At 73.2% G+C, this 54,035-nt stretch carries 51 protein-coding genes and 1 riboswitch (1 of these 52 only partly in view); of the genes, 27 read left to right on the forward strand and 24 right to left on the reverse strand.

Annotated elements, in window-relative coordinates:
* Positions 1 to 638, reverse strand: the 5' portion of a protein-coding gene (locus ACIQU6_RS23360) for an ABC transporter substrate-binding protein (protein ID WP_403483604.1). It extends 130 nt beyond the left edge of the window; only the first 638 of its 768 coding nucleotides appear in the window; it begins with the start codon at positions 636 to 638; the stop codon falls past the left edge of the window.
* A 174-nt stretch (positions 639 to 812) separates the two neighbouring features.
* Here ACIQU6_RS23360 and dtd point away from each other — a divergent pair, with 174 nt between their 5' ends.
* The gene (gene dtd, locus ACIQU6_RS23365; RefSeq protein WP_403483605.1) at positions 813 to 1,238 is read left to right on the forward strand and encodes a D-aminoacyl-tRNA deacylase; all 426 of its coding nucleotides are present in this window, start codon (positions 813 to 815) and stop codon (positions 1,236 to 1,238) included.
* A gap of 402 nt (positions 1,239 to 1,640) precedes the next feature.
* Here dtd and ACIQU6_RS23370 read toward each other — a convergent pair whose 3' ends face one another.
* From ACIQU6_RS23370 to ACIQU6_RS23395, 6 genes are all read right to left on the reverse strand, one after another.
* Positions 1,641 to 2,621 carry a YgfZ/GcvT domain-containing protein gene (locus tag ACIQU6_RS23370; protein ID WP_403483606.1) on the reverse strand — a complete coding sequence of 327 codons (981 nt, stop codon included), beginning with the start codon at positions 2,619 to 2,621 and terminating at the stop codon, positions 1,641 to 1,643.
* Positions 2,622 to 2,651: 30 nt separating this feature from the next.
* Complete coding sequence (locus ACIQU6_RS23375) at positions 2,652 to 3,107, reverse strand: Fur family transcriptional regulator (RefSeq protein ID WP_376569694.1); 456 nt, start codon at positions 3,105 to 3,107, stop codon at positions 2,652 to 2,654.
* A gap of 21 nt (positions 3,108 to 3,128) precedes the next feature.
* Entirely contained in the window at positions 3,129 to 4,148 is a 1,020-nt protein-coding gene (locus tag ACIQU6_RS23380) for an ABC transporter substrate-binding protein (RefSeq protein WP_403483607.1), read from the reverse strand.
* A 16-nt stretch (positions 4,149 to 4,164) separates the two neighbouring features.
* Positions 4,165 to 4,938, reverse strand: a complete 774-nt coding sequence (locus ACIQU6_RS23385; protein WP_403483608.1) for an ABC transporter ATP-binding protein — start codon at positions 4,936 to 4,938, stop codon at positions 4,165 to 4,167.
* Positions 4,938 to 5,981 carry a FecCD family ABC transporter permease gene (locus ACIQU6_RS23390; protein WP_403483609.1) on the reverse strand — a complete coding sequence of 348 codons (1,044 nt, stop codon included), beginning with the start codon at positions 5,979 to 5,981 and terminating at the stop codon, positions 4,938 to 4,940. Before ACIQU6_RS23390 ends, ACIQU6_RS23385 begins: the two co-directional genes overlap by 1 nt.
* Positions 5,982 to 6,093: 112 nt before the next feature.
* Positions 6,094 to 6,177, reverse strand: a riboswitch (cobalamin riboswitch).
* A gap of 57 nt (positions 6,178 to 6,234) precedes the next feature.
* A complete protein-coding gene (locus ACIQU6_RS23395) occupies positions 6,235 to 6,819 on the reverse strand; it encodes an FABP family protein (protein ID WP_274914065.1) in 585 nt (194 codons plus the stop codon).
* 299 nt (positions 6,820 to 7,118) lie between these two features.
* Here ACIQU6_RS23395 and ACIQU6_RS23400 point away from each other — a divergent pair, with 299 nt between their 5' ends.
* Positions 7,119 to 7,484: a DsrE family protein gene (locus ACIQU6_RS23400; protein ID WP_383412908.1), complete on the forward strand. Its 366-nt coding sequence runs from the start codon at positions 7,119 to 7,121 to the stop codon at positions 7,482 to 7,484.
* 30 nt (positions 7,485 to 7,514) lie between these two features.
* On the opposite strand, the gene ACIQU6_RS23405 is transcribed toward ACIQU6_RS23400, so the two are convergent.
* The 7 genes from ACIQU6_RS23405 to ACIQU6_RS23435 form a co-directional block, all read right to left on the reverse strand.
* Positions 7,515 to 7,814: a DUF3099 domain-containing protein gene (locus ACIQU6_RS23405; protein WP_403483610.1), complete on the reverse strand. Its 300-nt coding sequence runs from the start codon at positions 7,812 to 7,814 to the stop codon at positions 7,515 to 7,517.
* Positions 7,815 to 7,960: 146 nt separating this feature from the next.
* Positions 7,961 to 8,248 (reverse strand): DUF1416 domain-containing protein, encoded by a 288-nt coding sequence (locus tag ACIQU6_RS23410; protein WP_403483611.1) that lies wholly within the window; start codon positions 8,246 to 8,248, stop codon positions 7,961 to 7,963.
* A gap of 39 nt (positions 8,249 to 8,287) precedes the next feature.
* Complete coding sequence (locus ACIQU6_RS23415) at positions 8,288 to 9,133, reverse strand: sulfurtransferase (RefSeq protein WP_403483612.1); 846 nt, start codon at positions 9,131 to 9,133, stop codon at positions 8,288 to 8,290.
* Between the two features lie 164 nt (positions 9,134 to 9,297).
* Positions 9,298 to 9,405 (reverse strand): Ms5788A family Cys-rich leader peptide, encoded by a 108-nt coding sequence (locus ACIQU6_RS23420; RefSeq protein WP_363152786.1) that lies wholly within the window; start codon positions 9,403 to 9,405, stop codon positions 9,298 to 9,300.
* 215 nt (positions 9,406 to 9,620) lie between these two features.
* A complete protein-coding gene (locus tag ACIQU6_RS23425) occupies positions 9,621 to 10,322 on the reverse strand; it encodes a DUF2993 domain-containing protein (protein ID WP_403483613.1) in 702 nt (233 codons plus the stop codon).
* Positions 10,323 to 10,524: 202 nt separating this feature from the next.
* The gene (locus tag ACIQU6_RS23430) at positions 10,525 to 11,658 is read right to left on the reverse strand and encodes a hypothetical protein (protein ID WP_403483614.1); all 1,134 of its coding nucleotides are present in this window, start codon (positions 11,656 to 11,658) and stop codon (positions 10,525 to 10,527) included.
* A gap of 10 nt (positions 11,659 to 11,668) precedes the next feature.
* A complete protein-coding gene (locus ACIQU6_RS23435; RefSeq protein ID WP_403483649.1) occupies positions 11,669 to 11,914 on the reverse strand; it encodes a MoaD/ThiS family protein in 246 nt (81 codons plus the stop codon).
* Positions 11,915 to 12,101: 187 nt separating this feature from the next.
* On the opposite strand from ACIQU6_RS23435, the gene ACIQU6_RS23440 reads away from it, so the two are divergent.
* Both ACIQU6_RS23440 and ACIQU6_RS23445 read left to right on the forward strand, forming a co-directional pair.
* Positions 12,102 to 13,835 carry an ABC transporter ATP-binding protein gene (locus ACIQU6_RS23440; protein WP_403483615.1) on the forward strand — a complete coding sequence of 578 codons (1,734 nt, stop codon included), beginning with the start codon at positions 12,102 to 12,104 and terminating at the stop codon, positions 13,833 to 13,835.
* Entirely contained in the window at positions 13,832 to 15,865 is a 2,034-nt protein-coding gene (locus tag ACIQU6_RS23445; protein ID WP_403483616.1) for an ABC transporter ATP-binding protein, read from the forward strand. The genes ACIQU6_RS23440 and ACIQU6_RS23445 overlap by 4 nt, the downstream gene beginning before the upstream one ends.
* A gap of 100 nt (positions 15,866 to 15,965) precedes the next feature.
* Here ACIQU6_RS23445 and ACIQU6_RS23450 read toward each other — a convergent pair whose 3' ends face one another.
* A complete protein-coding gene (locus ACIQU6_RS23450; protein WP_403483617.1) occupies positions 15,966 to 16,877 on the reverse strand; it encodes an alpha/beta hydrolase family protein in 912 nt (303 codons plus the stop codon).
* Positions 16,878 to 17,128: 251 nt separating this feature from the next.
* Here ACIQU6_RS23450 and ACIQU6_RS23455 point away from each other — a divergent pair, with 251 nt between their 5' ends.
* The 5 genes from ACIQU6_RS23455 (at position 17,129) to ACIQU6_RS23475 (ending at position 22,768) form a co-directional block, all read left to right on the forward strand.
* On the forward strand, positions 17,129 to 17,941 hold the full coding sequence (locus ACIQU6_RS23455) for a response regulator transcription factor (RefSeq protein ID WP_403483618.1): 813 nt from the start codon (positions 17,129 to 17,131) through the stop codon (positions 17,939 to 17,941).
* A gap of 24 nt (positions 17,942 to 17,965) precedes the next feature.
* A complete protein-coding gene (locus ACIQU6_RS23460; RefSeq protein ID WP_403483619.1) occupies positions 17,966 to 18,991 on the forward strand; it encodes a LacI family DNA-binding transcriptional regulator in 1,026 nt (341 codons plus the stop codon).
* A 143-nt stretch (positions 18,992 to 19,134) separates the two neighbouring features.
* Positions 19,135 to 20,238 carry a S1C family serine protease gene (locus ACIQU6_RS23465; protein WP_403483620.1) on the forward strand — a complete coding sequence of 368 codons (1,104 nt, stop codon included), beginning with the start codon at positions 19,135 to 19,137 and terminating at the stop codon, positions 20,236 to 20,238.
* A gap of 146 nt (positions 20,239 to 20,384) precedes the next feature.
* On the forward strand, positions 20,385 to 21,122 hold the full coding sequence (locus ACIQU6_RS23470) for a response regulator transcription factor (RefSeq protein WP_403483621.1): 738 nt from the start codon (positions 20,385 to 20,387) through the stop codon (positions 21,120 to 21,122).
* A complete protein-coding gene (locus ACIQU6_RS23475; RefSeq protein WP_403483622.1) occupies positions 21,119 to 22,768 on the forward strand; it encodes a sensor histidine kinase in 1,650 nt (549 codons plus the stop codon). Before ACIQU6_RS23470 ends, ACIQU6_RS23475 begins: the two co-directional genes overlap by 4 nt.
* Positions 22,769 to 22,806: 38 nt before the next feature.
* Here ACIQU6_RS23475 and ACIQU6_RS23480 read toward each other — a convergent pair whose 3' ends face one another.
* Entirely contained in the window at positions 22,807 to 24,258 is a 1,452-nt protein-coding gene (locus ACIQU6_RS23480) for a DUF2993 domain-containing protein (protein ID WP_403483623.1), read from the reverse strand.
* Positions 24,259 to 24,441: 183 nt separating this feature from the next.
* Here ACIQU6_RS23480 and ACIQU6_RS23485 point away from each other — a divergent pair, with 183 nt between their 5' ends.
* A complete protein-coding gene (locus tag ACIQU6_RS23485; RefSeq protein ID WP_403483624.1) occupies positions 24,442 to 25,305 on the forward strand; it encodes an SDR family oxidoreductase in 864 nt (287 codons plus the stop codon).
* 382 nt (positions 25,306 to 25,687) lie between these two features.
* Here ACIQU6_RS23485 and ACIQU6_RS23490 read toward each other — a convergent pair whose 3' ends face one another.
* Complete coding sequence (locus ACIQU6_RS23490; protein ID WP_403483625.1) at positions 25,688 to 27,505, reverse strand: bifunctional metallophosphatase/5'-nucleotidase; 1,818 nt, start codon at positions 27,503 to 27,505, stop codon at positions 25,688 to 25,690.
* 186 nt (positions 27,506 to 27,691) lie between these two features.
* Between ACIQU6_RS23490 and mshD the strand changes: the two genes are divergently transcribed.
* Complete coding sequence (gene mshD, locus ACIQU6_RS23495) at positions 27,692 to 28,609, forward strand: mycothiol synthase (protein ID WP_403483650.1); 918 nt, start codon at positions 27,692 to 27,694, stop codon at positions 28,607 to 28,609.
* 57 nt (positions 28,610 to 28,666) lie between these two features.
* Here the strand turns inward: mshD and ACIQU6_RS23500 are convergent, their stop codons facing one another.
* Positions 28,667 to 29,290 carry a GNAT family N-acetyltransferase gene (locus ACIQU6_RS23500; RefSeq protein WP_403483626.1) on the reverse strand — a complete coding sequence of 208 codons (624 nt, stop codon included), beginning with the start codon at positions 29,288 to 29,290 and terminating at the stop codon, positions 28,667 to 28,669.
* A 311-nt stretch (positions 29,291 to 29,601) separates the two neighbouring features.
* Between ACIQU6_RS23500 and ACIQU6_RS23505 the strand changes: the two genes are divergently transcribed.
* From ACIQU6_RS23505 to ACIQU6_RS23520, 4 genes are all read left to right on the forward strand, one after another.
* On the forward strand, positions 29,602 to 31,881 hold the full coding sequence (locus tag ACIQU6_RS23505; protein WP_403483627.1) for an RNA degradosome polyphosphate kinase: 2,280 nt from the start codon (positions 29,602 to 29,604) through the stop codon (positions 31,879 to 31,881).
* A gap of 127 nt (positions 31,882 to 32,008) precedes the next feature.
* A complete protein-coding gene (locus ACIQU6_RS23510; protein WP_403483628.1) occupies positions 32,009 to 33,208 on the forward strand; it encodes a CHAD domain-containing protein in 1,200 nt (399 codons plus the stop codon).
* 19 nt (positions 33,209 to 33,227) lie between these two features.
* Entirely contained in the window at positions 33,228 to 33,740 is a 513-nt protein-coding gene (locus tag ACIQU6_RS23515) for an NUDIX hydrolase (RefSeq protein ID WP_403483629.1), read from the forward strand.
* A 47-nt stretch (positions 33,741 to 33,787) separates the two neighbouring features.
* Positions 33,788 to 34,651, forward strand: coding sequence for a helix-turn-helix transcriptional regulator (locus tag ACIQU6_RS23520; RefSeq protein ID WP_403483630.1), 864 nt, complete (start codon positions 33,788 to 33,790; stop codon positions 34,649 to 34,651).
* Between the two features lie 29 nt (positions 34,652 to 34,680).
* Here ACIQU6_RS23520 and ACIQU6_RS23525 read toward each other — a convergent pair whose 3' ends face one another.
* On the reverse strand, positions 34,681 to 35,538 hold the full coding sequence (locus ACIQU6_RS23525) for a class I SAM-dependent methyltransferase (protein ID WP_403483631.1): 858 nt from the start codon (positions 35,536 to 35,538) through the stop codon (positions 34,681 to 34,683).
* Between the two features lie 196 nt (positions 35,539 to 35,734).
* Here ACIQU6_RS23525 and mshA point away from each other — a divergent pair, with 196 nt between their 5' ends.
* Positions 35,735 to 37,117, forward strand: a complete 1,383-nt coding sequence (gene mshA / locus ACIQU6_RS23530) for a D-inositol-3-phosphate glycosyltransferase (RefSeq protein ID WP_403483632.1) — start codon at positions 35,735 to 35,737, stop codon at positions 37,115 to 37,117.
* Positions 37,110 to 37,643, forward strand: a complete 534-nt coding sequence (locus tag ACIQU6_RS23535; RefSeq protein WP_403483633.1) for a YbjN domain-containing protein — start codon at positions 37,110 to 37,112, stop codon at positions 37,641 to 37,643. The genes mshA and ACIQU6_RS23535 overlap by 8 nt, the downstream gene beginning before the upstream one ends.
* Positions 37,644 to 37,659: 16 nt before the next feature.
* On the opposite strand, the gene ACIQU6_RS23540 is transcribed toward ACIQU6_RS23535, so the two are convergent.
* On the reverse strand, positions 37,660 to 38,955 hold the full coding sequence (locus ACIQU6_RS23540; RefSeq protein WP_403483634.1) for an alpha/beta hydrolase family protein: 1,296 nt from the start codon (positions 38,953 to 38,955) through the stop codon (positions 37,660 to 37,662).
* A 208-nt stretch (positions 38,956 to 39,163) separates the two neighbouring features.
* Positions 39,164 to 40,555: an MDR family MFS transporter gene (locus ACIQU6_RS23545; RefSeq protein ID WP_403483635.1), complete on the reverse strand. Its 1,392-nt coding sequence runs from the start codon at positions 40,553 to 40,555 to the stop codon at positions 39,164 to 39,166.
* Between the two features lie 222 nt (positions 40,556 to 40,777).
* Between ACIQU6_RS23545 and ACIQU6_RS23550 the strand changes: the two genes are divergently transcribed.
* The gene (locus ACIQU6_RS23550) at positions 40,778 to 41,539 is read left to right on the forward strand and encodes a phosphoglyceromutase (protein ID WP_403483636.1); all 762 of its coding nucleotides are present in this window, start codon (positions 40,778 to 40,780) and stop codon (positions 41,537 to 41,539) included.
* Positions 41,540 to 41,691: 152 nt separating this feature from the next.
* Here ACIQU6_RS23550 and ACIQU6_RS23555 read toward each other — a convergent pair whose 3' ends face one another.
* A complete protein-coding gene (locus ACIQU6_RS23555) occupies positions 41,692 to 41,841 on the reverse strand; it encodes a hypothetical protein (protein ID WP_383412809.1) in 150 nt (49 codons plus the stop codon).
* A gap of 86 nt (positions 41,842 to 41,927) precedes the next feature.
* Positions 41,928 to 42,605 carry a phosphate signaling complex protein PhoU gene (gene phoU, locus ACIQU6_RS23560; protein ID WP_403483637.1) on the reverse strand — a complete coding sequence of 226 codons (678 nt, stop codon included), beginning with the start codon at positions 42,603 to 42,605 and terminating at the stop codon, positions 41,928 to 41,930.
* A gap of 364 nt (positions 42,606 to 42,969) precedes the next feature.
* On the opposite strand from phoU, the gene ACIQU6_RS23565 reads away from it, so the two are divergent.
* Positions 42,970 to 44,274, forward strand: coding sequence for a sensor histidine kinase (locus ACIQU6_RS23565; protein WP_403483638.1), 1,305 nt, complete (start codon positions 42,970 to 42,972; stop codon positions 44,272 to 44,274).
* On the forward strand, positions 44,271 to 44,951 hold the full coding sequence (locus tag ACIQU6_RS23570; RefSeq protein ID WP_016572018.1) for a response regulator transcription factor: 681 nt from the start codon (positions 44,271 to 44,273) through the stop codon (positions 44,949 to 44,951). Before ACIQU6_RS23565 ends, ACIQU6_RS23570 begins: the two co-directional genes overlap by 4 nt.
* Positions 44,952 to 45,024: 73 nt before the next feature.
* On the opposite strand, the gene ACIQU6_RS23575 is transcribed toward ACIQU6_RS23570, so the two are convergent.
* Positions 45,025 to 45,639 (reverse strand): DUF461 domain-containing protein, encoded by a 615-nt coding sequence (locus ACIQU6_RS23575; protein WP_403483639.1) that lies wholly within the window; start codon positions 45,637 to 45,639, stop codon positions 45,025 to 45,027.
* A 797-nt stretch (positions 45,640 to 46,436) separates the two neighbouring features.
* On the opposite strand from ACIQU6_RS23575, the gene ACIQU6_RS23580 reads away from it, so the two are divergent.
* From ACIQU6_RS23580 to ACIQU6_RS23610, 7 genes are all read left to right on the forward strand, one after another.
* A complete protein-coding gene (locus ACIQU6_RS23580) occupies positions 46,437 to 46,919 on the forward strand; it encodes a CarD family transcriptional regulator (protein ID WP_003953493.1) in 483 nt (160 codons plus the stop codon).
* Positions 46,920 to 47,355: 436 nt separating this feature from the next.
* Positions 47,356 to 48,102 (forward strand): 2-C-methyl-D-erythritol 4-phosphate cytidylyltransferase, encoded by a 747-nt coding sequence (ispD, locus tag ACIQU6_RS23585; RefSeq protein ID WP_403483640.1) that lies wholly within the window; start codon positions 47,356 to 47,358, stop codon positions 48,100 to 48,102.
* Entirely contained in the window at positions 48,095 to 48,613 is a 519-nt protein-coding gene (gene ispF, locus ACIQU6_RS23590; RefSeq protein ID WP_403483651.1) for a 2-C-methyl-D-erythritol 2,4-cyclodiphosphate synthase, read from the forward strand. Before ispD ends, ispF begins: the two co-directional genes overlap by 8 nt.
* A gap of 142 nt (positions 48,614 to 48,755) precedes the next feature.
* Positions 48,756 to 49,160 carry a PPOX class F420-dependent oxidoreductase gene (locus ACIQU6_RS23595; RefSeq protein ID WP_403483641.1) on the forward strand — a complete coding sequence of 135 codons (405 nt, stop codon included), beginning with the start codon at positions 48,756 to 48,758 and terminating at the stop codon, positions 49,158 to 49,160.
* 118 nt (positions 49,161 to 49,278) lie between these two features.
* A complete protein-coding gene (cysS, locus tag ACIQU6_RS23600) occupies positions 49,279 to 50,673 on the forward strand; it encodes a cysteine--tRNA ligase (RefSeq protein ID WP_403483642.1) in 1,395 nt (464 codons plus the stop codon).
* Between the two features lie 153 nt (positions 50,674 to 50,826).
* Complete coding sequence (gene rlmB / locus ACIQU6_RS23605; protein WP_403483643.1) at positions 50,827 to 51,780, forward strand: 23S rRNA (guanosine(2251)-2'-O)-methyltransferase RlmB; 954 nt, start codon at positions 50,827 to 50,829, stop codon at positions 51,778 to 51,780.
* A gap of 188 nt (positions 51,781 to 51,968) precedes the next feature.
* Positions 51,969 to 53,573 (forward strand): DoxX family protein, encoded by a 1,605-nt coding sequence (locus ACIQU6_RS23610; protein ID WP_403483644.1) that lies wholly within the window; start codon positions 51,969 to 51,971, stop codon positions 53,571 to 53,573.
* Positions 53,574 to 54,035 lie beyond the last annotated feature (462 nt).

Below are 54,035 nucleotides of genomic sequence, written 5' to 3' on the forward strand. Positions count from 1 at the left end.
CGCCCCATCGCGTCCGACAGCTCCTCGTCCGTACGGGCCGTGAGGTCCGAGAGCTCCACCTCGCCGAGCATCTCGTCGGCGAGCCGGCGGCACTCCTCGCTGTGCGGGGTGCCGAGGGTCACGTGCCGGGCCGACGAGCGCTGGCGGGACGGCAGGTCGGTGAGGATCTCGGGCAGCCGGTCCAGCAGCGCCGAGTGGGCCCCGGTGCGGCGGGCGATCTCGGCGCGCAGGATGTCGATCCGCCCCTGGAGGAGGCGGCGCAGATAACTGAGGTCGGCCTCCTCCTGCTGGCAGTCACGGCGCACCACCCGCAGCTCGGGCAGGCTCAGCCCGGACACCTCGGGAAGGCCGGCCGGGCGGAAGCGGTCGCGCTGCTGCGGGGGGCGGGCGGTGGGTGCTGCCTGGCCGGCCTGGAGCATGGGGTCGTCGTCCTTGGTACGGGCGGGCTCGGGGGGAGCCGGTGCCGGGGTGGTGGTGGTCAGCGCGTGCGGGGACTCCGGTGCGGTGGGGGACTCCGGGGCGACGGGTCTCGTACGACCGGACGGTGGGGTGGGGAGCGCCGGCGGCGGGCTGCCCGCCGGTGCCGTCCGGGCGGCTGGCACGGGGCCGGGTGTCTGTCCGGCGCCGAGTGTCGTCATGAATCGTTCCGTCCCCTCGTACCGGTGCCGCATCCAGGGCATGTGTCCGTGAAACGCACCGCGTGCACGCATCGTGCCACTCTGCGCGGTCCATGTGCAGGGGACACGGCATGCGAACGGCCCTTGTGGGGGTACCGGCTCCGGGCGGCGCGGCGGCCCGGCATCATGGCGGGTATGCGAGCTGTGGTGCAGAGGGTGAACGGCGCACGCGTCGACGTGGCGGGCGAGACGGTCGGGGAGATCGTCGGGGAAGGGCTGTGCGCGCTGGTGGGCGTCACTCACGACGACACTCCGGAGAAGGCCGCGCAGCTCGCCCGGAAGCTGTGGTCGGTGCGGATCCTCCAGGACGAGAAGTCCTGTTCGGACCACGGGGCGCCGCTGCTGGTGATCAGCCAGTTCACTCTCTACGGTGACGCGCGCAAGGGCCGTCGTCCCACCTGGAGCGCCGCCGCGCCGGGTCCGGTCGCCGAACCCTTGGTCGACGAGGTGGTCGCCCGACTGCGCGCGCTGGGCGCCAAGGTCGAGACCGGCCGCTTCGGGGCGGACATGAAGGTGTCGCTCACCAACGACGGGCCGTTCACGGTCCTGCTGGAGGTCTGAGGTCCGGGCCCGCCGGGGTCTTAGGGGCTGGGCGAACACTTCCCCTAGGGGTCGCGAACGCCCCCTGCGGGGCCCCAACGCGCCGTGCCGGTACGGGTATTCCCGGGTCCCCGCGGACACGCGCCGGGCCAGAGTGGGGTCCCCCGCGGACACGCACCGCGCCGGGAGCGGGTTTCCGCTCGCGGATACCTACCGCGCCGGGGGCGGGTTCGCGCGCGGAGCGCCGCGCCGCACCGAGGCGGGTCTCCCCGCCGAACACACCGTGCCCGGACGGGAGTTCCTCGCGAGATCCACGTAGCCGGACGGGAACCCCCGCGAGGTGCACCGCGCCCTCGCGGGTGCTCCACGTGCGGCGGGACCGGGCCCGGACAACCGGCCCGGTCCCGCCGCACCGCCTCTTCCTCACGGCTCGACGACGACCTCCTGGGCCGCCGCGGTGTCGCCCGCGATCAGCGCGGCGTCGGTGGGGACGTTGCGCTTGACCAGGGCCAGGGCGATCGGGCCGAGTTCGTGGTGGCGGGCCGAGGTGGTGATGAAGCCCAGCTGGCGGCCCTCCGGGCCGTCGGCGGCCAGACGGACCGGCGTGCCGTGCGGGGGCAGGTGCACCTCACTGCCGTCGAGGTGCAGGAAGACCAGGCGGCGCGGCGGCTTGCCGAGGTTCTGGACCCGGGCGACGGTCTCCTGACCGCGGTAGCAGCCCTTCTGGAGGTGGACCGCGCCGCCGATCCAGCCGACCTCGTGCGGGATGGTGCGGTGATCGGTCTCCAGCCCCAGCCGCGGGCGGTGCGCCTCGACGCGCAGCGCCTCCAGGGCCAGCACCCCGATCGCGGGGCCGTGCTCCGCCGCGAAGGACTCCAACTCGGCGCGGGGGAGGAAGAGATCGCGGCCGTGCGGGGTCTCCCGGACGACGGTGCCCTCGGGGGCCTCGGTGATGGAGCCGGCCGGGAGGTGGACGACGGCGAACGCGTCGGTGCGGTCGGCGACCTCGACCCGGTAGAAGAACTTCATGCTCTCCAGGTAGGCGATCACCTCCTCCTGCTTGCCGGGCTCGGTGTGCAGCCACGTCGTCTCGCCGTCGTCGACGAGGTAGAGCGCGTGCTCGACGTGGCCGTGCGCGGAGAGGATCAGCGCCTCGGTGGCCCGGCCGGGCGGGAGTTCGCTGACGTGCTGGGTCAGCAGCAGGTGCAGCCAGCTCAGCCGCTCGGGGCCGCTGACGGTGACCACGCCGCGGTGCGAGAGGTCCACGAAGCCGGAGCCGTCGGCGAGCGCGCGTTGCTCCCGGAACAGGTCGCCGTAGTGCGCGGCGACGCCTTCGTCGGGGGCCTCGGCGGGGACGGCGCCGGGCAGCGACAGCAGGGGGCTGGCGGATGAATGTCGCAGCATGGGCCCAGCCTACGACCACCGGCCGCGGAGCTACCCGCTTCCCTCGGCGTCCCGGCCGCCCTGTCCGGTTTGCCGGGTGCAGGACGCGCACCGGCCGAAGATCGCGAAGTGCTTCAGGTCGGTGTCGAAGCCGAACTGCTCGCGCAGGGTGGCGGTGAACGGCGCGGCCACCGACAGGTCCGCCTCGATCACGTCGGTGCAGTCCCGGCACACCAGGTGGATGTGGTGGTGACGGTCGGCGAGGTGGTAGGTGGGCGCGCCGTGGCCGAGGTGGGCGTGGCTGACCAGCTCCAGCTCCTCCAGCAGCTCCAGGGTGCGGTAGACGGTGGAGATGTTGATGCCGCCGGCGGTCTTGCGCACCTCGGTGAGGATGTCGTCCGGGGTGGCGTGCTCCAGCCTGTCGACCGCCTCCAGCACCAGTTGCCGCTGCGGGGTCAGGCGGTAGCCGCGCCTGCGGAGGTCGCTCTGCCAGTCGGTGGTCACCACACGGCCAGTGTAGGAGGGCGGTCAGCCGGTGTGCACTCCTCGGAGATATCGGGCGAGGTCGGCGATGGCGGTGGGGTTGCGGGGGCTCTCGACGAGTTCGGCGTAGTCCATGACGTAGATGCGGTGGTGCTTGACGGCGGAGACGGTGGCGAGCGGGGCGTAGGACTCCAGGAACGCCTTCTTCTGCGCGGCGGTGGTGTCGCCGTAGTTGTTGACGACGATGACGTCGGGGTCGCGGGCGACGACGGTCTCCCAGCCGACGGTGGTCCAGGAGTCCTTGAGGTCCTTCATGACGTTGTCGCCGCCGGCCTTGGTGATGATGTCGTGCGCGGCGGCGTACTCGCCGGCGGTCATCGGCTTGTCCTGGCCGGAGTCGTAGAGGAAGACGGTGGGGCGGTGGGCCGGGGCGTGGGCCGCGGCGTCGGCGACCTGCTTGCGGTAGGTGCGGATGAGGGCCTGGGCGCGGTCCTCGACGTGGAAGAGCTTCCCGAGGTTGGTCAGGTCGGCGTAGAGCGCCTCCAGGGGTGGCATCACGCCGCGGGCGGCGGAGTCGGTGCCGTTGTGGCAGGACTCGGTCAGGACGTACGAGTCGACGCCCAGCTTCTTCAGGGCGGCGGGGGTCAGGCCGTCGCCCTCGCCGAAGCCGTAGTTCCAGCCGGCGAAGACCAGGTCCGCCTTGGCGTCGAGGGCGATCTCCTTGGTGATGGCCTTCTTGGAGAGCCAGGGGACCTTGCCGTAGGCGGCCTTCCACGGGACCTTGCTCAGGTCGCCCTTGTCGTCCGGCATGACGTAGCCGGCCATCCGGTTCTCCAGGCCCAGCGCGAACATGATCTCGGTGATGCCGACGTCGTTGGTGACGACCCGGCGCGGGGTGTGCGGGTAGGTGGTGCGGGTGCCGCAGTTGGTGAGGGTGACGGGGCGGTCGTCGGTGCCGGCGGACCCGGTGGCCACGTGGGCGCCGCAGCCGGTGAGGGCGAGGGCCAGGGCGCTGAGCCAGGCGGCCGGGCGGAGGCGGCGGGCGGGGTGCGGGGTGTCGGTCACGGGGTCCTCACGGTCCTCAGGAGGCGGGCAGGCGGTCGAACAGGAGCTGGACGGCGCCGGTTTCGGGGTGCTGGACGCGGTGCGCGCGGACGCCGAAGACCTCGGCCAGCAGCGCGGCGGTGAGCACGTCGTGCGGCGGCCCGGAGGCGACGATCCGGCCGGCGGACAGCACGTGCAGCTCGTCGCAGTGCACGGCGGCCAGGTTGAGGTCGTGCAGCGCCGTCAGCACCGTCAGGTTGCTGTCCCGAACCAGCGCCAGGACCTCCAACTGCTGGGCGATGTCCAGGTGGTTGGTGGGCTCGTCGAGGACCAGGACGCGGGGCTCCTGGGTGAGCGCGCGGGCGATCAGGACGCGCTGCTTCTCGCCGCCGGAGAGGCCGAGGAAGCCGCGGTCGGCGAGGTGGTCGGCGCCGACCCGGGTCAGCGCGCGGGCGCAGATCTCGCGGTCCGCGGCGCTGGGCCGGCCGGAGCCGCGCTGGTGCGGCAGCCGGCCCATGGCGACGACCTCGGCGGCGGTGAAGTCGAAGTCGGTGCCGGACTCCTGGGGCAGCGCGGCCAGCAACGTGGCGCTCTCGCGGGCGGTCAGCGCGTGCAGGTCGGCGCCGTCGAGGAGGACGCTGCCGGCGGCCGGACGCAGCGCGCGGTAGACGCAGCGCAACAGGGTTGACTTCCCACTGCCGTTGGGGCCGACGAGCCCGACGAGCCGCCCGCTGCCGGCGGTGAGGGTGACGTCGTGGACCAGGCGCCGCCCGGCCACCGCCACCGACAGTCCGGTGATGTCCAGACGCATCAGGAACCGCCCCCGAAGGTGTAGCGGCTGCGCCGCATCAGCAGGACGAAGCAGGGCACGCCGAGGACGGCGGTGAGCACCCCGACGGGCAGTTCGACGGGGGCCAGCAGCACCCGGGAGAGCACGTCGACCCAGACCATCAACACCGCGCCGAGCAGCGGGGCGAGCGCCAGCACCCGGCGGTGGTCGGCCCCGACCAGCATCCGGGTGGCGTGCGGCACCATCAGCCCGACGAAGCCGATCGCGCCGGAGACCGCGACCACCGCGCCGGTGGCCCCGGCGGCCACCACGAACAGTTCGCGGCGCAGCCGTTCGGGGTCCACGCCCAGCGCGGCGGCGGTCTCGTCGCCCATGGCCAGGGCGTTCAACCGGCCGGCGGAGAGCCGGAGATGGACCAGGGCGGCGGCGACCGCGGCGGCGGCGATCGGGACCGAACCCCAGCCGGCCCCGCTCAGGCTGCCCAGCAGCCACATCATCGCCGAGCGGGCCGCCTCGCCGCGGTCGGCGGTGAACACCATCAGGGTGGTGACCGCGGAGAAGCCGTAGTACATGGCCGTCCCGGTCAGCACCAGCCGCATCGGGGTCAGCCCGTGGGCGGTCCGGGCGGCCGCGTAGACCAGGGCCATGGCCAGCAGCGCGGAGAGGAACGCCGAGACGGACAGCGCCCAGACGCCGAGCGCGGCGAGCGCGCCGAAGAGCATGACGGCGTTGGCGCCGACCCCCGCACCGGAGGAGATGCCGAGCACGAACGGGTCGGCGAGGGCGTTGCGGACCAGGGCCTGGACGGCGACGCCGATGGCGGAGAGCCCGGCGCCGACGACGGCGGCGAGCAGTGCCCGGGGGAACCGCAGCTCCCAGACGATGGTGTAGGCGGCCACCTCGTCGGGTCTGAGGGTGCCGCCGGTCAGCCCGGCACCGAGGTAGCGCAGCACCTGCGGCCAGCCGATCCCGGCGGCGCCGAGGCCGGTCCCGCACAGCAGCGAGACGAGCAGCACGGCGACCAGCGCGGCGGCCAGGGGGAGGGTGCGGGTGGGGCGTGCCACGGGGCTTTCGCCTTCGGCTCGGGCCGCGGGCAAGGAGCGGCGGCCCGGAGCCAGGCCATGGCGGCGTCCCCTCGCAGTCCACGGCGAGTTGGTGCGGATCCGGCGCCGCCGCGGGTGATCGGGCTTGCGGAACCGGCCCGTTGGGGCGTTCCGCTTACCGTTGCGGGTCAGCGCCGGACTCTCACCGGACTTCCCCCGCGGGGCGTCGTCGTTGTCAGGTTCTCGTGCGCGGCCGGACGGCCACGGGTGGGGCTCAGCCCTCGTACGGGGTGCCGTCCGGGCGGAAGAAGGAGACGCCGTCGGGCATGTCGTCGGGCAGGCTCTCGGCCCACTCCTTGAGGTCGGCGACCTTCTTGAGCTGCGCGGACATGTAGGGGCGCAGCGGCACCTCGGGGGTGGCCTTCTCGCCGACCCACATCAGGTCGCCCTTGACGTAGCCGTACAGGCGCTTGCCACCGCTGTACGGGCCGGCGGCGGCGGTCCGCGCGACGGCGTCGGTGGCCAGGTCGATCTGCGGCTTCTGGTCGGCCAGTTCGCCGTACCAGATCTCGACGACGCCCTGGTCGCGGGTCATCACGACCTCGACCTTGTTCCCGTCGACCCGCCAGAAGCCGGTCTCCGTCTCCAACGGGCGGACCTGCTTGCCCTCGTTGTCGAGCACCCAGGTGTGCGAGGTGTACTCAAGGAAGTCGCGGCCGTCGTGGCTGAAGACGACCTCCTGGCCGAAGTTGCACTTCTCCGCGCCGGGGAAGTCGAAGACGCCGGCGCCCTCCCAACGGCCGAGGAGGAAGACGAGCGGCACCAGGGACGGGTTCAGGTCGGACGGGATCTCGATCATGAGCTCAGGCGATCTGTTGTGGGGACGGAAGGTGTCAGCGCTGGCCCTGGTAGAGCTTCTTCCAGGTCAGCCCGGCGAAAGCGATCACGCCGACGCCGACCAGAACCAGCAGGGTGGTGAAGAATGCCTCAAGCACGGGCGCGCTCCTTGGGCGGAGTGAGGTGTTACGGACCGCCTGCGAGTCTAGTCGGCGCCGTCGGCGGCGGCGCTGTGAGGTCCGTCCCGGCTCCCGGGACCGGCGCTCCGGCTCCCACGGGGCGTCCCCGGTCCGCCGGCCCGCCCGCGCCTACTCTTGGGCCATGGCGAACAAGCTGGTGATCAAGGTGACGGCGGGCGCGGACGCGCCCGAGCGGTGCTCGCAGGCGTTCACGGTGGCGGCGGTGGCGGTGGCCAGCGGCGTGGAGGTGTCGCTGTGGCTGACGGGGGAGTCGGTGTGGTTCGCGCTGCCGGGGCGGGCGGCCGAGTTCGAGCTGCCGCACGCGGCGCCGCTGCCGGAGCTGATCGAGGGGATCCGCGCGGGCGGCGGGGCGATCACGGTATGCACGCAGTGCGCGGCGCGGCGCGGCATCGAGGAGAAGGACCTGATCGAGGGGGCGGGCATCGCCGGCTCCCAGCTCTTCGTGAGCGAGATCATGCCGGACGGCGTCCAGGCGCTCGTCTACTGAGGCCCGCGGCCGAGGGTGCGCGGGCGGGGGTCAACTGCGGCGGCGGTCCTCGTCGTCCCGGTCGTCCAACTCCCGCCACCAGCGGTCGGACTCCGGGTCCCCGGACTCGTCCCACCAGCGCTCGCCCGGCTCCCGGCGGTTGCCGACGATGGCCGCGACGGGCGGGATGACCATGGCGACGACGCACATCGCCACCGCGGCCGGCACCGACCACAGCCGCACCAGGCTCCACGCCAGCACGAACAGCACCAGGCACACCGTCATGAGGACGAAGTACCGGCGGTGGCGGCGCTGCGGCGGGGTGGGTGGGTGGTGCGCATGCGCGTACATACGTCCACGGTAAGTCCGCGGGGCCCCGGAAAGAAGGCCGGAGGACCGCACCCCACAGCCAAGGCGTCCAAACCCCTGGGGTGCGGCCCTCCGGGCCGAACGGTGGGCCGAACGGGCCCGCGGCACGGGCCCGTCTGCGCGCGTCGTCAGACGGCGATGGCGACCTCCGCCAGCCCGCCCTTCTGGGCGACGACGGTGCGGTCCGCGCTGGCGCCGGGCACGAGGGCGCGCACGGTCCAAGTGCCCTCGGCCGCGTAGAAGCGGAACTGTCCGGTCGCGGAGGTGGGGACCTCGGCGGTGAACTCGCCGGTGCTGTCCAGCAGGCGGACATAACCGGTGACGGGCTGGCCGTCGCGGGTCACGCTGCCCTGGATCGTGGTCTCACCGGGCTTGATGGTCGAGGCGTCCGGGCCGCCGGCCTGTGCTCCACACATAGGGGTACTTCCTTGAGGGGTAGAGAGGGGCTCTCGGGCTTACTTGTTGGCGCCGAGCTCGATCGGGACGCCGACCAGCGAGCCGTACTCGGTCCAGGAGCCGTCGTAGTTCCTGACGTTGCTCTGGCCGAGCAGCTCGTGCAGCACGAACCAGGTCAGCGCGGAGCGCTCGCCGATCCGGCAGTAGGCGATGGTGTCCTTGGCCAGGTCGACGGACTCCTGCTCGTAGAGGGCGGTGAGCTCGTCGTCGGACTTGAAGGTGCCGTCGTCGTTGGCGTTCTTCGACCACGGGATGTTGCGGGCGCTGGGCACGTGGCCGGGGCGCTGCGACTGCTCCTGCGGGAGGTGGGCGGGGGCGAGCAGCTTGCCGCTGAACTCGTCGGGGGAGCGGACGTCGACCAGGTTCTTGGTGCCGATCGCGGCGACGACGTCGTCACGGAAGGCGCGGATCGAGGTGTCCTGGGCCTTGGCCTTGTAAGTGGTGGCCGGGCGCTGCGGGACCTCGGAGCCGTCGACCAGGTCGCGGGAGTCCAGCTCCCACTTCTTGCGGCCGCCGTCGAGCAGCTTGACGCCGTCGTGCCCGTAGAGCTTGAAGTACCAGTAGGCGTAGGCCGCGAACCAGTTGTTGTTGCCGCCGTAGAGGACGACGGTGTCGTCGTTGGCGATGCCCTTCGCCGAGAGCAGCTTCTCGAAGCCCTCCTGGTCGACGAAGTCGCGGCGGACCGGGTCCTGGAGGTCCTTCTTCCAGTCGATCCGGACGGCGTTCTTGAGGTGGTTCTTGTCGTAGGCCGAGGTGTCCTCGTCGACCTCGACGAGGACGACCTTCGGGTCGTCCAGGTGTGCCTCGACCCAGTCGGCGTCTACCAGGACGTCGCTACGGCTCATGTTCTTCTCTCCTCCGGGGCAGTTGCGGGGGGCGGGCTTGAGGGTGCACGGGTACCGCGGACGGCGCGGCGTGGCCGGGAGGCGCGCAGCGCTGGGCGGGTACGGGTGTGAGGACGGCCTTCAGGGGCGGCCGACGGCCGGGGCGACGGGAGGGATGCGGCCCGTCAGACAGGGCGACAGAGCATGGCGGCGACGCGGCACAGGTCGACTGCCCGCCGCTTCGTCAGTACCGCCTGTCCCCGTGGACGGAGACCGCTCAATGCGCTCTGCATGGCTCCGATCGTAGGGAGGCGGAGCGCGGCATGTCACCGGTGTGTCGAATGGCGAGACGTGATTGTCCGTGATGTGGGACGCGCGAGGGTGTGGGGTGGGCGCGCACCGCGCGGGGGAGCGCCGTCGCGGGTGGGGGTTCTGGCGTTCGGACCGGGGTGTCTCAGGGTGTGGACGGGTGGCGGCCCGGTGGGGCGGCCCGCCACCCGCCGGCGGGTCAGCCGGTGATCTTGACGTTGGTGCCGGAGGCGGTGACGGAGATGCCCTGCGCGGTCGCGGTGAGCTTCTCCAGCTTCAGGTTGCCCGGCAGCTGGTCCAGCTTCCAGCCGTGGTCGGTCTGGGTCCGCACCTCGCGCTCGCAGCTCGGCAGCGCCCGGCACATGGCGGGGATGTGGTCGGCCCGCACCCGGACGGTGTCGCCGTGCACGATGTCGATCGTGCCGGTCACCTCGAACGAGCTGAGCAGCGGGACGTTCGGGGAGATCTTGACCTGGGCGTGGCCGTCCTTCTCGCCGCCGTAGGAGATCTTGACGCCGCCGCCGGCCGCGTTGGTCAGGTCCGCATAGGAGATCTCGGCGGTGGCGGTGGCCGAGGCCGCGCTCTCGATGGAGGAGTAGTCGCTGGTCAGCGCCACGTCGTGGAACTGCGCCGACATGTGCTTGAGGGTCAGCGTGCGGCCTTCGGAGCGGGCCGCCAGGTGGTCGAGGTCGGCGTCCACCTCGTCGAGGTTGCGTGCCGCGACCTGGGTCAGGAACGGGAAGCCCTTGATGGAGACCTTGGGCGTCGAGGTGATCCCGTTCATGCTTCCGAGCTTGTCCGCCGCCTTGCTCTCGGCGAGGTTGACCGCGACGCGGTCGGCCGCCACGAACAGCCCGCCGAATATGACGACGAGCACCAGCAGCACCTTCAGTGCGCGCATCGAACCACTACCCCCACTCGCGACCGCCGGGCCGGACGGGCCCCGGTCGATTCGTCCACTCCGGAGCGCGGGCCCCCAGCCCGCGCTCCGGGAACCCTAGACGAACCGGTCGGGAGAACGGGAACGGCGGCCGTACGGAGCGCACAACCGTGCGCTCCGTACGGCCGCCGCGGCGCTGCGTGGCAGACCTCGCGGCCCGGGGCTACCCCAGGGCCCGGCCCAGGACGTAGACCGCCGGGGCCGCCAGGGCCAGCGGCAGGGCGACGCCCGCGGTCATGTGCACGAACTTCGACGGGTAGTCGTAGCTGGCCACCCGCAGGCCGATCAGGGCGCAGCCGCCGGCCGCCAGGCCGAGCAGCGCGCCGGCGGTCCCCATGCCGGTCAGTTGCGCGGCGGCCAGGCCGCCGCCGGCACCCGCCAGCAGGCCCAGCACCAGCGTCACCGGACCGGGCAGCGGCAGCGCCCGGACGAGCACGGCCAGGGCGACCGCGGCGGCGCCGACCACCACCGCGTTCGGGTCCGCGGCCAGGTGGCCGGAGGCGAGCACGGCCAGCGCGGACGAGGTCAGGCCCGCGGTCAGCGCGTACATCCGCTCGTCCGCGCTGGAGCGGTTGCGCAACTGGAGCACGATGACCAGCAGGCACCACACGCCGAGCGTGCCGAGGGCCACCAGCGGCGCGTCCTCGCGCGGGGTGGTGAGCAGCCCGACGTCGGTGGCCACGCCGCCCAGGAAGGCCAGCGCGATGCCCTGGCGGGCCGGCCACATGCCGTTCAGCCGGAACCAGCCGGCGGCGGTGACGGCCTGGAGCAGCACCACGGGGACCGCGAGGAGCGGGCGGGCGACCGGCGCGGCCAGCGCCAGCAGCAGGGCCAGCACCGCGGTCAGCGCGGCCGGCTGGATCCCGGGCGGGATGATCGGCGAGCGGCCCTCGGCGCGGGCGAGCTGGTTGGGCTTCAGCGGCGCGGCGGGTGCGGCGGGCGCGGCCGGCGGGGCGTCGGCCGGCGCCGGCTCCGCGGTGGCGGTGGTCCCGTGCGCGGGCCCGTAGGCGGCGGCCTGGGGCTGGTGGGCGGCGGGCGCCGGGGCGGCGTAGGCGTCCTGCCCGTAGGGGGCGGACGGCTGCGGCTGCCCGTGCGACTGCTCGTGGGCCGCCTGGCCGGCGTAGCCGTGGTAGTCCTCGTACCCGTCGTATCCCTCGTAGCCGTAGGGCTGTTGGGGCTGGGGCGGGTACGGCTGGTGGGCCTGGGGCGGCTGCTGTTGGGGCTGCGCGTAAGGGTCGTAGGGCTGCTGCCCGTACGGGTACGGGTTCTGGTGCGGCTGGTGCTGGTTGTCGCTCATGACCCTCTGCTCATCCTCCGGCGAACGGCGGCAGGACCTCGACGGTGCCGCCCTGCGACAGCGACACCTGCGCATGGTCGCGGGAGCCGACCTGGACGCCGTCCACCAGGAAGGAACAGCGCAGCAGGACGCGGCCGAACTCGGGGTCCGCGGCGTGCGCGGTGCGCGCCGCGTCCAGCGCCTCGGCGAGCGTCGCCGCCGCGTACGGCTCCTCCGCCGTGCCGGCGGCGGCCTTGGCCGCGGCCCAGTAGCGCACGGTGCCAGTTGTTGTCACGGCGGCCTCTTCGTGTCGGGGGCTCTTGCCGCCTCCCATCATGGCGTACGCGGCGGCCGGCCCGGGCCGGGGCAAGTCCGGGTAAAGACTTGTGGCTGTCCGGGAAGATTCCCGCACGGTTCGGAGAAATTCGATTGGCCGGGGCAACCGTTCGCATAGGCTCCGGCCTGTGTTGGTCCGACTCGCGCGGGCGCATCTGCGGCCCTACAGGCGCTCCATATCCCTGATCGTCCTGCTCCAGCTCGTCCAGACGCTGGCCACGCTCTATCTGCCGACCCTCAACGCCGACATCCTCGACAACGGTGTCGTGAAGGGGGACACGGGCTACATCCTGCGGATCGGCGGCTTCATGGTCGCGGTGACGCTGCTTCAGATCACCTGCGCGGTGGGCGCGGTCTACTGCGGCGCCCGTACGGCCATGGCCCTGGGCCGGGACATCCGGGCCGCGGTCTTCGACCAGGTGCAGTCCTTCTCCGCCCGGGAGGTCGGCGGCTTCGGCGCGCCGTCGCTGATCACCCGCACCACCAACGACGTCCAGCAGGTCCAGATGCTGGTGCTGATGACGTTCACGTTGATGGTCTCGGCGCCGATCATGTGCGTCGGCGGCGTGGTGATGGCGCTCAACCAGGACGTGCCGCTGTCGGCGCTCCTCCTGGTCATCGTCCCGGTCCTCGGGATCCTCGTCTCACTCATCGTGCGCCGGATGCGCCCGCTGTTCCGCGGGGTGCAGGAGCGCATCGACACCGTCAACCGCGTGCTGCGCGAGCAGATCGCCGGCATCCGCGTCATCCGCGCCTTCGTCCGGGACCGCTACGAGCGCGAGCGGTTCGCCGGGGCCAACACCGACCTGTACGACGTCTCGATCCGCGCCGGCCGGCTGATGTCGATGATGGGCCCGCTGGTGATGCTGATCGTGAACCTCTCCAGCGTGGCCGTGGTGTGGTTCGGCGGGCTGCGCATCGACGGCGGCCAGATGCAGATCGGGGCGCTGGCGGCCTTCCTCAGCTACCTGATGTACATCCTGATGTCGATCATGATGGCGACGTTCATGGTGATCACGTTGCCGCGCGCCGAGGTCTGCGCCGAGCGCATCCAGGAGGTGCTGGCGACCGAGTCCAGCGTCACCCCGCCCGCCGAGCCGGTCACCACGCTGCGCCGCCACGGCGAACTTCAGCTGCGCGACGTGGAGTTCCGTTTCCCCGGCGCCGAGCAGCCGGTCCTCAAGGACGTCTCGCTGATCGCCCGCCCCGGGGAGACCACCGCGGTCATCGGCTCCACCGGATCCGGCAAGTCCACCCTCCTGGGGCTGGTGCCCCGGCTCTTCGACGCCACCGGCGGCGCGGTCCTGGTCAACGGCGAGGACGTGCGCACCCTCGCCCCGGAGACCCTGGCCGCCGTCATCGGCCTGGTGCCGCAGAAGCCGTACCTCTTCTCCGGGACCGTCGCCAGCAACCTGCGGTACGGCAATCCGGACGCCACCGACGAGGAGCTGTGGCAGGCGCTGGGCACCGCGCAGGCCCGGGAGTTCGTCGAGCGGATGGAGGGCGGCCTGGCGGCGCCGATCGCGCAGGGCGGCTCCAACGTCTCCGGCGGCCAGCGGCAGCGGCTGGCGATCGCCCGCGCCCTGGTCCGCAAGCCGGAGATCTACCTCTTCGACGACTCCTTCTCCGCACTGGACTACGCCACCGACGCGGCCCTGCGCGCCGCGCTGGCCCGGGAGACCGACCGGGCCACCGTGGTGATCGTCGCCCAGCGGGTCTCCACGATCCGCGGCGCCGACCGGATCGTGGTCCTGGACGCGGGGCGGATCGTGGGCACCGGCACCCACGCCGAGTTGATGGCCGGCAACGAGACCTACCGGGAGATCGTGCTCTCCCAGCTCACCGAGCAGGAGGCGGCGTGACCACCGCGGACAAGCAGGACCCGGCCGCGGGGCGGGCCCCCGACCGGACGCCCGCCGACACCGCCGGCGAGACCACCGGGTCGACCCCCCGCCGCGGCCCGGCCCCCGGCGGCGGCCCGATGGCCCGCATGATGGGCGGCCCGGTCGAGAAGTCCCTGGACTTCAAGGGCTCCGGCAAGCGGCTGTTGGCCCAGATGCGACCGGAGCGCGGCATCGTCGCGGTGGCGCTGCTGCTGGGCGTGTTGAGCGTGGCGCTGACCGTCGTCGGCCCGAAGGTGCTGGGCCGCGCCACCGACCTGATCATGGCCGGCGTCATCGGCCGCCACCTGCCCGAGGGCCTGACCAAGGCACAGGCCGTCACCGAGCTGCGGGCGCACGGCCAGGGCGGTTTCGCCGACATGCTCGGCGCCATGCCGGTGGTCCCCGGCCACGGCGTCGACTTCGGCGCCGTCGGCACCATCCTGCTCGGCGCCGTCCTGATCTACGCCGGCTCCGCCGCCTTCGGCTTCACCCAGGCCCGGCTCGCCACCCGGGTCGTCCAACGCGCCGTCTTCCGGCTGCGCGAGCAGGTCGAGGAGAAGCTGGCCCGGCTGCCGCTGAGCCACTTCGACAAGCAGCAGCGCGGCGAGGTGCTCTCCCGCGCGACCAACGACATCGACAACATCCAGCAGACGCTCCAGCAGACCCTCAGCCAGATCATGGCCTCGCTGCTGACGATCCTGGGCGTGCTGGGGATGATGTTCTGGATCTCGCCGCTGCTGGCGCTGGTCGCGCTGGTCACCGTGCCGGTCTCGGTCGTCGTCGCCACCAAGGTCGGCAAGCGCGCCCAGCCGCAGTTCGTCCGCCAGTGGAAGACCACCGGCAAGCTCAACGCGCACATCGAGGAGATGTACACCGGCCACTCCCTGGTCAAGGTCTTCGGCCGCCAGAAGGAGTCCGCCGCACTCTTCCGCGAGCAGAACGAGGCGCTCTACGCGGCCGGCTTCCGGGCCCAGTTCATCTCCGGGATCATCCAGCCCGCGATGATGTTCATCGGCAACCTCAACTACGTGCTGGTGGCCGTGGTCGGCGGTCTGCGGGTGGCCTCCGGCGCGCTGTCGCTCGGTGACGTCCAGGCGTTCATCCAGTACAGCCGCCAGTTCAGCCAGCCGCTGACCCAGGTCGCGGCGATGGCCAACCTCGTCCAGTCCGGCGTCGCCTCCGCCGAGCGGGTCTTCGAACTCCTCGACGCCCCCGAGCAGGCCCCGGACGCCGCGCAGCCGGCCCGCCCCGAGCAGGTCACCGGTCGGGTCGCCTTCGAGGACGTCTCCTTCCGCTACGACGAGAACAAGCCGCTCATCGACGGCCTCTCGCTCACCGTCCGCCCCGGCCAGACCGTCGCCATCGTCGGCCCGACCGGCGCCGGCAAGACCACCCTGGTCAACCTCCTGATGCGGTTCTACGAGGTCCGCGGTGGCCGGATCACCCTCGACGGCGTGGACATCGCCGAGATGTCCCGCGAGGAGCTGCGCGCCAACATCGGCATGGTCCTCCAGGACACCTGGCTCTTCGGCGGCACCATCGCCGAGAACATCGCCTACGGCGCCCCCGAGGGCACCTCCCGCGACAAGGTCGTCGAGGCGGCCAGGGCCACCCACGTCGACCGCTTCGTCCGCACCCTCCCGGACGGCTACGACACCGTCATCGACGAGGAGGGCGACAACGTCTCGGTCGGCGAGAAGCAGCTGATCACCATCGCCCGGGCCTTCCTCGCGGAGCCGGCGATCCTCGTCCTGGACGAGGCCACCAGCTCGGTCGACACCCGCACCGAGGTCCTCATCCAGCACGCGATGGCCCAACTCCGCACCGGCCGCACCAGTTTCGTCATCGCCCACCGCCTCTCCACGATCCGCGACGCCGACGTCATCCTGGTCATGGAGAACGGCGCGATCGTCGAACAGGGCGACCACGACGCCCTCTTGGCCTCCGGGGGCGCCTACGCCCGGCTGTACGCGGCCCAGTTCGCGGAGGCCGTGACGGAGGCGGGGTAGGCGCCCAGGGGGCGGCCTCGGCGAACGGCCCCCGGGGTGCGGGGCGTTGGGGCATCCCCCAGGGGATGCCCCTCGGTCGTCTCCGGGGGCAGCGCCCGGGTCAGTCCGTCCGCCGGGCCCGTCGGGCGATCCAGCGCCCGATCCGGTCCAGCAGCTCCGGGCCGGCGGCGTTCTCCGCGTGGCCGAAGCCCGGTTCGAGCCAGAGCTCGGCGGTGGCCGGGTCGGCGGCGGCCCACAGCATCCGCGGATGGTCCACCGGGAAGTACGGGTCGCGGTCGCCGTGGACGAGGAGCAGCGGCGTGGGCGCGATCAGCGGCACCGCCTCGGTGGGGGAGAGGGGGATCGCGGCCCACTCCTCGGGATGGATCCGCGTCCGCAATCCGAGGCGGGAGACCAGCCGCCCGGTGGGTCGCGTCACGACCCAATGGAGGCGCCGCATGGGCGCGGTGCCCCGGTAGTACCACCGCGCGGGGGCACTGACCGCGACCACCGCATCCGGCCACGCATCCGTGCGCTCCCCGTGCTCCCCCGGGCCCGCCACCGCCGCCCGCCGGCCGTGCAGCGCGGCCTGCCGGAGCACGACCGAACCGCCCATGGAGAAGCCCACCGTGGCGATCGTGCGGTGGCCCAGCGAGCGGGCCCAGCGGACCGCGGCGGTCAGGTCGTGGATCTCCCGGTCGCCGACGGTGGACCGGCCGCCGGAGCCCCCGTGCCCCCGGAACGAGAACGTGATCACGTCCGCATGCTGGGACAACGCGGCGGCGGTGCGGCGCAGCGCGGGCCGTTCGAGCGAGCCGGAGAAGCCGTGCGCGAGGACCACGGCGAGGTCGGCCGAGGGCGCGGGGAAGGGGGCGCGGGAGGGGGCGTACGGCCCTTCGGGGCCCGGGATCCGAGGGGTGTGGGCGGCCTCGATGCGCACACCGTCGTCCGTCAACAGGGTCACGCGGTGACCACTCGTTGTGATCGACGGAACACAAGATCGCGCAAAATCGCCCTCGGGTCCGCAAGCCATGTGAGCTATTCTGCTGGGCAGAGGAAGGATCCGGGCAGCGTCGCCCCCGGATCCTTTTGTGCTTTCGCGCACGCAAAGCGCGTGACCGGAAGCGCCGCGTACGAAGCAGTGCCGCAGACTCCCCCGGCCGGGCCGGGTGGTGCCCCCGTCGCAGGGACCGAGGAGGAACCAGACGTCATGGGCAAGCGAAGCGTGCAGGACAGCGAGCCGCACAGGACGGAGCTCGCCGAAGACCGGGCAGGTGGTCGGGAGTGAGCTCACTTCTGCTGCTGACCAACGCCCTCCAGCCATCGACGGAGGTGCTCCCGGCGCTCGGCTTGCTGCTGCACAGCGTCCGGGTGGCCCCCGCCGAGGGCCCGGCCCTGATCGACACCCCAGGGGCCGACGTCATACTGATCGACGGCCGCCGCGACCTTCCGCACGTGCGGTCCCTGTGCCAGCTCCTGCGGTCCACCGGGCCGGGCTGTCCGCTGGTGCTGGTGGTCACCGAGGGCGGACTGGCCGCCGTCACCGCCGACTGGGGTGTCGACGACGTGATACTGGACACCGCGGGGCCGGCCGAGGTGGAGGCGCGGCTGAGGCTGGCGATGGGCCGCCAGCAGATCACCACCGACAACGGCCCCATGGAGATCCGCACCGGGGACCTCTCGGTGGACGAGGCCACCTACAGCGCCAAGCTCAAGGGCCGGGTCCTGGACCTGACCTTCAAGGAGTTCGAGCTGCTGAAGTACCTGGCGCAGCACCCGGGTCGGGTCTTCACCCGCGCCCAACTCCTCCAAGAGGTGTGGGGCTACGACTACTTCGGTGGTACGCGGACGGTGGACGTGCACGTCCGGCGGCTGCGCGCCAAGCTGGGCCCCGAGCACGAGTCGCTGATCGGGACCGTCCGCAACGTCGGCTACCGCTTCGTGGTGCCGGAGAAGGTGGAGCGGGCCGCGGCGGAGGCCAAGGCACAGGAGGAGGCCGGGCGGCCGGGGAAGGGCGGCGACGGCGGCAAGCGGGCCGGTGCGCGGGCGCCCTCGCCGGGCGCCGGATCCGGGGCCGCACAGCCTGCCCGACGGTAGGACCACCCGCGTAGACTGCCGCGCGTGGCCAAGGTGACGCGGGATGACGTAGCAAAACTGGCGGGGACGTCCACCGCCGTTGTCAGTTACGTCATCAACAACGGACCGAGGCCGGTCGCCCCGGCCACGCGCGAGCGGGTGCTCGCCGCCATCAAGGAGCTCGGATACCGACCCGACCGGGTCGCGCAGGCGATGGCGTCCCGCCGCACCGACCTCATAGGTCTGATCGTCCCCGACACCCGCCAGCCGTTCTTCGCGGAGATGGCGCACGCCGTCGAACAGGCCGCCTCCGAGCGCGGCAAGATGGTGCTGGTCGGCAACGCCAACTACCTCGACGAGCGCGAGGTGCACTACCTGCGCGCGTTCCTCGGGATGCGGGTGGCCGGGCTGATCCTGATCAGCCAGGGCCCCAGCGAGCACGCCGCCGCGGAGATCGACGCCTGGGACGCCCGGGTGGTGCTGCTGCACCGCAGGCCGGACGCGATCGACGACGTCGCGGTGATGACCGACGACATCTGGGGCGCCCAACTGGCCACCCGGCACCTGCTGGAGCACGGCCACCCGTACGTCGCGTTCCTGGGCGGCACGGAGGAGACCCCGAAGTCCGGCGACCCGGTCACCGACCACGTCGAGGGCTGGCGGCGGGCCATGCTGGAGTCCGGGCGGTCCCCGGAGGGGCGCTACTTCCAGGCGGCGTACAACCGCTACGACGCCTACCGGGTCGCGCTGCAGCTGCTGGCCGGCCCGGACCGGCCGCCGGCCATCATGTGCGCCACCGACGACCAGGCGATCGGCGTGCTGCGGGCCGCCCGCGAGCTACGGCTCGACGTCCCCGGCGAGTTGGCGGTGGCGGGCTTCGACGACGTGAAGGAGGCGGCGCTCACCGATCCGCCGCTGACGACGGTGGCCTCGGACCGGCAGGCGATGGCCCGGGCCGCGGTCGACCTGGTGCTGGACGACGGGCTGCGGGTGGTGGGTTCGCGCCGCGAGCGGTTGCGGCAGTTCCCGTCGCGCCTGGTGGTGCGGCGGTCCTGCGGGTGCGGGGGCTGAGCGGCGCACGGCGTCCCGGCGGGGCCCGACGCCCGCCCAACTAGGGCTCCCGGAGGCGCCCTTATACCGGGCATACCCACTTCTGTCGGGTCTCTCAGGGCGTTCTCAGACGGTTCTCATGCAGCGGCAGCAGAGTCGTGGGCATGACCGAGAGCTACCGCCGTAGCGGCGATGAGATGCCCCAGGACCGGCCGTACTCCTACGACAACGCGTACGGCACCGGCCACAGCAGCGAGCGCGTCTACGGGGGCGACGTTCCGCCGGCACCCCCGTACACGCCGTCCCCCGCGGAGGCGGGCGGTGCGGGCGCGCCCGAGCCGCGGCGCCGGGCCCGCCGGCCGGTCGCGCTGATCGCGGCGGTGGCGCTGGCCTCCGGTCTGATAGGCGGCGGCAGCGCGGCGCTGATCGCCGGCGCCACGCAGCAGGGCTCCACGTCGGGCGGCATCTCCACCCCGCTCGTCAACGCCGGGCAGAACACCGGCGGCAGCGGTGTCGCCGGGGTGGCCAAGGCGGTCAGCCCGGCCATCGTGGAGATCCAGGCGCGGACCGCGGACGGCCAGTCCACCGGCTCCGGCGTGGTGATCACCAGCAACGGCGAGATCGTCACCAACAACCACGTGGTGGCCGGCGCGCACAAGGTCAGCGTGACCTTCAGCGACGGCAGCAAGAAGACCGCGACGGTGGTCGGCACCGACCCCGACAAGGACCTCGCGCTGATCAAGGTGGTCGGCGGCAAGGGGCTCACACACGCGGTGCTCGGCGACTCCAGCAAGCTGGTGGTCGGCGACCCGGTGGTCGCGATCGGCTCGCCGGAGGGTCTCACCGGCTCGGTGACCAGCGGCATCATCTCCGCGCTCAACCGCGAGGTGACCGTCCCCAAGGAGGGCGGGCAGAACCAGGGCCAAGGCCAGGGCCAGGGGCAGGGCGGGGGCCGCGGCTTCGGCGGCGGTGGCTGGCCGTTCGAGTTCGGCGGCAACCAGTACAACGGCGACACCGGCTCGTCCAAGACCAGCTACAAGGCCCTGCAGACCGACGCCGCGCTCAACCCGGGCAACTCCGGCGGCGCCTTGATCAACATGCAGGGGCAGATCATCGGCATCAACTCGGCCATGTACTCGCCCAGTTCGTCGGACAGCAGCCAGGCGGGCAGCGTCGGCCTCGGCTTCGCGATCCCGATCAACACGGTCAAGGCCGACCTCGACGCGCTGCGCGGCGGCGGCAGCGGCGGCGGGAACAGCGGGGTCTGAGTCGGGCCGGGGCGGGGCGGGCGCCGGTCGGGGGCTGTCCACCGGCGGTTGTCCACAGGGCGTCCGCCGGTGCGGCATCCGTGTCAGGCTGAAGCCAGAAAGTTCCTGCCGGTCGTCCGCACACGCACACCGAGGTAGACACGCACATGAGCCCCGCCGAGCACGGAGACCACCCCGCCCGCATCCTCATCGTCGACGACGAGCCCGCGGTCCGCGAGGCACTGCAGCGCTCGCTGGCCTTCGAGGGGTACGGCACGGAGCAGGCCGTCGACGGTCTGGACGCGGTGGAGAAGGTCGCCGCCTACGACCCCGAGCTGATCGTGCTGGACGTGCTGATGCCGCGGATGGACGGGTTGACCGCCGCCCGCCGGCTGCGGGCGGGCGGGGTGACCGTGCCGATCCTGATGCTGACCGCCCGGGACACCGTCGGCGACCGGGTCACCGGCCTGGACGCCGGCGCCGACGACTACCTCGTCAAGCCCTTCGAGCTGGACGAGTTGCTCGCCCGGATCCGCGCCCTGCTGCGCCGCAGCTCGTACGCGGCGGCCGGCACCGCCCAGCCCGACGAGAGCGAGATCCTCGGCTTCGCCGATCTGCGGATGAATCTGGCCACCCGCGAGGTCGTCCGCGGCCACCGGCCCGTGGAGCTGACCCGCACGGAGTTCACGCTCCTGGAGATGTTCCTGGCCCACCCGCGGCAGGTCCTCACCCGCGAGCAGATCCTCAAGGCCGTCTGGGGCTTCGACTTCGAGCCGACCTCCAACTCCCTGGACGTGTACGTGATGTACCTCCGCCGCAAGACGGAGGCCGGTGGCGAGCCGCGGCTGGTCCACACCGTGCGCGGGGTGGGCTATGTGCTGCGGCTGGAGGGCGGAGCGGAATGAACGGCACCGACGACGCGCACGCGACGCCCGGCGCGGGGGACGCCACCGGCGGCTCCCGCCCGGGGGCGCCCGGTGCCGAGGCGCCGCACACCGAGGCGCCCCGCGGCGAGGCTTCGCACGACGGCGGCGGCGCGGACGGGGCGCGGCCGGCGGGCGGGGCCTTCGGCCTGACGCGGTTCCACCAGCTCCCGCTGCGCTCCCGGCTGGCGCTGCTCACCGCGGTCGCGGTCGCCTTCGCGGTGGCGCTGTCGGCCGCCGCCTGCTGGCTGATCACCCGCGACCGGCTCACCGAGCAGCTCGACACCACCCTGAGCACCGTCGAGGTCAACACCGACTACGTCCAGGCGATCAGCGCCCGCTGCGCCGGCTCCCCGTTGAACGTCCGCTTCCAACCGACGCCGTACACCATCCAGTTGGTCTCCCCGTCCGGCTACGTCTGCACCTCGCCCGGCAAGTTCGCCATCCCCGCGCAGCACGCGGACCAGGCGGTCGCCGACGGGCGGCTGGCCGGCGCCGTGCACACCACCAAGGACGAGAAGGGCGTCGCGATGCGGGTCTCGACCTCCCCGTACCGCGGCCCGATCACCGACGCGCAGGGCAACCGCCTGGCGATCTCGGTGGCCGCGCCGATGGACCAGGTCACCGACCCGCTCAACCACCTCGCGCTGGTGCTGCTGGTCGTCGCCGGGGTGGGGGTGCTGGGCGCGGCGACGGCCGGCCTGTGGGTGGCGCGGGCGGCCCTCAAGCCCGTCGACCGGCTCACCGCCGCCGTCGAGCACGTCGCCCGCACCCAGGACCTCACCATCCGCATCCCCACCGACGGCGAGGACGAGATCGCCCGCCTCTCCCGGTCGTTCAACGCCATGACCGCCGCGCTGGCCGCCTCCCGCGACCTCCAGCAGCAGCTCATCGCGGACGCCGGCCACGAGCTCCGGACGCCCCTGACGTCGCTGCGGACCAACATCGACCTGCTGGAGCGCAGCGAGCGCTCCGGCCGCAAGATCCCGGCCGCGGACAAGGAGGCCCTGCTCGCCTCGGTGAAGGCCCAGATGGGCGAGTTGGCGGCGCTCATCGGCGACCTCCAGGTCCTCTCCCGGCCGGCGGAAACGGGCCTGGGCACCGAGGCGTCCTCGGTCCGCGTGGTCGCCCTGCACGACATCGTCGGCTCCGCCCTGGAGCGGGCCCGGCTGCGCGGACCGTCCCTCACCCTCACCGCCGCCCTCGACCCGTGGTACGTCCGCGCCGAGCCGGCCGCGCTGGAGCGGGCGGTGGTCAACCTCCTCGACAACGCGGTGAAGTTCAGCCCGTCCGGTGGCACGGTCGAGGTCCGCCTCGCGGACGGTGCGCTGACCGTCCGCGACCACGGCCCCGGCATCCCGCCCGAGGACCTCCCGCACGTCTTCGAGCGCTTCTGGCGCTCCCCGGCCGCGCGCAGCCTGCCCGGCAGCGGACTCGGGCTGTCCATCGTGGCCCGCACCGCGGAGCAGGCCGGCGGCGGCGTCCGCCTCCGCAACGCCTCCGGTGGCGGCACCGAAGCCCTCCTCACCCTGCCGGGCGCCGCCGCCCCGCCCCCGGACATACCGGGGCGGTCGGGTGCGGCGGAGGCGCCCGACGGGCCGGCGGGCGCCTCCGATACGAGCGCGTAGGCAGCCGGCCGTCCCGGAACCCCCGGAGCGGCCCGCGCCTACCTCCCCGCGCCGTTGCCCTTGCCGCCGTTCTTCGCCGCGTCGCCGAACGGCAGCTCCGTACCGGTGAGGTCGGCGTGGATGCCGTCGGGTTCCACGGACACGTTGGCGAGGCGGATGTTGCCCGGGGTCTTGGGGAGTTGGAAGGAGAGGGCGAGGCGGTCGGCGAGCTGGGGCTTGGTGAGGTCGGTGAGGGCGCCGAGCATCTTCGCGTCGATGCCGACCTTCTGGAGCAGCCAGGGGTGGTCCATCACCACGTCGACGAGGTTGACCGTCATGAGCTGGTGGACGAAGCGCGGCGAGCCGATCAGCTCGTGCAGCTTGTCGTCGCTGCGCAGGGCGTCGTCGATGTACTCCTGGGGGATGCCGATCCGCTTGGCGATGGCCGGGATGCTGAGCATCGACTTGACCTTGGCGACCTGCCGGGTGAGTTCGGCGGCGCCCTTCTGGGTCAGACGCAGGCCCTCGCCCTCGCCGGTGCCCGGGCGGTAGACGGCCATGTCGCCGATGTCCAGGCGCATCTGGCCGATCTCGGTGGAGATGCCCCGGTCGCCGATGCGGTGGATGCGGGCCTCGGCCCGGACCCGCAAGGTGTGCCCGGCGACGGGAAGTTCGCCGACCGCGCGCACCCCGTTGGGGCCGAGGGCGCTGAACTTCACCTGGGAGGCGCCCAGTTCGCGGTTCATGTCGTCGAAGGTGAGCAGCACGCTGCCGTGCATCTCGCCGATGGTGGCGCCCTTGATGGCGGTCGGCAGATCGCCGTCCAGTTGGATGTTCCGGGCCGTCGCCGACACCTTCGCCAGCGAGACCCGGTCGGCGGCGACGTCCGGGATCACCACGTCGACCTGGTCGAGCCGCTTGTCGAAGACCTGGGTGAGGAACGGGAATCCGTGGATGTCCACCTCGGGCCGGGCGTGCAGGTGCAGGGCCGACTTCACCTGGTCCTCGGCCTTGTTCTGCGCGTAGAGCACGGCGAACCGGTCGCCGAGGGCGAGCACCCCCGTGCAGGCCGCCAGCGCGACCAGCGCCTTGATGGTGCGCGGAACGGCCGCGAAGCGCGAGATGCCCCGCTTCAGCTTGCGGTGGTTCGGCGGCGACCAGGCGTCCTCGTCCTCGTCGTCCGAGCGCAGGCCGAGACCGAGCGGATCGTCGCTGTCGTCACGCTCGTTGAGGTAGCCGCGGTACGGGGGAGGCGGGGCGTGCGGTGCGCCGTGCTCCGGGTCGCCGCCCCGGCCGGGTGCCCGGGACGGATCCGGGTCGGCGAGTGCGGCCAGGTCCGCGTAGGGGTTGACCGGCGGAAGCTCTCTGGTGTCGCCTTGAGGGCCGTCCGACGGCCCGGATATGTGGGGCTGGTCGCCGGCCTCCGGGGCGGGGGCGGAGGCTGCGGCGGGGGCACCGGCCGGGGACGAGGCCGGGTGCGAGGGTGAAGATATGCGTGTGGGGGTTCGCATCAGCACATCCCACCACGAGCGGGACCCGGAAGCGCAAGTCCCGCCGGCGGAATGTGAGATACGCGAAGATCGTCCTGCCGTCCTTGGCGAAATCTTGCCGCGTGACGTTCCCGTGCCCGGGCGACGGACTGAACTAACGTCGTCCCGGCGCCATCCGCCGCCCGCGTCTCCCCGGAGGAATCCATGATCGTGGTCACCGGAGCAACCGGCAACATCGGCCGCAGCCTTGTCGGCCGCCTACTGGAGCAGGGGGTACCGGTCCGCGCCCTCACCCGGGACCCCGCCCGCGCCGAACTCCCCGCCCGGACCGAGGTGGTCCGCGCCGACCTCGTCGAGGACCCCGACCTCGCCCCGCTGCTCGCCGACGCCGAGGCGCTCTTCCTCAACCTGGCGGCCGGCGGCGCGTCGGCGCAGCGGCTGATCGACGCCGCCCAGCGGGCCGGCGTCCGCCGCATCGTCCTCAACTCCTCGCTCTCGATCACCGATTCGCCCGTCGACGACACCAACTTCATCTCCCGCTCGCACGCCGAAGCCGAGCGCGCGGTACGCGCGTCTGGTCTGGAGTGGACCTTCCTGCGCGGCGGCAACTACGCGACCAACGCCCTCCGTTGGGCCCCGGCGATCCGCGCGACCGGCGTGGTCCGCGATGCGCACCCGGGCGCCCAGAGCGCCCCCGTCCACGAGGCCGACCTCGCGGACGCCGCCGCCGTCGCCCTCCTGGACCGCAGCGGCGCCCACGCCCACCAGATCCACCGGCTCACCGGGCCCGAGGTGCTCACCAACACCCAGCAGGTCGCCGCGATCGCCGAGGTCACCGGCCGGCCGGCGCGCATCGAGCAGATCTCGGAGGACGAGGCCGCCGAGGCGATGGCCGGCCCGCACTTCCCCATCGAGGCCGCCCGCCAACTCGTCCACCTCTTCGGCCAGTCGATCGACGCCCCGGCCTTCCCGGTCACCGACGACGTCGCCCGCGTCACCGGCCACCCGGCCCGCACCTTCGCCCAGTGGGCGGGCGACCACGCGGGGGACTTCGCCGGACATCGGTGACGCCCGGGCCGGCCGGGCGGTTCGGACGGTTCGGGCCGTTCGGGGGTCCGTCCCTGGACGGCCCGTCTCCTGATGGGGCATCACATCGCCGGGCGCGGCCAACGCCGACACGGGCAGGGTGGTAACGCCGGCCCAGAAGGAGGCGAGCGAGTCCGTGACCGATGTGGCCGGCAGCGTGGTCCTGGCGGGGGTCGCGCACATTCCGCAGCGCGACCCAGGGTGGGCGCCGTCCTTCGAGTCGCTCCTTGGGATCTTCGGGTGCGTTTTCGTGGGTGCCGAGCGCCGGGCGCAGCATGCGGCGGCCCCGGGCGTCCGCGTCTGTTGCGGGCGGCCGGGGCCGTAGGCGTGGGCGGGGCGAAGGTGAACGGCCCTTCAGGAGTGGCTACTTCACCACCGTGATGCGATCCGCCTTCGGTGGGGACAGGGGGGTGGACGGCGTCGAGTGGGCCGTCAGGTAGGTGGTGAGGGCGTCGAGGTCGGAGGGGCCGACGTGCTTGTTGGTGCCCTGCTTGAGGGCGGGGAAGCCGTCCCCGCCGCCGGCCAGGAACTCGTTCATGGCGACGCGGTAGGTCTTGGCGGGGTCCACCGGCGCGCCGTTGAGCCTGACGGTGTCGGTGACGACGCGGGCGGCGCCGGCCTTGGTCATGTCCAGGGTGTAGCTGAGGCCCTTGGAGACCTGGAGGATCTTGGGGGACGCCTCGTTGGGGCCGCTGACCTGCTGTTGGAGGGCGGCCAGGAGGTGGGCGCCGGTCAGGTCGACGACGTGCACCATGTTGGTGAACGGCTGGACGGTGAACGCCTCGGCGTAGGTGACGACGCCGTCGCCCTCCTTGCCCGACGCCTTGTAGGCGAGGTCGGAGCGGATGCCGCCGGGGTTCATCAGCGCGAGTTGGGCGCCGCCCTTGTCGGGGGCCGCGGTGGCCTCCTGTTGGGCGTCGGCGATCAGGTCGCCGAGGGGTTCCTCGGGGGTGCCGGCGCCGCGGCCGTTGATGTCGGCGGAGACGTAGCCGACCGGCTTGTTGGCGATCGGGGCGGCCAGCTTGTCCCAACGGGCGATCAGGGACGTCAGGTCCGGCGCCTTGGGCTGGGTGCGGTCGACGACGTGGTTGACCGCGTGCGGGCCGTGCACCGCGGTGCGGACGATGTCGTGGGTGCGGCGGTCGTAGGTGAGCGTGGTGTCGGTGTAGAGGCGGCCGTAGGAGGCGGCCGAGGTGACCGTGCGGGGGTGGCCGGCCGGGTCCGGGACGGTGCAGGTGTAGGACTGGTGGGTGTGGCCGGTGACCAGCGCGTCCACCTTCGGGCTGACGCGCTTGGCGATGTTCACGATCGGACCGGAGATCCCCGCGCCCGGACCGGGGCTGTCGCAGTCGTCGTTGTACGAGGTGGAGGCCGGCATGCCGCCCTCGTGGATGAGCGCGACGATCGCCTTGACGCCCTGGCGGTCCAGGACCTTGGCGTACTTGTCGATGGTGGCGACCTCGTCGTGGAAGGTCAGGCCCTTGACGCCGTCGGCGTTGACGATGTCCGGGGTGCCCTTGAGGGTCACACCGATGAAGCCGATCCTGACGCCGTTGCGCTGCCACACCGTGTACGGCTTGAGGATCGGCTTGCCCGTCTTGTCGTCGGTGACGTTGGCGGCCAGGTAGGGGAAGGCGGCGCCCTTGAAGGTCCGGCCCCTCTCGTAGCAGCCGTCCTTGGGGTGGCAGCCGCCGCGCTGCATGCGGGTCAGCTCGGCCCGGCCCTCGTCGAACTCGTGGTTGCCGACGGAGGTGACGTCCAGGCCCAGCCTGTTCATCGCCTCGATGGTCGGCTCGTCGTGGAAGAGGCCGGAGAGCAGCGGGCTGGCGCCGATGACGTCGCCGGCCGCGGCGGTGACGGAGTACGGGTGGCCCTTGCGGGCGGTGCGCAGGGACTGCGCGAGGTACTCGACGCCGCCGGCCGGGACGGTCTTCTCGGACCCGTCGGCCTGGCGCTGCTGGACGGTGCCGGAGGAGCCCTGCGGCGGTTCGAGGTTGCCGTGGAAGTCGTTGAAGGAGAGCAACTGGACGTCGACCGTGCGGGACGGGCGGTGCGGGCGGCCGCTGTCGGCCCCGGCGGGCGGGGCGGTGGCGGTCAGGGCGACGCCCGCGACGGTGGCGAGCACGGCGGCGCCGGCCGCCAATCTGCCGCGCAGGCGCGGCCGTTGAGGTGTCGTTGGCATGGTTCCCCTCCGTGGCTGGTGCTGAGCGGTGGGCAGCATATTGTCGACGCGCGTAGAGAGATAGGGGGCGGAGGTGACGTCCGGGTGGCCGGGCGGTGGCGGGGCCGGCCGGGGCGGCGTCCGCGGTGCCCGCCCGACGTGGGGACGGCGTCGTACGCTTCACACATGACTGACGCTGCACAGGAGATGGGGCACGGCGGCCGCCGGGTCGAGGTGGTCGACGAGCTCGCACCGGAAGGGGCCCGGGCCGTCCTTGAGCTGATCGAGCGGGCCGCGCGGGCGGACGGGCAGCCGGCCGTGTCCGAACAGGGCCGGCTCCAGTTGCGGGGCGGCCGCCGCGAGGGAGTGCGGCACCTGTTGGTGTACGCGCCCGGGGAGGACGGCGAGCAGCTCGTCGGCTACGGGCAGTTGGAGGACACCGATCCGGTGGAGGCGCCGGCCGCCGAGCTCGTCGTCCACCCCGGCTACCGCGGCCGCGGCCACGGGCGGGCGCTGGGCGGCGAGCTGCTGGCCCAGTCCGGGCGCCGGCTGCGGGTGTGGGCGCACGGCGGGCACCCGGCCGCCCGGCACCTTGCGCAGACGCTGGGGCTGTCGATGTTCCGGGAGCTGCGGCAGATGCGGCGGTCGCTGGCGGACTGGGAGCTGGCCGAGCCGACGCTGCCGGAGGGTGTGACGGTGCGGACCTTCCAGCCGGACGTCGACGACGCGGCCTGGCTGGAGATCAACGCGGCGGCCTTCGCGCACCACCCCGAGCAGGGCGCGCTGACCCAGCGCGATCTGGACGACCGCAAGGCCGAGGCGTGGTTCGACCCCAAGGGCTTCTTCCTCGCCGAGCAGGACGGCCGCCTGGTCGGCTTCCACTGGACGAAGGTGCACGCCGAGGAGGGCCTGGGCGAGGTGTACGTCCTCGGGGTGCGGCCGGGCGCGCAGGGCGGCGGCCTGGGCAAGGCGCTGACCGCGATCGGGCTGCGCCACCTGGCGGCGCAGGGACTGGCGACCGCGATGCTCTACGTGGACGCGGACAACGTGGCCGCGGTGACGGTCTACGAGCGGCTGGGGTTCACCACGCACGAGACGGACCTGATGTACCGGTCGGAGACCTGAGCGCCCCTGGGGCGAAGCGTGACGGGGCGGGCCGTGGGGCCCGCCCCGCCGCATGTGTCACGGCCGTGCGGCCCGCTCCTGTCGGGCGCGCCATTCGCGCGCCAGGATCGCGTAGATCACCTCGTCGCTCCACTCGCCGTCGAGGAACTCGTTCTCCCGCAGCTCGCCCTCGCGGCGCATGCCCAGGCGCTCCAGCAGCTTGGCGGAGGCGGTGTTGCGGCCGTCCAACTCGGCCTGGATGCGGTGGAGTCCGAGCTCGGCGAAGCCCAGTCGGAGCAGGGCGCCGGCGGCCTCGGTGGCGTAACCGCGGCCGGCGTACTCGGGGTTGAAGACGTAGCCGATGCCGCCCTGGCGGTGCGCGCGGTGGGTGTAGACGAAGGTGACGTCGCCGACCAGGGTCCCGGAGTCCCGTAGGGCGACGGCGAGTTGGAGGAAGTCGCCGGACTGCCGCAGCGTCGTGCGGGTCGCCTTGTCGGCGATCGAGGCGCGGGAGGCGGCCTCGTCGTGCGGGCCCCAGTAGAGGTAACGGCAGACCTCGGGGCGGCGCTGATAGGCGTGGACGGCGGCGAAGTCGTCGTGGCGGACGGGACGGAGGTCCAGGCGCGCGGTCCGTAGCGGGTACGCGGGGGTGTACGGGAGCGGGGGCGGCGGGGGTATGGGTGGCGTGGAAGGTCTGGGCACGCGGTCAGCGTAGGGAGCGCGGGCGGGCGGCGCAGCGGACTTTCCGGGGGGTGGCGGCGGGCCGGTCCGGCTTCCGGGCCCGCTCGGATTGGCGGCCGTGAAGATCGTCGGGCGTCGGGGCGGGCAGAAAAACACCCGGGGGTAGCGTCCCGCTTGCCTGGCCGCCATGTCCCCTTCACCAGCGATTCAATATCGCTTGCAAGCATCACTGAATGCAGCCCGCTGTGCCGAACGTCCCGAACCCGCGGCTCGAAGTCGTGCCGCCGCCTCCTGACGCGCCTGGAAGCCCCCGAGCGCGGAAGAATAAGGACATGAACCAGCAGCGCAGCGCTCAGGCCCCGGCCCAGCCCGAGATGCCGCCCCAGGAGACGCCGAGGGCGCTGGGACCCCTGCAGCCCTCGGTCGGCTCGATCGCCGCGCACCGGCCGAACGCCGTCCGGCGCGACCTCTCCGGGCTGGAGCCCGACCTGGACGCCGACCCCGACGCGTACGAGGACCGCGGCGTCCCGGGTGCGAACGGCGAGGAACTGCCGAGCGGGCGGTTCCTGGACCGCGAGCGGAGCTGGCTGGCCTTCAACGAGCGGGTGCTGGAGCTCGCCGAGGACCCGGCCACCCCGCTTCTGGAGCGCGCCAATTTCCTTGCGATTTTCGCCAGCAATCTGGACGAGTTCTTCATGGTCCGGGTCGCCGGCCTCAAGCGGCGGATCGCCACCGGCGTCGCCACCCGCTCCGCCTCCGGGCTCCAGCCCCGGGAGGTGCTGGACCTGATCTGGACCCGGTCCCGCGAGCTGATGGCCCGGCACGCCGCCTGCTTCCAGCAGGACGTCGCGCCGGAACTCGCCGACCAGGGCATCCACCTGATCCGCTGGCCCGACCTGACCGAGAAGGAGCAGGCCCGGCTGTTCACGCTGTTCCGGCAGCAGATCTTCCCGGTGCTGACCCCGCTGGCGGTCGATCCGGCGCACCCCTTCCCCTATATTTCCGGGCTGTCGCTGAACCTGGCCGTGGTGGTCCGCAATCCGGTCAGTGGCCATGATCACTTCGCACGTGTGAAGGTCCCGCCGCTGCTCTCCCGCTTCCTGGAGGCGTCCCCGCAGCGGTACGTGCCCATCGAGGACGTGATCGCCGCCCACCTGGAGGAGCTGTTCCCCGGGATGGAGGTGCGGGCGCACCACATGTTCCGGGTGACCCGCAACGAGGACCTGGAGGTGGAGGAGGACGACGCCGAGAACCTCCTCCAGGCCCTGGAGAAGGAGCTGATGCGGCGGCGCTTCGGGCCGCCCGTCCGGCTGGAGGTCGAGGAGACCATCGACCCGGCCGTCCTGGACCTGCTGGTCCAGGAGCTGAAGGTCTCCGAGGCCGAGGTCTATCCGCTGCCCGGCCCGCTCGACCTGACCGGGCTGTTCGGGATCGGGGCGCTGGACCGGCCGGAGCTGAAGTACCCCAAGTTCGTGGCCGGCACCCACCGCGACCTGTCGGAGGTGGAGTCCGCCTCGGCCCCCGACATCTTCGCCGCGCTGCGCGCCCGCGACGTCCTGCTGCACCACCCCTACGACTCGTTCTCCACCTCGGTGCAGGCGTTCCTGGAGCAGGCCGCGGCCGACCCCAAGGTGCTGGCCATCAAGCAGACGCTGTACCGCACCTCCGACCACTCGCCGATCGTGGACGCCCTGATAGACGCCGCGGAGTCCGGCAAGCAGGTGCTCGTCCTGGTGGAGATCAAGGCGCGCTTCGACGAGCAGGCCAACATCAAGTGGGCGCGCAAGCTGGAGGAGTCCGGCTGTCACGTCGTCTACGGCCTGGTCGGGCTGAAGACGCACTGCAAGCTCTCCCTCGTGGTGCGCCAGGAGGGCGAGACGCTGCGCCGGTATTCCCACGTGGGCACCGGCAACTACCACCCCAAGACGGCCAGGTTGTACGAGGACCTGGGGCTGCTGACCGCGGACCCCCAGGTGGGAGCCGACCTCTCCGACCTCTTCAACCGGCTCAGCGGCTACTCCCGGCGGGAGACCTACCGCCGGCTGCTGGTGGCGCCCACCTCGCTGCGCGACGGGCTGATCCAGCGGATCAACAAGGAGGCCGTGCACCACCGGGCGGGCCGTCCCGCCTACGTCCGCATCAAGGTCAACTCGATGGTCGACGAGGCCGTCATCGACGCGCTCTACCGGGCCTCGCAGGCCGGCGTGCCCGTCGACATCTGGGTGCGCGGCATCTGCGCGCTGCGCCCCGGGGTGCCCGGGCTGAGCGAGCACATCCGGGTCCGCAGCGTGCTGGGCCGCTTCCTGGAGCACTCCCGGGTCTTCGCCTTCGGCAACGGCGGCGAGCCCGAGGTGTGGCTGGGCAGCGCGGACATGATGCACCGCAATCTCGACCGGCGGATCGAGGCGCTGGTACGGGTCACCGACCCGGCCCACCGGGCGGCCCTGAACCGGCTGTTGGAGACCGGGACGTCGGACACCACCTCGTCCTGGCACCTGGACCCGGACGGCGACTGGACCCGGCACGCGGTGGACGCGGACGGCACCCCGCTGCGGAACGTACAGGAAATGCTCATCGACGCCCGGAGGCGCCGGCGTGGCCCAGCGACATGACCAGCCGGCCGGGGGGCCGCGGCACGGCCTCCTCGGGACCGGCGGGGGAAGCGGAAGCGGAATCGGATACGAACCCGGCCCGGCGCCGGGGGCCTGCGCCGCAGTGGTGGACGGGCCGGGGGGCGGTGTGTACGGGAACGGGGTCTACGGGGAGGCGCTCCACGGGGCGGACGGCGGTGTGCCCGGGGCGGCGCGCACGGGGTGCGAGGACGGGGTGCCCTACGGGCCGGACGACGGTCCCGGGCTCGGCGGGCGGACGGCCGGCGAGGTGCTGGCCGGCTATCTGCACCGGCAGTCCACGGACTTCCTGCGCAGCCTGCGGCTCCACCGGGAGGCCGGCCCGGACGCGGCGGGCGCCGGCGAGGCGGCCTGGCAGTTGCGCCGCGCCGCCCGCCGGATCAGCGCCACGCTGCACACCTTCCGGCCGCTGACCGAGGAGGTCTGGGCCGACCAACTTAGGGCCGAGCTCGGCTGGTTGAGCACCACCCTCGCCCGCGAGCAGGCGTGCGAGGCGCGCCGGGACCGGCTGATGGGGGCGCTCACCCGGCTGACCGGGCGTGGCGAGCGGGCCGACTGGCCGGCGGAGCGGGGCGGCCGGGGCGCCCGGTCCGGACGCGGCGCCCGGAGCGCCCGGGACGGCCGACCGGCCGCACCGTCCGCCGCCGCGGCCATCGCCACCGTCCCGGCCGCCGCCACCGAGCCGGAGCCGGAGAGCGCGCTGACCGCCGGCGCCGCCCGGGCCGGCGCGCTGCTCGACCGGCAGCTCACCCTCGCCCGCGCGCGGGCGCACTCGGCGGCCCTCCAAGCGCTGGGCTCGTCCCGTTTCCACGCCGTCGCGGACGCGGTCGCGGTGCTGGCCTCCGAGGCGCCGCTGGCCCGCCGGGCCGGCGAGGTGGCCGCGGCGGAGGCGCTGCCGCCGCTCGCCGAACAGGCGCACCGGCGGCTCGCCGAGGCGGTCGCCACCCTGCCGCTGGCCCGCGCCGGCCACCCGTACAACGCCGGTGCGCTCGCCGTCGAGCAGGGCCAGGACGCGCCCTGGCACCGGGCGCGGCTGCTGGTCCGGATCAACCACTACGCCCAGGAGGTGATCGCCCCGGACGCCGTCGACCCCCGGCTGTTCGCGTCCGACCGGGTCCTCACCCAGCACCGGGACGCCGCCGAGGCGGCCGCGGCGGCGGCCACGGCGGCCCGTACGCCGCGGATCGCGCCGGCCACCGCGTACGCGCTGGGCGTGCTCCACGCCGACCAGCGGCACGAGGTCGAGGCGGCCCGCTACGCCTTCGGGCGGGTGTGGCTGCCGGGCCCGGCCGGCGAGCGCGGCGTCTGAGCGGGACGGGAGGGGCGCGATGGGCAGGACGGCGGGCCGCGGGGGCGGCGGGGCGAGCGGTGCACGGACGGTGCCGAACGGGCCGGTCCGGGCGGCCGGCTGCGTGCTGTGGCGCCGGGCGCCGGGCGGCGACGGGATCGAACTGGCCCTGGTCCACCGGCCGAAGTGGAACGACTGGTCCCATCCCAAGGGCAAGCTCAAGCCGCGCGAGGACGCCCGGCGGGGCGCGCTGCGCGAGGTGCTGGAGGAGACCGGGATGACCTGCGCGCCCGGCCCGGAACTCCCCACCGTCCACTACCGGGTCGGCGATCGCCCCAAGGAGGTCCGTTACTGGGCGGCCGAGGCCACCGGCGGCGGTTTCATCCCCAACAAGGAGGTGGACCGCGTCTGGTGGGTGCCGCCGGACGTGGCCCGGGAGGTGCTCACCCAGGACCGCGACAAGGACCTGGTGAGCGCGTTGCTGAGCGCGCTGCCCGGGAGTGGTTCCGGGGCCGGGCCGGAGCCGGCGGACAGGCCGGGCGGGGGCGGCTGACCGGCACCGCGGAACCCTGCGTTCCGTGCCCGGCGCATACTGGAGTGATGCTGCACGGGGAAATCGAGATCAGTGCCTTCCTGAAGGCGCGCCGTGCCGCGCTCGACCCGACCGAGGTCGGTCTGCCCGACGGGTTCGGCCGCCGCCGGGTGCGCGGGCTGCGGCGCGAGGAGGTCGCCCAGCTCGCCGGGATCAGCGTGGACTACTACACCCGGATCGAGCAGGGCCGGGCGCCCGCCGTCTCCGGCTCCGTCCTGGACGCCATCGCGCGGGCGCTGCGACTGTCGGACGGCGAGGTGGCGTATCTGCGCAACGTCGCGGTGCCGCGACGCCGGACCGCCGGCACCTGCGCGCCGGTTCCGGCGCAGACCGTGCGGCCGGAGGTCCGCGAGCTGCTGGCGGCGATGGACCCCGCGGTCGCCGCCGTGCTGCTCGGCCGCGGGCTGGACATCCTGGCCTGGAACGGCGCCGGCGCCCGGCTCTCCTTCGACCTCGAAGCGCTCCGGCCCGCCCGACGGAACACCGCGCTGCTGGTCTTCCTCGACCCGGCGGCCCGGGAGCGGTACCCGGACTGGGAGAAGAAGGCCGAGGAGGTCGTCGGCAATCTGCGGGCGGACAGCGGGCGGCACCCTGACGACCCGCGGATCTGCGAGGTGGTGGGCGAACTCCTCGACCACAGCCCGGAGTTCCGCCGGATGTGGGCGGCCCAGGGCGTCTACGAGTGCCTGCGCGGGACCAAGCGGATGCGGCACCCGGAGGTCGGGGAGCTGACCGTGACCTTCGAGAGCTTCCGGTTGGCGGGCGACCCCGACCAGGTGCTGGTCACGTACACCGCGCCGGCCGGCTCGGCGTCCGAGGCCAGGCTGCGCGCGCTGGCGCGGCCGGTGGCGGGCGCGGCGGTGGCGTCCTAGCCAGGACCCGCCGCTCTACGGGGGCGCGGCTAGTGCACCCCGCCGCCCCGCGGGGCCAGCGCCTCCCACCGCACCGTGACCTCTCCTTGGCGCCGCCGGCGGGGGTCCCCGGCCAGCGGCCAGTCGGTGGCCAGGGCGGCGACGGCGGCGCGCCACCGCTGACGGGCGCCCAGCGCGCCCAGGGGGGCGGCGCTCGCCCAGGCCCGGTCGAAGTCGCGCAGGAAGGCGTGCACCGGCTCGCCCGGCACATTGCGGTGGATCAGCGCCTTCGGGAGGCGTTCGGCCAGGTCGGAGGGGGCGTCCAGGGAGCCGAGCCGGGCGGCGAAGGTGACCGTGCGGGGGCCCTCGGGGCCGAGCGCGACCCACACGTGCCGGCGCCCGATCTCGTCGCAGGTGCCCTCGACCAGCAGCCCGCCGGGCGCCAACCGGGCGCGCAGCCGCGCCCAGACGGCGGCGACCTCGTCCTCGTCGTACTGGCGCAGCACGTTCGCGGCCCGGATGAGGAGCGGGGCGCGGCCGGGCGGGCCGGGCAGCGGCACCTCGAAGCCGCCGTGGACGAAGTCCAGGCCGGCGCGGGCGTAGGGGAGGGCGGCGGCGACCCGGGCCGGGTCGATCTCGATGCCGACGACGCGGGCGTCCGGCCGCACCGTGCGCAGCCGGGTCAGCAGTTCCAGCGCGGTCCAGGGGGCGGCGCCGTAGCCCAGGTCGACGGCGACCGGGTCGGCGGCGCGGCGCAGTTCCGCGCCGTGCTCGGCGGCGATCCAGCGGTCCATGCGGCGCAGCCGGTTGGGGTTGGTGGTGCCGCGGGTGGCGGTTCCGACCGGCCGGGACGGCGCGGGTGCCGGGACGGCGGCGGTGCGGGCGGAAACGGTCGAGCGGCGGGCCATGCATCGAGGGTATGGGGTCGCGGCGGGCCGGCCCGCCGGGCGGCCGGCGCCGGGCCCCGCAGCGCGGCCCGGATCACGCTTTGGCAAAGTACGAAGAAAGTTCGAAGACGACGGGACGGATGGAAATGGATCGCGGTGCGGTGTTGTTGGAGGGGGGCGGAGGCGAGCGCCCGCCTCGCCTAGGAGGTTGCTCGCAGTGAGCCACTATGTGTCCAGGCTCCGCAGCCGGCCGCACGGCCAGTTCGGGGGCCCGCCGCGGTTGCGGCTGCCCAAGGGGGCCCGCCGTCCCCGCCGGGTGGCGATGCTCAGTGTGCACACCTCACCGCTCCACCAGCCCGGCACCGGCGACGCCGGCGGGATGAACGTCTACATCGTCGAGCTGGCCCGGAAGCTGGCCGCGGCCGGCATCGAGGTGGAGATCTTCACCCGGGCCACCACCGGCGCCCTGCCGCCCGCCGTCGAGCTGGCCCCCGGCATCCTGGTGCGGCACGTCGCCGCCGGCCCGTACGAGGGGCTGGCCAAGGAGGAGCTGCCGGCCCAACTGTGCGCCTTCACCCACGGCGTGATGCAGGCGTGGGCCGGCCACCGCCCCGGCTACTACGACCTGGTGCACTCCCACTACTGGCTCTCCGGCCACGTCGGTTGGCTGGCCGCGGAGCGCTGGCGGGTCCCGCTGGTGCACGCCATGCACACCATGGCCAAGGTCAAGAACGCCGCGCTGGCCGTCGGCGACGCCCCCGAGCCGGCCGCCCGGGTCATCGGTGAGACCCAGATCGTCGGGGCCGCCGACCGCCTGATCGCCAACACTGCCGAGGAGGCGGAGGAGTTGGTGCGGCACTACGACGCCGACCCGGGCAAGGTCGCGGTGGTCCACCCCGGTGTCAACCTCGACCGCTTCCGGCCGCTGGCGGACGACGGCACCGCCGACGTCGAGGCGAGCCGGGCCGCCGCCCGGGCCCGCCTCGGCCTGCCGCAGGACGCGGTGATCCCGCTCTTCGCCGGCCGGATACAGCCGCTCAAGGCCCCCGACATCCTGCTGCGCGCCACCGCCGCGCTGGTCGACGAGGACCCCTCGCTGCGCTCCCGCATGGTGGTCCCGGTGGTCGGCGGCCCCAGCGGCAGCGGCCTGGCCAAGCCCGAGGGGTTGCAGAAGCTGGCGGCGCGGCTGGGCATCGCCGATCTGGTCCGGTTCCGCCCGCCGGTCGGCCAGGAGCAGCTCGCCGACTGGTACCGCGCCGCGTCCGTGCTGGTCATGCCCTCGTACAGCGAGTCGTTCGGGCTGGTGGCGATCGAGGCGCAGGCGTGCGGCACCCCGGTCGTGGCGGCCTCGGTCGGCGGGCTGCCGGTGGCCGTGCGGGACGGCGTCAGCGGCTTCCTGGTCGCCGGCCACGACCCGGTCGACTACGCCCGCGCGCTGCGCCGCTTCGTCGACGACGGGACGCTGGCCGCCCGGATGGGCAGCGCCGCCGCCCGGCACGCCCAGTCCTTCGGCTGGGACACCGCCGCCGCGGCGACCGCCGACGTCTACACCGCCGCGATGCAGGAGCGCCGCCGTCACCTACGATCGCTGCATGGCTGAGGAACGGCGGCCCTCCGGGGGCGAGCAGCAGGCGGCGGACGCGGCCGCGGTGGTCGAGCGCACCCTCAAGGACGCCGACCTGGAATGGGAGTCGCCGGCCGCCGGCAACTACGTCGTCAAGCTGCCCGGCACCCGCAAGCTGTCCACCACCTGCTCGCTGATCGTCGGCCGCCACTCGCTCTCCGTCAACGCCTTCGTCGTCCGCCGCCCCGACGAGAACCACGAGGCCGTCCACCGCTGGCTGCTGGAGCGCAACACCCGCCTCTACGGCGTGAGTTACGCGATCGACAAGCTGGGCGACATCTACCTCGTCGGCAAGCTCCCGCTGGCCGCCGTCACCCCCGGCGAGCTGGACCGGATCCTCGGCACCGTCCTGGAGAACGCCGACGGCAGCTTCAACACCCTGCTGGAGATGGGCTTCGCCTCGGCGATCCGCAAGGAGTACGCCTGGCGGGTGGCGCGCGGCGAGTCCACCCGCAACCTCTCCGCGTTCGAGCGGCTGACCCGCGGCGACGCGGAGCAGTAGCCGCGGCGCCGCCGGCTCACCTCACGAAGCGCACCTCCGGGTGGCGCGCCGAGGGACCGTCCAGCAGGCGGCCGTCCCGGCCGCGCAGCCACCGGTCGAAGAACGCGGTGACATAGGCCCGTTCGGCGGCGACCGCGCGTGCCGGGTCGAGCGTCCCCACCAGCTCCGTCACGTCCTTGCGGGGCAGCCCCACCTGCCGGGCGACCTGCGGGATCAGCGCCTCCGCATCGGTGAAACTGGCGTGCCGGCCGCCCCGCAGCGTCAGGTCCCGCAGCCAGGTCCCGCGGGCCGCGCTGTGCCGCCAGGCCGCGCCCCAGGAGGGGAGCGCGTGGTGGTCGTCCCCCGCCATCCCCATCAGCAGCAACGGCCGGTCCACCCCGTCCCGCCCCACACTGGACGGATGTGACGGATCGTCATCGCGCTGGGTGTACCCCATCACCCCGTCCATGTTCACCGCCGCCCTGATCCGCGGGTCGTCGTGCATCGTCTGCACGGCGGTGAACCCGCCCGCGGACTGCCCGAACATCCCCACCGCGGACGGGTCCAGCGCCCCGCGCAGCTCCGCCGGCAGCGCCGAGTCCGCCCCGCCGCGCGCCAGTTGGTCCAGCACGAACCGGGTGTCGGCCACCCGCACCGCGGCGACCTTCTCCAGCAACGCGGTGATCCGACCGGCCCGTTGGGCCTTCGCCAGCTCCGCGCGCATCACGCTGCGCGCCACCCGGCCGTCCGGGAACTGCACGGCGGGCGCCTCGTAGGGGTGGTCGAGGGTCACCACCGCGTAGCCCCGGGAGGCGAGTTCGTCGCAGAGCGCGCTGCCGAACGAGCGGGGGTCGCCGGCGCCGGGGGAGTAGAGGACCACCGGCAGCCGGTGGCCGTCCGGCCGGGCCACGGGGGCGCCCCGGTGCGCGTGGGTGAGGGTGGCGCCCCAGGCGACCCTGCCGGCCGGGACGTGGTCCGCGAAGTTGCCCAGCCGGTCGAACGCGGCCGCCTCGACCGCGGTCAACTGCGGCACCCGCGGGAACCGCCCGGCGTCCCGGGTGGCCGGGTAGCGCACGCTCACCATCAGCTCCCGGTACGGCCGTTGGGCGACCCAGGGGTCGGGCCGGTGGCGGTCCGTGAGGTGCAGCGCGACCGTGCCGACCGGGTACGGGCCGGTGGGCGCGGGGAGCGTGAGCGCGGCCGCCGTGGCGTGCGCCCGGCCCCGTGGTTCCTGGCGCCCACCCTCCGCCCCGGCCCCGATGCCCGCCGCGGCCGTCACCGCGACCACCACCAACGCCCCGACCCCCGCCAGCCTCCGCGCCGTGCCGCCCATCGCGTTCTCCCCGTTCGCCCCTGCGGACGCGACCCGCGCCCGACGGACGCCCACCGCCCGTACCCAGTACGATCCCGGCCCCGGCCGGCCCAATCGACCGTGCGGGCACCTGTCTTGGGGGTGCGGCCAGCACGAAGGAGACGTCCACGAGAGCCGCCGCCGACCGCCGCTTACGAGGCCCCGGGCGCGCATCGCTACGCCGCCCCCGTTAGGAGCTCGACGGGATCCCGCCCCGGTCGGTCCCGGCGCGGCCGTCGTCCGGATGCCCCGCACCCGCACGCGTGGGGCCCGAACTCGCCGCGCCCGGCCGGCCGGTGGCGCCGCCCGCGGTGGCCCCGGCTGCGGTGTCCACCCGCTCCGGCAGCCCCCGCAGCAGCAGCCCGTACCCCACCGCGGCCACCGTGCCGACCCCCGCGCAGCCGGCCCAGAGCACCCCGGCGCCGTAGTGGTCGATGACCGTGCCGCCCAACAGGGGCGCGGCCAGCGACGCGACGGACCAGGACAGCGAGTACATGCCCTGGTAGCGACCGCGGCCGTGGCGCGGCGACAGGCGGACCACCAGGCCCATCTGCGTGGGCGAGTTGATGATCTCGCCGAGCGTCCAGACGGCGACCGCGAGCGCGAACAGGGCGAGCGAGCCGGCCAGCGCCGTCAGCCCGAAGCCGTAACCGGCGAGCAGCGCCGAGCCGATGAGCAGCGCGGCCGGGCTGCGGTGCTCGATGAAGCGGGTCACCGGGATCTGGAGCAGCACGATCAGCACCCCGTTGACCGCGATGACCAGCCCGAAGTCCGCGCTGGAGAAGCCCGCGAGACCCATCGACACCGGCAGCGACACATACGCCTGCTGGAACAGCAGCGCCAGCAGCAGGTTCAGCCCGACGACGGTCATGAACCGCCCGTCGCGCAGCACCGTCAGCATCGAGACCCGCGCCGCGCCGGCCGCGTCCCCCGGCGCGTCCGCGGCCCCACCGACCGCCGGGCGCGACTCCGGCAACGCGAAGAACACCACCAGCGCGCAGGCCAGCACCAGCGTCGCCTCGCCCAAGAAGAGGGCCAGATAGCCGTGTTCGGCGATCAGCCCGGCGACGCTGGAGGAGACCGCGAACCCCAGGTTGATCGCCCAGTAGTTGAGGGAGAAGGCGCGGACGCGGTCCTCCGGGGCGACGATGTCGGCCATCATCGCCTGCACCGCGGGCCGCGAGGCGTTGGACGCCATCCCGACCGCGCAGGCCACCACCGCGATGGCCACCGGATCGGTCATGAACCCCAGCAGCGCCACGGACACCGCCGTGCACACCTGCGCCACCAGCATCGTCGGCCGCCGCCCGAGCCGGTCGGCGAGCACCCCCGCCCCCACCGAAGAGACCACCCCGCCGAGCCCGTACAGCGCACCGACCAGCCCCGCGTACGAGGCCGAGTAGCCGCGCTCGACGGTCAGGTAGAGCGCCAGGAAGGTGGCGACGAACGCCCCGAGCCGGTTGATCAACGTGCTGGTCCACAGCCACCAGAACTGCCGCGGCAGTCCCGAGACGCTCGCCACGGCGGCCCGCCGCAGCCGCCCCCGACCCCGGACCTTGGCACCACTTACCGGCGCAGACATGACGGACCCCCCTGGACACCGAACGGCTACGAGCAGCGAAAGCGCCCTCCCGCAGACGGCGTGGGCGACCCGCGCAAACTACAAAGCGGGCGCTCCCGGCCGCCACACAATTGACCGGAAGCGTCAAGCCGCGCCGCCCCGCCTCCCCCCCGCCGGGCACCGATCCGCGCAGGTGACGGCCGCCCGCAGGCGCACCCCATGCCGTCGATTACGCTCGACGGCATGGCCACCGCACCGTACAAGCTGATCCTGCTCCGCCACGGCGAGAGCGAGTGGAACGCGAAGAACCTGTTCACCGGCTGGGTGGACGTCAACCTCAACGAGAAGGGCGAGAAGGAGGCGGTCCGCGGCGGAGAGCTGCTCAAGGACGCCGGCCTGCTCCCCGACGTCGTCCACACCTCCCTCCAGAAGCGGGCCATCCGCACCGCGCAGCTCGCCCTGGAGGCCGCCGACCGCCACTGGATCCCGGTCCACCGGAGCTGGCGGCTGAACGAGCGCCACTACGGTGCGCTCCAGGGCAAGGACAAGGCGCAGACCCTGGCCGAGTTCGGCGAGGAGCAGTTCATGCTGTGGCGCCGCTCGTACGACACCCCGCCGCCCCCGCTGGAGGACGGCAGCGAGTTCTCCCAGAGCGACGACCCGCGCTACGCCGCGATCCCGCCGGAGCTGCGCCCGCGTACCGAGTGCCTCAAGGACGTCGTCGCCCGCATGCTGCCGTACTGGTACGACGGCATCGTCCCGGACCTCACCGCCGGCCGCACGGTCCTCGTCGCCGCCCACGGCAACAGCCTCCGCGCCCTGGTCAAGCACCTGGACGGGATCTCGGACGCGGACATCGCCGGCCTGAACATCCCCACCGGCATCCCGCTCGCCTACGAGCTCGACGCCGACTTCCGCCCCGTCAAGCCGGGCGGCACCTACCTCGACCCGGAGGCCGCCAAGGCCGCCATCGAAGCCGTGAAGAACCAGGGCAAGAAGAAGTAAGCTCCCGCGCACCGCGCGAGCAAGCCCCCTACCAGCGGTTTTCTCCGCAGGTAGGGGGCTTTTTGCCGGGTCGGGGCCGCGTGGGGCACCGTGCCGTGCTCACCGTGCCGTCGTCACGGGGCCGTTGGCGGGCCGTCGGTGGAGCGGGCCGTTCAGCAGTTGCCGCCGCACTGGCACGGGCCCCCGGACTGGCAGCCGCAGCCGCATCCGGAGCCGCAGCCACAGGCGCCGAGGACGGGGAGCAGCGGCCGGTCGACGGCCGGCTGCTCGTCCTGGGACGCGGGGTTCGGGGAGTCCGCCATGAGTGCCATTCTTCGCCTCCTAGGGGTCACCTGGTGCTTATTGCAAGCCCGGGTGCATAGGCGCGTCAACGGCGCGTGGGCGCACGTTACGCGCCCTCGACCCCCGTCGAGGGCGCGATCTCGTCGGCGTGCTCGCCGGTCACGAGGTAGACGACGCGCTTGGCCACCGAGACCGCGTGGTCCGCGAAGCGCTCGTAGTAGCGGCCCAGCAGGGTCACGTCCACGGCCGTCTCGATGCCGTGCTTCCAGCGGTCGTCCATCAGGTGCTGGAAGAGGGTGCGGTGGAGCAGGTCCATCGCGTCGTCGTCCTGCTCCAACTGGAGCGCGAGATCGACGTCCTTGGTGATGATGACCTCGCCGGCCTTGGCCATCAGCCGCTGCGCCAACTGCCCCATCTCCAGGATGGTGGCGTGCAGATCGCGCGGCACCGCCCGCTCGGGGAAGCGCAGCCGGGCCAGCTTGGCGACGTGCTGGGCCAGGTCACCGGAGCGCTCCAGGTCGGCGCTCATCCGCAGCGAGGTGACGACGATCCGCAGGTCGGTGGCGACCGGCTGCTGGCGGGCCAGCAGGGCGATGGCCCGGGCCTCCAGATCGCGCTGCAGGTCGTCGACCCTCTCGTCGGCGGCGATGACGCTCTCGGCCAGCTTCAGGTCCGCGTCGAGTATCGCCGTGGTGGCGCGCCCGATCGCGGAGCCGACGAGCCGGGCCATCTCGACCAGGCCCTCGCTGATCGAGTCCAGCTCCTCGTGGTACGCGTCCCGCATCAGTGACCTTCTCTCGCTTCGAGGGGGTTGGGGGTTCCGGAGTGCTCCCGGGAGTTCCGGGGGGCGTGCGTGGTGGTGAAGGGGGGTGGCGTTTGCGCCTACGCTCCCACGGACCGGCCGCCGGCGGTCCCGGCACCCTCAATGTGCGGCCGGATCGCGACGGGCGGGGCCACCGGGGGTGAACTGCCGCCGACCCGAAGGTGAACTCTGGGAGACGTCGCCGCGGCCGAGAGGCCGCCACCCGCGCTCCGCCGTCGCGATCGGTGAACCGACCCCGACGCCTCGGTGAACTCTGGGCGAAGGGTGGCTGAGCAGCGGCTCCCACCGCTGGGGGAGTGTCGGAGGCGGCACATATTCTGGATTCATGAACGTGGACGCGGCGGTCGCCGCGATGGCAGCGATCGCCGGTCTGTGCACCGGCGTCTTCGCCATGCTGGCGTTCCGCTGGAGCGAGCGGGATCAGGTCAAGCCCACCCGCACGTCCTTGCATACCGAGGCGGTCCTGCCGCCCGGTGTCGACACCGTCCTGTCGGTGCTGCGCTCCTCCGCCGTCGTCCTCGACGAGGCCGACGCGGTGGTCAAGGCGAGCTCCGCGGCGTACGCCCTCGGGCTGGTGCGCGGCGGTCGGCTGGCCGTGGAGCCGATGCTCCAGATGGCGCGCGACACCCGCAGGGACGGCGAGATACGCCAGGTGGAGCTCGACCTACCGCGCCGCGGCACCGGCCGCGGGGACGCCCTGGCGGTCTCCGCCCGGGTCGCCCCGCTCGGTTCCCGGCTGGTCCTGCTCCTGGTGGAGGACCTCACCGAGGCCCGCCGCATCGAAGCGGTCCGCCGCGACTTCGTGGCCAATGTCAGCCACGAGCTCAAGACGCCCGTCGGCGCCCTCTCCCTCCTCTCCGAGGCGGTGATGGACGCCAGCGACGACCCGGAGGCGGTCACCCGCTTCGCCGGCCGGATGCAGAACGAGGCCACCCGCCTGACCAACCTCGTCCAGGAGCTCATCGACCTCTCCCGGGTGCAGAACGACGACCCGCTGGAGGACGCCGAGCCGGTTCCGGTCGACGAGCTGGTCGCCGAGGCGGTCGACCGCTGCCGCCAGCAGGCCGGCACCAAGCAGATCACCATCGCCAGCTCCATCGGCGGCTCCGAGGGCGCCGCGAAGCGCGGCGGTGAGGCCGACGGCCTGCACATCTGGGGCAACCGCGGCCAGCTCGCCGCCGCCCTGGGCAACCTCGTCGAGAACGCCGTCAACTACTCCCCGGCGCGCACCCGCGTCGGGATCGCCGGCCGCCGGGTGCCCGCGCCCGGCGGCGACCTGATCGAGATAGCGGTGACCGACCAGGGCATCGGCATCTCCGAAAAGGACCGGGACCGCATCTTCGAGCGGTTCTACCGCGTGGACCCGGCGCGCTCGCGCGCCACCGGCGGGACCGGCCTCGGCCTCGCCATCGTCAAGCACGTGGCCGCCTCGCACGGCGGGGAGGTCACGGTGTGGAGCGCTGAGGGACAGGGCTCCACCTTCACCTTGCGTCTCCCGGAAGCCGGGGCCGTGCGCGATCGCGAGCGGCCCTCGGACCTCACTGCGGAGGGCCTCGACGACGAGGACCGCCCGTACGAGACCTTCAACGATCCGCTCCCAGCTCACCCAGCCCCGGAGGTCCTTCCGTGACCCGAGTGCTCGTCGTCGAGGACGAGGAATCGTTCAGCGACGCACTGTCGTACATGCTCCGCAAGGAGGGCTTCGAGGTCGCCGTGGCGGCCACCGGGCCCGACGGTCTGGACGAGTTCGAGCGCAACGGCGCCGACCTCGTCCTGCTGGACCTGATGCTGCCGGGCCTGCCCGGCACCGAGGTCTGCCGCCAGCTTCGCGGCCGCTCCAACGTCCCGGTCATCATGGTGACCGCCAAGGACAGTGAGATCGACAAGGTCGTCGGTCTCGAAATAGGGGCCGACGACTACGTCACCAAGCCCTTCTCCTCCCGCGAACTGGTCGCCCGGATCCGCGCGGTGCTGCGCCGCCGCGGCGAGCCGGAGGAGGTCGCCCCGCAGGCCCTGGAGGCCGGCCCGGTGCGGATGGACGTGGACCGCCACGTCGTCACGGTCTCCGGCGGCAAGGTCGACCTGCCGCTCAAGGAGTTCGACCTGCTGGAGATGCTGCTGCGGAACGCCGGCCGGGTGCTGACCCGCATGCAGTTGATCGACCGCGTCTGGGGCGCCGACTACGTGGGCGACACCAAGACCCTCGACGTCCACGTCAAGCGGCTGCGCGCCAAGATCGAGCCCGACCCGGGCGCCCCGCGCTATCTGGTGACGGTCCGCGGCCTGGGCTACAAGTTCGAGCCGTAGGCCGCGGCGCGGGACACACGTGAAGGGGCGCCCCTCCCGACCGGGAGGGGCGCCCCTTCACGTGCTGCGGGCCTCAGTGGCCGGCGTGCCCCGACTCCGAGGGCTTGCCGGAGGTGCTCGGGGAGGCCGAGCCGCTCGGGCTGCCCGCCTCGCCCGGCTTGCCGGACGCGGAGGTGCTCGGCTGCGGCGTCACGGACGGGCCGTAGCTCTCGAAGATGTTCTTCGCCGGGACGACGAAGGCGTTCAGCTTGACCTTGCCGGTGCTGCTGAAGTCGAAGGTCAACTGCTGGGCGTTGCCGTCCTGGACGGCCTCCCGGCCGCTCTCCAGGAGGGCGCTGGGGTTGCCCTTGCCGCCGATGACGACGGAGCCGCCGGCCGGCACGTTGATCTTGGTGGACAGCTTGGCCGACTGGCCGGTGCCGTCGACCGAGATGCCGGTCAACTGCTGGTCCTTGGTACCGGTGTTGAACACCGTCGCGGTGATCGCGGCCGGACCCTTGGCGGTGACCTCGGGCTGGGTGACGACGTTGGCGTTCTGCACCTTGATGTCGCCGACGCTGGTCTCGGCGTTGTCCGGCTTGACCTCCAGCGTCTGGGCGTCGTTCCCGGCGGCGCACGCGGAGAGGGTGGCGATCGAGAGCGAGAGGACGGTGGCGGCGAGGACGCCGCGTCGAAGGCTGCGGCTCACGGCGGCGGCATCTCCTTGACGAGCTACGGCGGCCGAACGATTCGTGCCCGGTCGCGGATGGACGGCTGAGGACGGTTCGCGTACGCGTCATGGCGACGGGCACGTAAAGCCGCCCTAAGGGTGGGTCAGCGCCGCTAGGTTACCGAGCCGCCCTCGCGGTCCCGCACCCGACCCGCCCCCTAAGCGATCACCCACCCCCGTACCTGCCCCGACCCACCCACACCGGCACCCCGCCCGGGCGACCCGCGCCGCCCCCGCCCCCCAATTCCGGAAGCCGCTCTCGACCCGATCCCCCGACCGATCTCCGAGCGGATCTCCACACCCCTCTCCGCGCCCCTCTCCGTCTCGATCTCCGGAGAACTGCCGGGCATATTCGGCACGCGACTGTTCGAGTGGTGACCGCGGTGTTTCCCCCAGGTGAAAAGCGGTATTCACAGGGAATGCACATGACGCCCGAAATTGATCACTCGCGGTCGCACGGGATCGTTGATCAATTCCGGGAATCACGCCCGACTCGTCACCAAGCATCCGAACGGAGTAGCGGAACTCGCTCAGGTGGATCGGCGTAAATCGGGATGTTTCACCTGTTGATCTCCGTGATTCCGGCCCGTCGCGGGCGGCTTTCTCCGCACCCGGGAAGCCCCTCCCACCTGCGGATACCTGCGCCGGGAGCCCCCTCGCAGCACGTTCCGGCCGCTGTTGTCAAGCCCCGAGATATGCCCTGACCTGCGAAAACGCCATTCAGAACGGCCCGTTCCCGTGTTAGCATGGATAGCCACGGAAGGGGTACCTGTCACATGACGTTCAAGGTTGGCGACACCGTGGTCTATCCCCATCACGGGGCCGCGCTGATCGAGGCCATCGAAACTCGCCAGATCAAAGGCGTGGACAAGACCTACTTGGTGCTGAAGGTCGCCCAGGGCGACTTGACTGTTCGTGTGCCAGCGGACAATGCGGAGTTCGTCGGCGTACGCGACGTGGTTGGTCAGGACGGGCTGGACCGGGTCTTCGAGGTGCTGCGCGCACCGTATGCCGAGGAGCCGACGAACTGGTCCCGTCGCTACAAGGCAAATCTTGAGAAGCTCGCTTCCGGCGACGTGATCAAGGTCGCCGAGGTCGTTCGTGACCTGTGGCGGCGCGAGCGCGAGCGCGGGCTCTCCGCGGGTGAGAAGCGGATGCTCGCCAAGGCCCGCCAGATCCTGGTGAGCGAGCTGGCCCTCGCGGAGAACACCAACGAAGACAAGGCCGAGGCCCTGCTCGACGAGGTCCTCGCGTCCTGACGACGCGCACGCTGACTGCGACGACGCGAGCACGGTGACGTAAGCCGGTGTGCCGACGCAGCAGCAACGACGTACGTGCAATGCCGCGGTGCCCGAGCGACGACCGCCTCCCCGATGCGGAGGGTCTGTTGCCGGGCGCTGCGGCATATCTGCGGGGAGCGTGTGGGAAGGCCGGACGCTGAGCCGGCGGCGACTTCGTCGGTGAAGGCCGCCGGGCTCCGCCCCCGGCCATGCTGAGCGGGGAGACCCCCCGTGGCGTGCCGGGTGCGGGATGCTGCCCCGACCGCTGTCACGGAAGGGTTGCGGTCTGGGCGTCTCGCCCGGCACACCCCCGAGCTTCACGGGCAGGGGGTCCCTCCAGGCCATACCCACCCCGCCCGAGGAAACAAACCTGCCTGCCCTAATTCCGGGCCCGCCCGGACTTTCGGAGCCATCGATGTCAGATCCCTCCCGTCCGGCCCGCACCGCGGCGGTCATCCCCGCCGCCGGCCGCGGTGTCCGGCTCGGCCCCGGTACGCCCAAGGCGCTGCGCACCCTGGGCGGCACCCCGATGCTGGTCCATGCGGTCCGCGCGATGGCCGCCTCGCGCGCCGTCACGCACATCGTCGTGGTCGCCCCGCCGGACGGCCCCGACGAGGTCGGCCACCTCCTCGACGCCCATCCGCTCGCCGACCGCACCGACCTGGTCGTGGTCCCCGGCGGCGCCACCCGCCAGGAGTCGGTCCGGCTCGGGCTCGCGGCGCTGCCCGACGGGATCGACGTGGTGCTGGTGCACGACGCGGCCCGTCCGCTCGTCCCGGTCGAGACCGTCGACACGGTGATCGCGGCGGTGCGCGACGGCGCCCCGGCCGTGGTCCCCGCGCTGCCGCTGGCCGACACCGTCAAGCAGGTCGAGCCGCGCCCCCAGGGGTCCCCGGAACCGGTGGTCGGCACCCCGGAGCGGTCGCTGTTGCGTGCCGTGCAGACCCCGCAGGGCTTCGACCCGGCCACGCTGCGCAAGGCGCACGAGGTCGTCGTGGAGGGCGAGGGGGCCACCGACGACGCCGGGCTGGTGGAGCGGCTCGGGGAGCCGGTGGTGCTCGTCCCGGGCCACGAGGAAGCGTTCAAGGTGACCCGGCCGCTGGACCTCGTCCTGGCCGAGGCCGTACTCGCCCGGAGGAGGGCCACCGATGGCTATGTCTGAGTCCGCCGCGACCGCGCCGGTGCCCGGCATCCCGCTCGTCGGGGTCGGCACCGATGTGCACGCCTTCGAGAAGGGGCGCGAACTGTGGTGCGCCGGGCTCCTGTGGGACGCCGCGGCGAGCGACGGCTACGGGCTGGCCGGGCACAGCGACGGCGACGTGGCCGCGCACGCCGCCTGCGACGCGCTGTTCTCCGCGGCCGGCATCGGCGACCTCGGCGCCCACTTCGGCACCTCCCGCCCGGAGTGGTCCGGCGCCTCCGGGGTGACGCTGCTGGCCGAGGCGGCGCGCATCGTGCGGGCCGAGGGCTTCGCCATCGGCAACGTCGCGGTGCAGGTCATCGGCGTCCGGCCGAAGGTCGGCAAGCGCCGGGACGAGGCGCAGCGGGCGCTGTCGGCGGCCGTCGGGGCGCCGGTCTCGGTCTCCGGCACCACCACCGACGGGCTGGGGCTGACCGGCCGCGCCGAGGGGCTGGCGGCGATCGCCACCGCGCTGGTGGTGCGCACCGCCTGAGAGGCCGCGGGGTGGGCCGGGTCGGGCTGCGCCGATCGGGCCCACTGCGTCGGAATGCCCGGTGCAGCAGGGGGCGTTGGGACGGAATCCGGGTACGGGTGTTCCTCAAAAGCCAACGGTCCGGTCCACGGGAAGGAACCTCGTGTCTGCAACGCTCTCCGACGGTCTCAAGAAGCTGCTCGACTCCCCGGTCTTCGTCATGGTGGGGACGGTCCAGCCGGACGGCAGCCCCCAGCTCTCCCCGGTCTGGGTCAAGCGGGACGGCGACGACCTGCTGATCTCCACGACCGTCGGGCGCCGCAAGGAGAAGAACCTCCGCCGCGACCCGCGGGTCTCGGTCGTCGTCCAGCCCTTCGACGCGCCGTACACCTACGCCGAGATCCGCGGCGAGGCGACGCTGAGCACCGAGGGCGGGCAGCAGTTGATCGACGAGCTCTCGCGGAAGTACACGGGCAAGGCGTACGCGGAGTTCAACGCGGACGCGGTCGACGACGCGGAGCGGGTCGTGGTCCGCATCACCCCGCGGAAGGTGGTCGGCGGCGTCTGAGGCGTCGTCCGGAAGTGTTCCGTCCGGATAAGCCGGCAAATCGGGCGGCTTTGACGGATCCGGTGCCCTGTGCCCAAGAGGGCACAGGGCACCGTTGCGTTCCGACTACCCTGGTCCCGTGACGATTCGCCTGTACGACACCAGCGCCCGGCAGATCCGTGACTTCACCCCGATCAAGCCGGGCTGTGTCTCGATCTACCTCTGTGGCGCGACCGTGCAGGCCGCACCGCACATCGGGCACATCCGCTCCGGACTCAACTTCGACATCATGCGCCGGTGGTTCGCCCACCGCGGCTACGACGTGACGTTCGTCCGCAACGTCACGGACATCGACGACAAGATCATCCAGAAGTCGGCCGACCAGGGCCGCCCCTGGTGGTCGATCGGGTACGAGAACGAGGTCGCCTTCAACGCGGCCTACGACGCCCTCGGCTGCCTGCGCCCCACCTACGAGCCGCGCGCCACCGGCCACATCCCCGAGATGATCGAGATGATGCGCGGCCTGATCGAGCGCGGCCACGCCTACGCCGCCGACGGCAACGTCTACTTCGACGTGAAGTCCTTCCCGGAGTACCTCCAGCTCTCCAACCAGGAGTTGGCCAACCTCCGCCAGCCGTCCGGCGAGGGCGAGACCGGCAAGCGGGACCCGCGCGACTTCGCCATGTGGAAGGCGGCCAAGGAGGGCGAGCCCAGTTGGGAGACCCCCTGGGGCCGCGGCCGGCCGGGCTGGCACCTGGAGTGCTCGGCGATGGCCCACAAGTACCTGGGCTCCGCCTTCGACATCCACGGCGGCGGCGTCGACCTGGTCTTCCCGCACCACGAGAACGAGATCGCGCAGGCCCAGGCGTACGGCGACGAGTTCGCCCGGTACTGGGCGCACAACGCCTGGGTGACCATGAGCGGCGAGAAGATGTCCAAGTCGCTGGGCAACTCCGTGCTGGTCTCGGAGATGGTCAAGCGCTGGCGGCCGATCGTGCTGCGCTACTACCTCGGCACCCCGCACTACCGCTCGATGATCGAGTACAGCGAGGAGGCGCTGCGCGAGGCCGAGTCGTCGTTCGCGCGGATCGAGGGCTTCGTCCAGCGCGTGGTGGAGAAGGCCGGCATCGTCGAGCCCGCGGCCGAGGTGCCGCCGGCGTTCGCCGAGGCGATGGACGACGACCTGGGCGTCCCGCAGGCGCTGGCGATCGTGCACACCACCGTCCGGCAGGGCAACTCCGCGCTGACCGCCGACGACAAGGAGGCCGCGGTGGCCCGGCTCGCCGAGGTGCGCGCGATGCTCGGCGTGCTCGGCCTGGACCCGCTCGACGAGCGCTGGTCGGGTGGCGGCGCGGACCGCGGCGAGGACCTGCACGGCGTCGTCGACTCGCTGGTCCAGCTCGTCCTGGAGCAGCGGCAGAGCGCCCGCGCCCGCAAGGACTACGCCACCGCCGACGCCATCCGCGACCAGCTCCAGCAGTCCGGCCTCACCATCGAGGACACCCCCTCCGGCCCGCGCTGGACGCTGTCCTAAGCGTCCGCCCCCGGGGACCGTCCCGGGGCCGGCCGCACCCCCGGTCACCAGCCGGATTCGCCCTTCCCGGCGGCCGCGGGCGACACTCAATCCATACGTACGTACCCACTCCACGTCGCGAGACGTCGAGAGCAGTGAAGAAACAGGTGACCCATGGCCGGCAACAGCCAGCGCAGGAACCGCCGCACGTCGAACAAGAAGGGCGCTCAGGTCGGCAGTGGCGGTAAGCGGCGCCGGTCCCTGGAGGGCAAGGGCCCGACCCCGCCCGCGTCCGCCCGCAAGGGGCACGTCAAGAACCGCGTCGCCAACGCCAAGGCCAAGCAGGCCGCGGTCCGCCGGCCGGCGCCGCGGCGCGGTGGCGCCAAGGGCACCGCGGAGCTGGTCGTGGGCCGCAACCCGGTCGTCGAGGCGCTGCGCGAGGGCGTGCCGGCGACCACCCTGTACGTGCAGCAGTTCATCGACAACGACGAGCGGGTCCGCGAGGCGCTCCAGCTCGCCACCGAGCTCGGGCTGAACCTCCTGGAGGCGCCCCGCGCCGAGCTCGACCGGATGACGAACGGGCTCAACCACCAGGGCCTGGTCGCCCAGATCCCGCCGTACGAGTACGCGCACCCCGAGGACCTCTCGGCCGCCGCCTTCGACGACGGCGAGGACCCGCTGATCGTCGCCCTGGACGGGGTCACCGACCCGCGCAACCTCGGCGCCGTCGTCCGTTCCGTCTCGGCGTTCGGCGGCCACGGCGTCGTCGTGCCGGAGCGCCGGGCGGCCGGGATGACCGCCGGCGCCTGGAAGACCTCGGCCGGCACCGCGGCCCGTACGCCGGTGGCCCGCGCCACCAACCTGACGCGCGCTTTGGAGTCGTACCAGAAGGCGGGGCTGACGGTGGTCGGTCTGGCCGCGGACGGCGACACCGAACTGCAGGACCTGGAGCTGCTGGACGGCCCGGTCGTCATCGTGGTCGGCAGCGAGGGCAAGGGTCTGTCCCGGTTGGTCGGCGAGACCTGCGACGTGCGGGTGCGGATCCCGATGCCGGGCGGCGCGGAGTCGCTGAACGCCGGCGTCGCGGCCGGCGTGGTGCTGTGGGAGGCGGCGCGCCGCCGCGCCTGATCCGTTGTACCGGGCCGTACTTCGGGCCGGGCGGGCCACGCGCCGCCCGGCCCGGACACCGACGCCGTGTGCCCGCCCGAGGGTGGGCGGACGTTCCGCTCGTCTCGCCGTATCACGTGATCTTTTGACGGGTCTCGGACAGATCGGGTCGGTCAAGGCAGTGTCTTAACCGCGGGTCACTCGGTTAGATGAGCGTGGACACCAGAACACCCCGCACGCCTACGGGGGGACGCTCGCCGGGCTTCGACGACGAGCCGGTCCTGAGCTCGGTCAAGGTGCCGTGCGATCCCGCGCAGGTCATCGTCAACCACGCCAGCTTCCGCGTGCAGCTCGCCGCCCCCGTGGTCGCCGGCGCGCTGGCCGAGACCGCGCGCGTCCCCGCCCTCCGGGGATCGCCGCCCAGACGCCGCACGCCCGTGGTCTGGAGCGGCCGCACCGGACCGGGCGGCACCGCCGGCGCCACCACCCAGCTCCTGCACGCGGTGCGCGACGCGGGCGTCCGCCCGGACCCCCGTCCCGCCGACGACCTCGGCACGACCCAGGTGCTGCCCCGCGTCCGGCTCGGCGACGCCCCCGCCTCCACCGTCGTGGGCCAGCGCGGCCCCGCCGACGTCGAGGACACCCTGCCGCACGGCACCCGCGCGGTGCCCGGCCAGTTCGCCGGGCGCCGGTGGGACGACGGCGGGGACGGCCACGACGAGGACCGCTTCGAGGACCATTTCGAGGACCATTTCGAGGCGCGCGACCGCTACGAGTCCGGGGCCCGGCGGCGCAGCGGCGACGCCGTCCGGCACGCCTACTACCCCGGCCGCCGGATGAACCTCGGCGTCGTCCTGCTGCCGCTGCGGATCTTCCTCGGCCTGATCTCGGTCTACGCCGGGATGGGCAAGCTCTGCGACCCCGTCTACTTCGACGGCGGCCAGCGGGGCTCGATGGTCACCTGGCTGCTCTCCCTGCACCCCTGGGAACTGGCCGTCCCGCTGCGGGACTTCGCGGTCGCGCACCCGGTCGGCGCCGGCCTGACGGTGGCCTTCCTCCAGGTCGTGGTGGGCGTGCTGACCATCTGCGGGCTGTGGCAGCGGGTCGCCGCCTCGTTCGGCGCGCTGCTCTCCGCGGCGCTGCTGATGACCGTGAGCTGGCGCGCCTTCCCCGCCTACGACGCCCCCGACATCATCTATCTCGCCGCCTGGAGCCCGTTGGTCATCGCGGGCGCCCCCGTCTACTCCATGGACGCCCGGCTGGCCGGCGAGGCGTGGCGGCGGCTGGGCCCGCGCGTCGAGGTCGGCGCGCTGCGCCGCCGGGTGCTGCGCCGCGGCGCGGTGATGACCGCGGTGGTGGCCGGACTGACCCTGCTCATCGGCTCCCTGCTGGGCGGCGCGGTGCGGACCGCGCGGGTGCCGACCGTGCCGCGGCCCGGCGAGCCCGCGATCAACAACCTCCCCGGCTCGCCGCTGCCCCGCCTCGGCCACCACGCCACCCGCCCCGACCACCGCACTCCCGGGCACCTCGGCACGCCCTCGACGAGCGCCTCCCACAAGGCCCACAAGCCCGGCACCCCGTCGGCCTCGGCCCCCGGCACGCCGTCGGCGGGGGCCCACACCGGTGCCTCGACGCACCGCCCGGGCGCGACCACCAGCGCCCCGCAGCACTCGGGCCCGACCCACGCCCCGTCCCGTACGCAGGCGCCGGCCACCTCGGGCGGCACCGGCGCCGGTACGACCGGCAGCTCCAACAGCGGTGCCCCCGGAGGCGACTCCGGCCACGGCAACACCCTGGGCGGCCTCCTGGGCTGACCCGCCCGTATATCGCCCCCACCTCGTCCCCGATCGCTCCGCTCTCCCCACGGCCCCGCGGCCGGGGTGGCGGGCGGTCGGGGACGACTCGTTGGAGGCGGGGGCTGGGGGCGGGCGAGGGACAACCAGGAGGGCCTGTAGGGGCGTTGAGGGATGCGGGGGAGGGGCGGGCAGGCACGGGGAGGGTCGGGAGCCGAGAGGGGCTCTGAGGCCCTTGTGCGCCCGCCTCCGGGGCGCCTTGGCCCCGCTTCACCCTGCCGCTGCCGTTGTGTCGGCCTTCTGGGGGCGTGGCTCGGCTCCTGGCGAGGCGCGGCGGACGCCGCTGCCGGGAGGGCTCAAGCGAGGGCCGCGTACGGCACGGGCGCTTTAGGGCGCTTCTGACGGATCTCCGCGGCGTCGCGGCGTCTGGCACGCACTCCCCCACGCCTAAAGGGCGCGGGGGGACCCCCTGCGGCGTTGCCG

The organism is Streptomyces sp. NPDC090442 (assembly GCF_044769405.1).
GTDB lineage: Bacteria > Actinomycetota > Actinomycetes > Streptomycetales > Streptomycetaceae > Streptomyces.

Excerpts from the sequence above, each read along its gene's own strand:
- dtd (WP_403483605.1), top strand. The coding sequence starts at position 813 with ATGCGAGCTGTGGTGCAGAGGGTGAACGGCGCACGCGTCGACGTGGCG.
- ACIQU6_RS23370 (WP_403483606.1), bottom strand. The coding sequence starts at position 2,621 with ATGCTGCGACATTCATCCGCCAGCCCCCTGCTGTCGCTGCCCGGCGCC.
- ACIQU6_RS23385 (WP_403483608.1), bottom strand. The coding sequence starts at position 4,938 with ATGCGTCTGGACATCACCGGACTGTCGGTGGCGGTGGCCGGGCGGCGC.
- ACIQU6_RS23395 (WP_274914065.1), bottom strand. The coding sequence starts at position 6,819 with ATGATCGAGATCCCGTCCGACCTGAACCCGTCCCTGGTGCCGCTCGTC.
- ACIQU6_RS23400 (WP_383412908.1), top strand. The coding sequence starts at position 7,119 with ATGGCGAACAAGCTGGTGATCAAGGTGACGGCGGGCGCGGACGCGCCC.
- ACIQU6_RS23405 (WP_403483610.1), bottom strand. The coding sequence starts at position 7,814 with ATGTACGCGCATGCGCACCACCCACCCACCCCGCCGCAGCGCCGCCAC.
- ACIQU6_RS23410 (WP_403483611.1), bottom strand. The coding sequence starts at position 8,248 with ATGTGTGGAGCACAGGCCGGCGGCCCGGACGCCTCGACCATCAAGCCC.
- ACIQU6_RS23415 (WP_403483612.1), bottom strand. The coding sequence starts at position 9,133 with ATGAGCCGTAGCGACGTCCTGGTAGACGCCGACTGGGTCGAGGCACAC.
- ACIQU6_RS23420 (WP_363152786.1), bottom strand. The coding sequence starts at position 9,405 with ATGCAGAGCGCATTGAGCGGTCTCCGTCCACGGGGACAGGCGGTACTG.
- ACIQU6_RS23425 (WP_403483613.1), bottom strand. The coding sequence starts at position 10,322 with ATGCGCGCACTGAAGGTGCTGCTGGTGCTCGTCGTCATATTCGGCGGG.
- ACIQU6_RS23430 (WP_403483614.1), bottom strand. The coding sequence starts at position 11,658 with ATGAGCGACAACCAGCACCAGCCGCACCAGAACCCGTACCCGTACGGG.
- ACIQU6_RS23450 (WP_403483617.1), bottom strand. The coding sequence starts at position 16,877 with ATGGCTTGCGGACCCGAGGGCGATTTTGCGCGATCTTGTGTTCCGTCG.
- ACIQU6_RS23465 (WP_403483620.1), top strand. The coding sequence starts at position 19,135 with ATGACCGAGAGCTACCGCCGTAGCGGCGATGAGATGCCCCAGGACCGG.
- ACIQU6_RS23470 (WP_403483621.1), top strand. The coding sequence starts at position 20,385 with ATGAGCCCCGCCGAGCACGGAGACCACCCCGCCCGCATCCTCATCGTC.
- ACIQU6_RS23475 (WP_403483622.1), top strand. The coding sequence starts at position 21,119 with ATGAACGGCACCGACGACGCGCACGCGACGCCCGGCGCGGGGGACGCC.
- ACIQU6_RS23480 (WP_403483623.1), bottom strand. The coding sequence starts at position 24,258 with ATGCGAACCCCCACACGCATATCTTCACCCTCGCACCCGGCCTCGTCC.
- ACIQU6_RS23485 (WP_403483624.1), top strand. The coding sequence starts at position 24,442 with ATGATCGTGGTCACCGGAGCAACCGGCAACATCGGCCGCAGCCTTGTC.
- ACIQU6_RS23490 (WP_403483625.1), bottom strand. The coding sequence starts at position 27,505 with ATGCCAACGACACCTCAACGGCCGCGCCTGCGCGGCAGATTGGCGGCC.
- mshD (WP_403483650.1), top strand. The coding sequence starts at position 27,692 with ATGGGGCACGGCGGCCGCCGGGTCGAGGTGGTCGACGAGCTCGCACCG.
- ACIQU6_RS23505 (WP_403483627.1), top strand. The coding sequence starts at position 29,602 with ATGAACCAGCAGCGCAGCGCTCAGGCCCCGGCCCAGCCCGAGATGCCG.
- ACIQU6_RS23515 (WP_403483629.1), top strand. The coding sequence starts at position 33,228 with ATGGGCAGGACGGCGGGCCGCGGGGGCGGCGGGGCGAGCGGTGCACGG.
- ACIQU6_RS23520 (WP_403483630.1), top strand. The coding sequence starts at position 33,788 with ATGCTGCACGGGGAAATCGAGATCAGTGCCTTCCTGAAGGCGCGCCGT.
- ACIQU6_RS23525 (WP_403483631.1), bottom strand. The coding sequence starts at position 35,538 with ATGGCCCGCCGCTCGACCGTTTCCGCCCGCACCGCCGCCGTCCCGGCA.
- ACIQU6_RS23535 (WP_403483633.1), top strand. The coding sequence starts at position 37,110 with ATGGCTGAGGAACGGCGGCCCTCCGGGGGCGAGCAGCAGGCGGCGGAC.
- ACIQU6_RS23540 (WP_403483634.1), bottom strand. The coding sequence starts at position 38,955 with ATGGGCGGCACGGCGCGGAGGCTGGCGGGGGTCGGGGCGTTGGTGGTG.
- ACIQU6_RS23545 (WP_403483635.1), bottom strand. The coding sequence starts at position 40,555 with ATGTCTGCGCCGGTAAGTGGTGCCAAGGTCCGGGGTCGGGGGCGGCTG.
- ACIQU6_RS23550 (WP_403483636.1), top strand. The coding sequence starts at position 40,778 with ATGGCCACCGCACCGTACAAGCTGATCCTGCTCCGCCACGGCGAGAGC.
- ACIQU6_RS23555 (WP_383412809.1), bottom strand. The coding sequence starts at position 41,841 with ATGGCGGACTCCCCGAACCCCGCGTCCCAGGACGAGCAGCCGGCCGTC.
- phoU (WP_403483637.1), bottom strand. The coding sequence starts at position 42,605 with ATGCGGGACGCGTACCACGAGGAGCTGGACTCGATCAGCGAGGGCCTG.
- ACIQU6_RS23565 (WP_403483638.1), top strand. The coding sequence starts at position 42,970 with ATGAACGTGGACGCGGCGGTCGCCGCGATGGCAGCGATCGCCGGTCTG.
- ACIQU6_RS23580 (WP_003953493.1), top strand. The coding sequence starts at position 46,437 with ATGACGTTCAAGGTTGGCGACACCGTGGTCTATCCCCATCACGGGGCC.
- ispD (WP_403483640.1), top strand. The coding sequence starts at position 47,356 with ATGTCAGATCCCTCCCGTCCGGCCCGCACCGCGGCGGTCATCCCCGCC.
- ispF (WP_403483651.1), top strand. The coding sequence starts at position 48,095 with ATGTCTGAGTCCGCCGCGACCGCGCCGGTGCCCGGCATCCCGCTCGTC.
- rlmB (WP_403483643.1), top strand. The coding sequence starts at position 50,827 with ATGGCCGGCAACAGCCAGCGCAGGAACCGCCGCACGTCGAACAAGAAG.
- ACIQU6_RS23610 (WP_403483644.1), top strand. The coding sequence starts at position 51,969 with ATGAGCGTGGACACCAGAACACCCCGCACGCCTACGGGGGGACGCTCG.